Annotated in this window: 44 protein-coding genes and 2 pseudogenes; 25 read left to right on the top strand and 21 right to left on the bottom strand. The window is 61.1% G+C overall.

Features of this window, described 5'->3' with window-relative positions:
* The first annotated feature begins 282 nt into the window (after nucleotides 1-282).
* The 7 genes from hslV (at nucleotide 283) to AC1Q6I_RS29925 (ending at nucleotide 8,054) form a co-directional block, all read left to right on the top strand.
* Nucleotides 283-813, top strand: a complete 531-nt coding sequence (hslV, locus tag AC1Q6I_RS29955; protein WP_010563201.1) for an ATP-dependent protease subunit HslV — start codon at nucleotides 283-285, stop codon at nucleotides 811-813.
* A 37-nt stretch (nucleotides 814-850) separates the two neighbouring features.
* A complete protein-coding gene (gene hslU, locus AC1Q6I_RS29950) occupies nucleotides 851-2,188 on the top strand; it encodes an ATP-dependent protease ATPase subunit HslU (protein WP_102625141.1) in 1,338 nt (445 codons plus the stop codon).
* Nucleotides 2,189-2,335: 147 nt separating this feature from the next.
* Nucleotides 2,336-2,713, top strand: coding sequence for a gamma-butyrobetaine hydroxylase family protein (locus tag AC1Q6I_RS29945; RefSeq protein WP_024072952.1), 378 nt, complete (start codon nucleotides 2,336-2,338; stop codon nucleotides 2,711-2,713).
* Between the two features lie 249 nt (nucleotides 2,714-2,962).
* Nucleotides 2,963-4,642, top strand: a complete 1,680-nt coding sequence (phaC, locus tag AC1Q6I_RS29940) for a class II poly(R)-hydroxyalkanoic acid synthase (protein WP_102625140.1) — start codon at nucleotides 2,963-2,965, stop codon at nucleotides 4,640-4,642.
* A gap of 147 nt (nucleotides 4,643-4,789) precedes the next feature.
* Nucleotides 4,790-5,635, top strand: a complete 846-nt coding sequence (phaZ, locus tag AC1Q6I_RS29935; protein ID WP_024072950.1) for a poly(3-hydroxyalkanoate) depolymerase — start codon at nucleotides 4,790-4,792, stop codon at nucleotides 5,633-5,635.
* 88 nt (nucleotides 5,636-5,723) lie between these two features.
* On the top strand, nucleotides 5,724-7,406 hold the full coding sequence (phaC, locus tag AC1Q6I_RS29930) for a class II poly(R)-hydroxyalkanoic acid synthase (RefSeq protein WP_102625139.1): 1,683 nt from the start codon (nucleotides 5,724-5,726) through the stop codon (nucleotides 7,404-7,406).
* Between the two features lie 27 nt (nucleotides 7,407-7,433).
* Nucleotides 7,434-8,054, top strand: a complete 621-nt coding sequence (locus AC1Q6I_RS29925) for a TetR/AcrR family transcriptional regulator (RefSeq protein WP_024072948.1) — start codon at nucleotides 7,434-7,436, stop codon at nucleotides 8,052-8,054.
* A gap of 17 nt (nucleotides 8,055-8,071) precedes the next feature.
* Here the strand turns inward: AC1Q6I_RS29925 and AC1Q6I_RS29920 are convergent, their stop codons facing one another.
* On the bottom strand, nucleotides 8,072-8,767 hold the full coding sequence (locus AC1Q6I_RS29920; RefSeq protein WP_041161082.1) for a response regulator transcription factor: 696 nt from the start codon (nucleotides 8,765-8,767) through the stop codon (nucleotides 8,072-8,074).
* Nucleotides 8,768-9,115: 348 nt separating this feature from the next.
* Here AC1Q6I_RS29920 and AC1Q6I_RS29915 point away from each other — a divergent pair, with 348 nt between their 5' ends.
* The 6 genes from AC1Q6I_RS29915 (at nucleotide 9,116) to AC1Q6I_RS29890 (ending at nucleotide 15,566) form a co-directional block, all read left to right on the top strand.
* Nucleotides 9,116-9,694, top strand: coding sequence for a fimbrial protein (locus AC1Q6I_RS29915; protein ID WP_024072946.1), 579 nt, complete (start codon nucleotides 9,116-9,118; stop codon nucleotides 9,692-9,694).
* Between the two features lie 68 nt (nucleotides 9,695-9,762).
* The gene (locus AC1Q6I_RS29910; RefSeq protein ID WP_024072945.1) at nucleotides 9,763-10,539 is read left to right on the top strand and encodes a fimbrial biogenesis chaperone; all 777 of its coding nucleotides are present in this window, start codon (nucleotides 9,763-9,765) and stop codon (nucleotides 10,537-10,539) included.
* A gap of 47 nt (nucleotides 10,540-10,586) precedes the next feature.
* Nucleotides 10,587-11,315 (top strand): fimbrial biogenesis chaperone, encoded by a 729-nt coding sequence (locus AC1Q6I_RS29905; RefSeq protein ID WP_081329275.1) that lies wholly within the window; start codon nucleotides 10,587-10,589, stop codon nucleotides 11,313-11,315.
* 211 nt (nucleotides 11,316-11,526) lie between these two features.
* Entirely contained in the window at nucleotides 11,527-14,031 is a 2,505-nt protein-coding gene (locus AC1Q6I_RS29900) for a fimbria/pilus outer membrane usher protein (protein ID WP_371858353.1), read from the top strand.
* A gap of 56 nt (nucleotides 14,032-14,087) precedes the next feature.
* Nucleotides 14,088-15,023 carry a fimbrial protein gene (locus AC1Q6I_RS29895; protein WP_102625137.1) on the top strand — a complete coding sequence of 312 codons (936 nt, stop codon included), beginning with the start codon at nucleotides 14,088-14,090 and terminating at the stop codon, nucleotides 15,021-15,023.
* 18 nt (nucleotides 15,024-15,041) lie between these two features.
* Nucleotides 15,042-15,566 (top strand): fimbrial protein, encoded by a 525-nt coding sequence (locus AC1Q6I_RS29890; protein ID WP_024072941.1) that lies wholly within the window; start codon nucleotides 15,042-15,044, stop codon nucleotides 15,564-15,566.
* An 80-nt stretch (nucleotides 15,567-15,646) separates the two neighbouring features.
* Here AC1Q6I_RS29890 and AC1Q6I_RS29885 read toward each other — a convergent pair whose 3' ends face one another.
* The 3 genes from AC1Q6I_RS29885 to AC1Q6I_RS29875 all read right to left on the bottom strand — a co-directional run bounded on the left by AC1Q6I_RS29885 (nucleotide 15,647) and on the right by AC1Q6I_RS29875 (nucleotide 17,422).
* Nucleotides 15,647-16,606, bottom strand: coding sequence for a phasin family protein (locus AC1Q6I_RS29885; RefSeq protein ID WP_102625136.1), 960 nt, complete (start codon nucleotides 16,604-16,606; stop codon nucleotides 15,647-15,649).
* 12 nt (nucleotides 16,607-16,618) lie between these two features.
* Nucleotides 16,619-17,041 carry a phasin family protein gene (locus tag AC1Q6I_RS29880; RefSeq protein WP_024072939.1) on the bottom strand — a complete coding sequence of 141 codons (423 nt, stop codon included), beginning with the start codon at nucleotides 17,039-17,041 and terminating at the stop codon, nucleotides 16,619-16,621.
* Between the two features lie 105 nt (nucleotides 17,042-17,146).
* Nucleotides 17,147-17,422, bottom strand: coding sequence for a polyhydroxyalkanoic acid system family protein (locus AC1Q6I_RS29875; protein WP_024072938.1), 276 nt, complete (start codon nucleotides 17,420-17,422; stop codon nucleotides 17,147-17,149).
* A 144-nt stretch (nucleotides 17,423-17,566) separates the two neighbouring features.
* Between AC1Q6I_RS29875 and ubiE the strand changes: the two genes are divergently transcribed.
* From ubiE to AC1Q6I_RS29815, 12 genes and pseudogenes are all read left to right on the top strand, one after another.
* Nucleotides 17,567-18,337 carry a bifunctional demethylmenaquinone methyltransferase/2-methoxy-6-polyprenyl-1,4-benzoquinol methylase UbiE gene (ubiE, locus tag AC1Q6I_RS29870; RefSeq protein WP_003171186.1) on the top strand — a complete coding sequence of 257 codons (771 nt, stop codon included), beginning with the start codon at nucleotides 17,567-17,569 and terminating at the stop codon, nucleotides 18,335-18,337.
* Nucleotides 18,337-18,960, top strand: a complete 624-nt coding sequence (locus AC1Q6I_RS29865) for a ubiquinone biosynthesis accessory factor UbiJ (protein ID WP_024072936.1) — start codon at nucleotides 18,337-18,339, stop codon at nucleotides 18,958-18,960. Before ubiE ends, AC1Q6I_RS29865 begins: the two co-directional genes overlap by 1 nt.
* Nucleotides 18,957-20,561 (top strand): ubiquinone biosynthesis regulatory protein kinase UbiB, encoded by a 1,605-nt coding sequence (ubiB, locus tag AC1Q6I_RS29860; protein ID WP_024072935.1) that lies wholly within the window; start codon nucleotides 18,957-18,959, stop codon nucleotides 20,559-20,561. The genes AC1Q6I_RS29865 and ubiB overlap by 4 nt, the downstream gene beginning before the upstream one ends.
* A gap of 42 nt (nucleotides 20,562-20,603) precedes the next feature.
* The gene (hisI, locus tag AC1Q6I_RS29855; protein ID WP_024072934.1) at nucleotides 20,604-20,996 is read left to right on the top strand and encodes a phosphoribosyl-AMP cyclohydrolase; all 393 of its coding nucleotides are present in this window, start codon (nucleotides 20,604-20,606) and stop codon (nucleotides 20,994-20,996) included.
* Between the two features lie 2 nt (nucleotides 20,997-20,998).
* The gene (locus AC1Q6I_RS29850; protein WP_024072933.1) at nucleotides 20,999-21,331 is read left to right on the top strand and encodes a phosphoribosyl-ATP diphosphatase; all 333 of its coding nucleotides are present in this window, start codon (nucleotides 20,999-21,001) and stop codon (nucleotides 21,329-21,331) included.
* A gap of 25 nt (nucleotides 21,332-21,356) precedes the next feature.
* Nucleotides 21,357-21,635, top strand: a complete 279-nt coding sequence (locus AC1Q6I_RS29845; protein WP_024072932.1) for a twin-arginine translocase TatA/TatE family subunit — start codon at nucleotides 21,357-21,359, stop codon at nucleotides 21,633-21,635.
* A 10-nt stretch (nucleotides 21,636-21,645) separates the two neighbouring features.
* Nucleotides 21,646-22,068, top strand: a complete 423-nt coding sequence (tatB, locus tag AC1Q6I_RS29840; RefSeq protein WP_024072931.1) for a Sec-independent protein translocase protein TatB — start codon at nucleotides 21,646-21,648, stop codon at nucleotides 22,066-22,068.
* A complete protein-coding gene (tatC, locus tag AC1Q6I_RS29835; protein WP_024072930.1) occupies nucleotides 22,065-22,856 on the top strand; it encodes a twin-arginine translocase subunit TatC in 792 nt (263 codons plus the stop codon). The genes tatB and tatC overlap by 4 nt, the downstream gene beginning before the upstream one ends.
* Nucleotides 22,853-23,560: a 16S rRNA (uracil(1498)-N(3))-methyltransferase gene (locus tag AC1Q6I_RS29830; RefSeq protein ID WP_024072929.1), complete on the top strand. Its 708-nt coding sequence runs from the start codon at nucleotides 22,853-22,855 to the stop codon at nucleotides 23,558-23,560. Before tatC ends, AC1Q6I_RS29830 begins: the two co-directional genes overlap by 4 nt.
* A gap of 102 nt (nucleotides 23,561-23,662) precedes the next feature.
* A pseudogene (locus AC1Q6I_RS29825) lies at nucleotides 23,663-24,721 on the top strand (methyl-accepting chemotaxis protein); the annotation flags it as partial.
* On the top strand, nucleotides 24,707-25,579 hold the full coding sequence (locus tag AC1Q6I_RS29820; RefSeq protein ID WP_370694634.1) for a methyl-accepting chemotaxis protein: 873 nt from the start codon (nucleotides 24,707-24,709) through the stop codon (nucleotides 25,577-25,579). The pseudogene AC1Q6I_RS29825 and the gene AC1Q6I_RS29820, both read left to right, overlap by 15 nt.
* 138 nt (nucleotides 25,580-25,717) lie before the next feature.
* The gene (locus AC1Q6I_RS29815) at nucleotides 25,718-27,625 is read left to right on the top strand and encodes a methyl-accepting chemotaxis protein (RefSeq protein WP_102625135.1); all 1,908 of its coding nucleotides are present in this window, start codon (nucleotides 25,718-25,720) and stop codon (nucleotides 27,623-27,625) included.
* Between the two features lie 72 nt (nucleotides 27,626-27,697).
* Here the strand turns inward: AC1Q6I_RS29815 and AC1Q6I_RS29810 are convergent, their stop codons facing one another.
* From AC1Q6I_RS29810 to hutU, 17 genes and pseudogenes are all read right to left on the bottom strand, one after another.
* Nucleotides 27,698-28,432 carry an amino acid ABC transporter ATP-binding protein gene (locus tag AC1Q6I_RS29810; protein ID WP_024072926.1) on the bottom strand — a complete coding sequence of 245 codons (735 nt, stop codon included), beginning with the start codon at nucleotides 28,430-28,432 and terminating at the stop codon, nucleotides 27,698-27,700.
* Nucleotides 28,425-29,384 carry an amino acid ABC transporter permease gene (locus tag AC1Q6I_RS29805; RefSeq protein WP_024072925.1) on the bottom strand — a complete coding sequence of 320 codons (960 nt, stop codon included), beginning with the start codon at nucleotides 29,382-29,384 and terminating at the stop codon, nucleotides 28,425-28,427. Before AC1Q6I_RS29805 ends, AC1Q6I_RS29810 begins: the two co-directional genes overlap by 8 nt.
* Nucleotides 29,385-29,715: 331 nt before the next feature.
* A complete protein-coding gene (locus AC1Q6I_RS29800; protein ID WP_041160821.1) occupies nucleotides 29,716-30,513 on the bottom strand; it encodes a transporter substrate-binding domain-containing protein in 798 nt (265 codons plus the stop codon).
* A 218-nt stretch (nucleotides 30,514-30,731) separates the two neighbouring features.
* Entirely contained in the window at nucleotides 30,732-31,532 is an 801-nt protein-coding gene (locus tag AC1Q6I_RS29795) for a transporter substrate-binding domain-containing protein (RefSeq protein WP_102625426.1), read from the bottom strand.
* 199 nt (nucleotides 31,533-31,731) lie between these two features.
* Nucleotides 31,732-34,331, bottom strand: a pseudogene (gene mdoH, locus AC1Q6I_RS29790) (glucans biosynthesis glucosyltransferase MdoH).
* On the bottom strand, nucleotides 34,324-36,060 hold the full coding sequence (locus AC1Q6I_RS29785) for a glucan biosynthesis protein G (RefSeq protein ID WP_041161080.1): 1,737 nt from the start codon (nucleotides 36,058-36,060) through the stop codon (nucleotides 34,324-34,326). The pseudogene mdoH and the gene AC1Q6I_RS29785 overlap by 8 nt, the downstream one beginning before the upstream one ends.
* 266 nt (nucleotides 36,061-36,326) lie before the next feature.
* On the bottom strand, nucleotides 36,327-36,764 hold the full coding sequence (gene dtd, locus AC1Q6I_RS29780; RefSeq protein WP_024072920.1) for a D-aminoacyl-tRNA deacylase: 438 nt from the start codon (nucleotides 36,762-36,764) through the stop codon (nucleotides 36,327-36,329).
* On the bottom strand, nucleotides 36,761-37,732 hold the full coding sequence (gene pip / locus AC1Q6I_RS29775; protein WP_024072919.1) for a prolyl aminopeptidase: 972 nt from the start codon (nucleotides 37,730-37,732) through the stop codon (nucleotides 36,761-36,763). Before pip ends, dtd begins: the two co-directional genes overlap by 4 nt.
* Nucleotides 37,733-37,993: 261 nt before the next feature.
* Entirely contained in the window at nucleotides 37,994-38,797 is an 804-nt protein-coding gene (hutG, locus tag AC1Q6I_RS29770; protein ID WP_069075078.1) for an N-formylglutamate deformylase, read from the bottom strand.
* A gap of 11 nt (nucleotides 38,798-38,808) precedes the next feature.
* Nucleotides 38,809-40,014, bottom strand: a complete 1,206-nt coding sequence (gene hutI, locus AC1Q6I_RS29765; RefSeq protein ID WP_069075079.1) for an imidazolonepropionase — start codon at nucleotides 40,012-40,014, stop codon at nucleotides 38,809-38,811.
* Between the two features lie 145 nt (nucleotides 40,015-40,159).
* Entirely contained in the window at nucleotides 40,160-41,692 is a 1,533-nt protein-coding gene (gene hutH, locus AC1Q6I_RS29760) for a histidine ammonia-lyase (protein ID WP_102625429.1), read from the bottom strand.
* A gap of 25 nt (nucleotides 41,693-41,717) precedes the next feature.
* Nucleotides 41,718-43,241: a histidine ammonia-lyase gene (gene hutH, locus AC1Q6I_RS29755; protein ID WP_102625432.1), complete on the bottom strand. Its 1,524-nt coding sequence runs from the start codon at nucleotides 43,239-43,241 to the stop codon at nucleotides 41,718-41,720.
* Between the two features lie 143 nt (nucleotides 43,242-43,384).
* On the bottom strand, nucleotides 43,385-44,209 hold the full coding sequence (locus AC1Q6I_RS29750) for a quaternary amine ABC transporter ATP-binding protein (protein ID WP_024072914.1): 825 nt from the start codon (nucleotides 44,207-44,209) through the stop codon (nucleotides 43,385-43,387).
* Nucleotides 44,206-45,057 carry an ABC transporter permease gene (locus AC1Q6I_RS29745; protein WP_069075080.1) on the bottom strand — a complete coding sequence of 284 codons (852 nt, stop codon included), beginning with the start codon at nucleotides 45,055-45,057 and terminating at the stop codon, nucleotides 44,206-44,208. The genes AC1Q6I_RS29750 and AC1Q6I_RS29745 overlap by 4 nt, the downstream gene beginning before the upstream one ends.
* Before the next feature lie 71 nt (nucleotides 45,058-45,128).
* Nucleotides 45,129-46,094, bottom strand: coding sequence for an ABC transporter substrate-binding protein (locus AC1Q6I_RS29740; protein ID WP_102625430.1), 966 nt, complete (start codon nucleotides 46,092-46,094; stop codon nucleotides 45,129-45,131).
* Between the two features lie 69 nt (nucleotides 46,095-46,163).
* Entirely contained in the window at nucleotides 46,164-47,624 is a 1,461-nt protein-coding gene (locus AC1Q6I_RS29735) for a purine-cytosine permease family protein (protein ID WP_102625431.1), read from the bottom strand.
* A 140-nt stretch (nucleotides 47,625-47,764) separates the two neighbouring features.
* Nucleotides 47,765-49,468 (bottom strand): urocanate hydratase, encoded by a 1,704-nt coding sequence (gene hutU, locus AC1Q6I_RS29730; RefSeq protein WP_051448859.1) that lies wholly within the window; start codon nucleotides 49,466-49,468, stop codon nucleotides 47,765-47,767.
* Nucleotides 49,469-49,833: the final 365 nt, after the last annotated feature.

Below are 49,833 nucleotides of genomic sequence, written 5' to 3'. Positions count from 1 at the left end.
TTGAACTGCGTGGTGTACTTGCTCATGAAAACGCCCCAGAAATTGGATGGGTGTCCAACTTCTGGGGCGCACTTCAGAGTGTCAGTCAATCAATCTGGTGACTGATACACCGCCATCGGGGGCAAGCCCCCTCCCACATTGGTTCTTGGGTGTTCTCGAAAGTGTGTCAGACCGATAAACGCCACTCGTCCGCCATAAACCCCTACGGTTGAAATCCCCCCCGCCACCCCCATATGAGTTTCCATCCGGGCATTTTCGCCCCGCTGCGTGGAGACTCTCCCCTTGACCACCATCGTTTCAGTACGTCGCCACGGCAAAGTCGTCATGGGTGGCGACGGCCAGGTTTCCCTGGGCAATACCGTGATGAAAGGCAACGCGAAAAAAGTGCGTCGCCTGTACCACGGCCAGGTGCTCGCCGGTTTCGCCGGTGCCACCGCCGACGCCTTCACCCTGTTCGAGCGTTTTGAAGGCCAACTGGAAAAACACCAGGGCCACCTCGTCCGTGCCGCCGTCGAGCTCGCCAAAGAATGGCGTACCGACCGCTCCCTCAGCCGTCTCGAGGCCATGCTGGCCGTCGCGAACAAAGACGCGTCGCTGATCATCACCGGCAATGGCGATGTGGTTGAGCCTGAACATGGCCTGATCGCCATGGGATCCGGCGGTGGCTACGCCCAGGCGGCGGCCAGCGCGCTGTTGAAGAAAACCGACTTGTCGGCCCGCGAAATCGTCGAGACCGCCCTGGGCATCGCGGGCGATATCTGCGTATTCACCAACCACAACTTCACCATTGAGGAGCAGGACCTCGCCGAGTAAGCCGTAGGCTTATTCCCGCTTGAGGGCCGCACACACTATGTCCATGACTCCCCGCGAAATCGTCCATGAACTCAATCGCCATATCATCGGCCAGGACGATGCCAAGCGCGCCGTTGCCATTGCGCTGCGTAACCGCTGGCGCCGCATGCAACTGCCCGAAGAACTGCGCGTTGAAGTAACGCCGAAGAACATCCTGATGATCGGCCCGACCGGCGTCGGTAAAACCGAAATCGCCCGGCGCCTGGCCAAACTGGCCAATGCACCGTTCATCAAGGTCGAAGCGACCAAGTTCACCGAAGTCGGCTATGTAGGCCGCGATGTCGAGTCGATCATCCGCGACCTGGCCGACGCGGCCCTGAAGCTGCTGCGCGAGCAGGAAATGACCAAGGTCAGCCTGCGCGCCGAAGACGCCGCCGAAGAACGCATCCTCGATGCCCTGTTGCCGCCGGCACGCATGGGCTTCAACGAAGACGCCGCACCGGCCTCGGACTCCAACACCCGCCAGCTGTTCCGCAAGCGCCTGCGCGAAGGCCAGTTGAACGACAAGGAAATCGAGATCGAAATCGCCGAAGTGTCCGGCGTCGACATCTCCGCGCCGCCTGGCATGGAAGAAATGACCAGCCAGTTGCAGAACCTGTTCGCCAACATGGGCAAGGGCAAGAAGAAAAACCGCAAGCTCAAGGTGAAAGAAGCGCTGAAGCTGGTACGCGACGAAGAAGCCGGGCGCCTGGTCAATGAGGAAGAGCTCAAGGCCAAGGCCCTGGAAGCGGTCGAGCAGCATGGCATCGTGTTTATCGACGAGATCGACAAGGTCGCCAAGCGCGGTAACTCCGGCGGCGTCGATGTGTCCCGTGAAGGCGTACAGCGCGACCTGCTGCCGCTGATCGAAGGCTGCACCGTGAACACCAAGCTGGGCATGGTCAAGACCGACCACATCCTGTTTATCGCCTCCGGTGCATTCCACCTGAGCAAGCCAAGCGACCTGGTGCCGGAGCTGCAAGGCCGCCTGCCGATTCGCGTGGAACTCAAGGCGCTGACCCCAGGCGACTTCGAGCGCATCCTCAGCGAGCCGCATGCATCGCTCACCGAGCAGTACTGTGAGCTGCTGAAAACCGAAGGCTTGGGCATCGAGTTCCTGCCGGACGGTATCAAGCGCCTGGCGGAGATCGCTTGGCAGGTCAACGAGAAGACCGAGAATATCGGTGCTCGTCGCCTGCACACCTTGCTGGAGCGCCTGCTTGAGGAAGTGTCCTTCAGCGCCGGTGACCTGGCCGGTGCGCAGAATGGCGAAACGATCAAGATCGATGCCGACTACGTCAACAGCCACCTGGGTGAATTGGCGCAGAACGAAGATCTGTCTCGTTATATCCTGTAAGCCATATACAGGATCGCTTTGCTTTCATGTGGGAGGGGGCTTGCCCCCGATAGCGGTCTGTCAGAAAGATGTATGCCTGACTGACCACTGCTATCGGGGGCAAGCCTCCTCCCACATTTTGAGCCGGTTTATTCAGGATCATCATCAATGTCCAAATTTCCTACTGCTGTAAACCTGCACACAACCTCCAACACCCTCGGCCTCACCTACGGGCCCGATGAGGCCTACCGGTTGCCCGCCGAATTCCTACGGGTTCACTCGCCCTCCGCCGAGGTCCAGGGCCACGGCAAACCCATCCTGCAATTCGGCAAGCTCAACGTGCGCTTGAGCAAGGTCGAACCGGCCGGCCAGTACGCACTGAAATTGACCTTCGACGACGGACATGACAGCGGACTGTTCACCTGGGACTACCTCTACCAATTGGCCGTGCGTCAGGACGCACTGTGGGCTGACTACCTCGCCGAGCTCAAGGCAGCCGGCAAAACCCGCGACCCGAGTCAGTCGGTCGTACGGCTGATGCTCTAGCCCAGGCTTCTTGCTCTTTAGAGGGCATTTTCTAATTTCATCTGCTTGAATGCCCTGTCGCGTGGCCAACGATTGGCCCGCTTGCGAAAAAAATTAAACTCGGGTAACCAATGGAACTGGCAAGTTCCCTGCATTTGACGATGCGGTATCAACGGTCACCCGAGTCGCAGTACCTGGCTTGTGTTGTGTATCGAAAACTGGTGCGCAGCGGTACCCGGTACTCGTCTTTCGGACAATGGAGCGTCGTAGATGAGTAACAAGAATAACGATGACTTGAAACGCCAGGCCTCGGAAAACACCCTGGGGCTCAACCCGATCATCGCGTTACGTAAAAAGGATTTACTGGCCTCGGCCAAGATGGTGCTGACCCAAGCCATCAAGCAGCCGTTGCACAGCGTCAAGCACGTCGCCCATTTTGGCGTTGAATTGAAGAACGTGATGTTCGGCAAATCGCAGCTGCAACCCGAAAACGATGACCGTCGCTTTCACGACCCGGCCTGGAGCCAGAACCCGCTGTACAAACGCTACCTGCAAACCTACCTGGCGTGGCGCAAGGAACTGCACGACTGGATCGGCGACAGCAACCTGTCGGAACAGGACATCAGTCGCGGCCACTTCGTGATCAACCTGATGACCGAAGCCATGGCCCCCACCAACAGCGCGGCCAACCCGGCGGCAATCAAGCGCTTCTTCGAAACCGGCGGCAAGAGCCTGCTCGATGGCCTGTCCCACCTGGCCAAGGACATGGTGCATAACGGCGGCATGCCGAGCCAGGTCAACATGGGCGCCTTTGAAGTCGGCAAGAGCCTGGGCACCACCGAAGGCGCGGTAGTGTTTCGCAATGACGTACTGGAGCTGATCCAGTACAAGCCGATCACCGAGCAGGTGCATGAGCGCCCGTTGCTGGTGGTGCCGCCGCAGATCAACAAATTCTATGTGTTCGACCTGAGCCCGGATAAGAGTCTGGCGCGCTTCTGCCTGCGCAATGGCCAGCAGACCTTTATCGTCAGTTGGCGCAACCCGACCAAGGCCCAGCGCGAGTGGGGCCTGTCCACCTACATCGAGGCGCTCAAGGAAGCGGTGGACGTGGTCACGGCGATTACCGGCAGCAAAGACGTCAACATGCTCGGCGCCTGCTCCGGCGGCATCACCTGCACCGCCCTGCTGGGCCACTACGCCGCGCTGGGTGAGAAGAAGGTCAACGCCCTGACCCTGCTGGTGAGCGTGCTGGACACCACCCTGGACACCCAGGTGGCGCTGTTCGTCGACGAGCAGACCCTGGAAGCGGCCAAGCGCCACTCCTACCAGGCCGGTGTGCTGGAAGGCCGCGACATGGCCAAGGTGTTTGCCTGGATGCGCCCCAACGACCTGATCTGGAACTATTGGGTCAATAACTACCTGTTGGGCAACGAGCCGCCGGTGTTCGACATCCTGTTCTGGAACAACGACACCACGCGCTTGCCCGCCGCGTTCCACGGCGATCTGATCGAATTGTTCAAGAACAACCCACTGGTACGCGCCAACGCCCTGGAAGTGTGCGGTACACCGATCGACCTCAAGCAGGTCACCGCCGACATCTACTCCCTGGCCGGCACCAACGACCACATCACGCCGTGGCAGTCCTGCTACAAGTCGGCGCAGCTGTTTGGCGGCAAAGTAGAGTTCGTGCTGTCCAGCAGCGGGCATATCCAGAGCATCCTCAACCCACCGGGCAACCCCAAGGCACGCTACCAGACCAGCGACAGCCTGGCGGGCAAGCCGCTTGAATGGCAGGAGAATGCGACCAAGCACACTGACTCGTGGTGGCTGCATTGGCAGGCGTGGCAGGCGGAAAGAGCGGGCAAGCTGAAGAAGGCTCCGACAACATTAGGCAATAAAACCTACGCCGCAGCAGAGGCGGCGCCAGGCACCTATGTGCACGAACGCTAGATTGAAATGCGTTCAAATGTGGGAGGGGGGCTTGCCCCCGATAGCGGTGGACCAGTTGATCCTGTGGTGACTGATACACCGCCATCGGGGGCAAGTCCCCTCCCACACTGACCTCACTCGGACTGCAATACTTCACAGGGCTTGAGCATGCCGCAACCGTTCATCTTCCGTACCATCGACCTGGATGGCCAGACCATCCGCACGGCGGTACGCCCGGGCAAGCCCCACTTGACACCGTTGCTGATCTTCAACGGCATCGGCGCCAACCTTGAGCTGGTGTTTCCGTTCGTCCAGGCCCTGGACCCGGACCTGGAAGTGATTGCCTTCGATGTGCCGGGGGTGGGCGGTTCGTCCACGCCCAAACGGCCGTATCGTTTCCCTGGCCTGGCCAAGCTCACCGCGCGCATGCTCGATTACCTGGATTATGGCCAGGTGAATGTGGTGGGTGTGTCCTGGGGCGGCGCGCTGGCGCAGCAATTTGCCTATGACTACCCGGAGCGTTGCAAGAAGCTGATCCTCGCTGCCACCGCCGCCGGTGCGGTGATGGTGCCGGGCAAGCCGAAAGTGTTGTGGCTGATGGCCAGCCCCCGGCGGTATATCCAACCGTCCCACGTGGTGCGCATTGCGCCGATGATTTATGGCGGCTCGTTCCGCCGCGACTCGAAACTGGCCGCCGAGCACGCCAGCAAAGTGCGCTCGGCCGGCAAGCTGGGCTACTACTGGCAACTGTTCGCGGGGCTGGGCTGGACCAGCATCCACTGGCTGCACAAGATCCGCCAGCCGACCCTGGTGCTGGCCGGGGACGACGACCCGCTGATCCCGCTGGTCAACATGCGCATGCTGGCCTGGCGCATTCCCAACGCACAGTTGCACATCATCGATGACGGCCACCTGTTCCTGATCACCCGGGCTGAAGCCGTGGCACCGATCATCATGAAATTTCTCGAGGAGGAGCGCATGCGGGCCGTGATTCACCCGCGACCAGCGGTGTAAGGACCACACCGCCGCGCAACTTGCCGAGAACCGACTATGGTTCTGAATTGGCGTGCCTGTTGATGGCTTGACGAAGGAGTGTTGGCTCATGCGAGAAAGACCCGTGACGAACCCGGCGCCCACCCCCGCCGCGTTCATCAACGCGCAAAACGCGATCACCGGCCTGCGCGGTCGGGATTTGCTGTCGACCCTGCGCAGCGTTGCCGCCCACGGTTGGCGTAACCCGCTGCACACCGCCCGTCACGCCCTGGCCCTGGGCGGTCAGTTGGGGCGCGTGCTGCTGGGTGAGACCGTGCATGAGCCCAACCCGCGCGACAGCCGCTTCACGGACCCGACCTGGACGCTCAACCCCTTCTACCGACGCAGCCTGCAGGCCTATCTGAGCTGGCAGAAAGAAGTCCGCCACTGGATCGACGACAGCACCCTGAGCAGCGACGACCGGGCCCGTGCGCACTTTGCCTTCTCGCTGCTCAACGACGCCGTCTCCCCCTCCAACACCCTGCTCAACCCGCTGGCCGTCAAGGAGTTGCTCAATTCCGGCGGCAACAGCGTGGTGCGCGGCGTGAGCAACCTGCTCGACGACCTGCTGCACAACAACGGCCTGCCGCGCCAGGTGACCAAGCAGGCGTTCGAAGTCGGCAAGACCGTGGCCACGACCCCAGGCTCGGTGGTGTTTCGCAATGAGCTGCTGGAGCTGATCCAGTACAAGCCCATGAGCGAAAAACAGTACGCCAAGCCGCTGCTGATCGTGCCGCCGCAAATCAACAAGTACTACATTTTCGACCTGAGCCCGGCCAACAGCTTTGTGCAATACGCACTGAAGAACAGCCTGCAAACCTTTATCGTCAGTTGGCGCAACCCGGATGTGCGTCATCGCGAATGGGGCTTGTCCACGTATGTGGCGGCGCTGGAGGAAGCGCTCAACGTCTGCCGGGCCATCACCGGTGCCCGCGAAGTCAACCTGATGGGCGCCTGCGCCGGGGGCCTGACCATTGCCGCCCTGCAAGGCCATTTGCAGGCCAAGCGCCAGTTGCGGCGCATCTCCAGCGCCAGCTACCTGGTGAGCCTGCTGGACAGCCAGATTGACAGCCCCGCCACCCTGTTCGCCGACGAACAAACCCTCGAAGCCGCCAAGCGCCGTTCCTACCAGCAAGGCGTGCTCGAGGGCCGCGACATGGCCAAGGTGTTCGCCTGGATGCGTCCCAACGACCTGATCTGGAACTACTGGATCAATAATTACCTGTTGGGCAAGGAACCGCCGGCCTTCGACATCCTGTATTGGAACAACGACAACACGCGCCTGCCCGCCGCACTGCATGGCGACCTGCTGGACTTCTTCAAGCACAACCCCCTGAGCCACCCCGGTGGCCTGGAGGTATGCGGCACGCCTATCGATTTGCAGAAGGTCACGGTGGACAGCTTCAGCGTGGCCGGGATCAACGACCACATCACGCCGTGGGACGCGGTGTACCGCTCCACCCAGTTGCTCGGCGGCGACCGGCGCTTCGTGCTGTCCAACAGCGGGCATATCCAGAGCATCCTCAACCCGCCGGGTAACCCCAAGGCCAACTATGTCGAGAACCCCAAGCTGAGCAGCGACCCACGGGCCTGGTACTACGACGCCAATCACGTCGAGGGCAGTTGGTGGCCGCAGTGGCTGGAGTGGATCCAGCAACGCTCAGGCGTACAGCGCGAAACCCTCACCGCCCTGGGCAACCAGAATTACCCACCGATGGAAGCGGCGCCGGGCACTTACGTGCGCGTGCGCTGAGCTCAACGATCACATTAAGAAGACTGGATGAAGACCCGCGACCGTATCCTTGAATGCGCCCTGCAGCTGTTTAACCAGAAGGGCGAACCGAACGTGTCGACCATGGAGGTGGCCAATGAAATGGGGATCAGCCCCGGCAACCTCTACTACCACTTCCATGGCAAGGAGCCACTGGTGCTCGGGCTGTTCGAGCGCTTCCAGAGTGAGCTGATGCCCCTGCTCGACCCACCGGCAGACGCCCAACTGGAAGCCGAGGACTATTGGCTGTTCCTGCACTTGATCATCGAGCATATGGCTCACTACCGTTTTTTGTTCCAGGATCTGTCAAACCTGGCGGGGCGCCTGCCGAAACTGGCCAAGGGCATTCGCAACCTGCTCACCGCGCTCAAGCGCACCCTTGCATCGCTGCTTGCGCACTTGAAGGCTGCGGGGCAATTGGTCAGCGATACCCAGGCGCTGGGGCAATTAGTGGAACAGATCACCATGACCCTGCTGTTCTCCCTGGACTATCAACGGATTCTCGATCGTGAAGGGGAGGTACGGGTGGTGATATATCAAATCATGATGCTGGTGGCCCCCCATCTGCTGCTACCGACACGACAGGCGACCGAGCGGTTGGCGCTGCGTTATCTGGAGGATGCGGTTTAACGGAGTGTTCAATACGGTCAGCCAAACTCCCCGAACTGCTGGGTAAACCTGAACAGTTCGCTGTCGCTCTTGATGCCCAACTTTCGATACGCCGATTGTTTTTGTGTACTGATGGTACTGACGCTGCGCGAGAACTTTGCCGCAATTGAATTCACAGACATCCCATCCAGAAAACACCGCAGAACTTCCTGCTCTTTTGGCGTAAGGCAGGCGTTCAACCATGACGAAGTTGAAAACTCCATGTTCGACGGTTTATGGGCAACATCAATAAGTGATTGCATACCCTGCAACGCTGGCATCATGCAGGGGTGCAGATAAATACGCCCCTGGGCCACCGTTCGAATCGCCGTAACCAACTCGCTCATGTTCTGGGTTTTGCCCAGTACCCCCCAACAACCCGCCTTCAAAGACATTGAAACAGTGGCGGGCGTGTAGTGTGAACATACAATCAAGGGCCTGCACTGGCGAAAACGTCGGTTCAACGTCTGGATCAAACTGAGGCCGTCGATTTCCGACGGCGCCAGAATAAAGTCCATGACCACCACATCCGCCGGCCGCAGGGTCAGCGCCTCCAGCAATTGCTTCCCCGTGCCGAAGGAGCCGATCACGCTGAGGTCGGCCTCTTTTCTCAAGCCCAACTCGATCCCCTGCCGAACCATCTCATGATCATCCAACAGAACGACGGTATATGGATTGGAACTTGAAGTCGGCATAAAGATACCCGCATGAATAAATGCAGCATCGAACCCACAATCACCCATTGTTTCTAGCCCGGTATAGCCCAGCCATGCACAGGGTTCAATACAGGCACGCAATAAGCCCCGCCACTTCCTACAGAAACAACTGAAAGAATATTCCCAATAGAACAGTAAAAACCCAAATTACAGCCGAAAAAAAATTTAACTAAAACAGCATGCTTTCGAACAATTTCGAACTAAAACTCGTCACGCTCCTATAGAAGTCATTCACGTTTAGATACAAATTACAGCCACCCGCCACTCAACACATGCTGTGTTTCAACCCGTGGCTGGCAACACCTGTCATTCATCAGTGGAAATGTCATGAACGTAAATGTTTTATCTACTGTCGCGGCCGCATTGGCCTTGACTGTTGCTGTATCACACTGCGCGCACGCTGCAGATGGCGTTATGAACTTCAGCGGCCTGGTCACCGATGTGACTTGCACGGTCGAGGGTGCGGCACCGGGCACCGGGGCTGTGGTCAAGGACGTCAACCTGGGCGGGGTTTCTGCCGCGCGCTTGGCGAAACCGGGTGATCGCGCCAACCTCACAGGCTTCACCATTCGCATTGGCGCGCCTGGCGAAGGCAGCTGCACCAACGGTCGCACCGCCATGGTTGCATTCGATCCCACCAGCCCCGCCATTGATGTGGCGACCGGCCGTTTGAACATCGATGGCCATGATGACCCGTCCGACACAACCAATGCCAAGAACGTACAGGTTGAAGTGACTAAACGCGATGGCTCGCCCCTGAACGTATACACCGAAAAATCTGAAGGCGTGGTAATCGCCGACAACCAGGCATTGATCCCACTGGCCGCACAAATGTATGCCAGCGGCGCGTCCACTGAAGGTACGGTCAAGACTCGGGTCGGCTTTACGATCGTGTACGCCGATTAAGGTGTGTAGACAACGGACCTGCAGCCGTCAGGCAGGTCCTCCCCTGACCCGAAGAGACCTCTGACACCATGAAAAGAATGGTCTGCCTCGCATTTGTAGCCTGTGGATTTGGGTTGCTCCCACCGCTAGCGCCCCCAGCCCATGCCGGCGTGATTATTTACGGTACCCGCGTGATCTTCCCGGCGGAACAACGAGAGGTCGTCGTGCGCCTGGAGAACAAGGGAGGCCGTCCGGCGCTGGTGCAATCCTGGCTGGATACGGGCAATCCACACTCAACACCGAGCACAACGCAAACGCCGTTCACCCTTTCGCCGCCGATCTTCCGCATTGAGCCGCATCAGCAACAGGCGTTGCGCCTACGCTACTCCGGCGAACCAGCACCTGCCGATCGCGAAAGCCTGTACTGGCTGAATGTGCTGGAAGTACCGCCGCGCACCGCCAATACAGAACAAAACAACCAGATCGAACTGGCGTTCCGTACCCGCGTGCGCGTGTTCCTGCGGCCCGATGCATTGCCCTACCCGGTGAGCAGCGCCCCATCAAAACTGCAATGGGCACTGGTGGCCCACGAGCAGGGCTATGCGCTGCAAGCGACCAACCCGACGCCCTACCATATCTCCCTGACCTCGGTTGACTTGCTGAGCGGCGGCAAACGCTTCAGCAAAGCGGCAAACAAGGATGCCAACGATGGCCTGCTCATGCCGGCCGGTGACATCAAATTGTTTGCACTGCCGCTGCTGCGCAGTCGCCCCAACGATGTGGCAGAAGTCGAGTTCACCAGCGTCAGTGACTTCGGTGCCCGCGTGCGCCACTCGGCCCCCCTTGCCCCTCCAGCCGCCAGATGAATACCCAGATGAACGCGCGCTCCATTTCATACTTGTCAGTCAAGTTCATGGCCTTGGTTTTCGTGCTGTCGGGCAGCACTGCCGCACACGCGAGTGTTGTCATCGACAACACCCGTATTGTCTACCCGCAGCACGCCAAGGAGGTGACGGTCAGGCTTGAAAGCAAGAATCAGGCACCGGTGTTGATCCAGGCCTGGCTGGACAAGGGCGACGAGCACTCGACACCGGACCTGACCGGCATTCCTTTTATTGCCACCCCTCCCATTTTTCGTATGGAGCCAGGCAAACAACAGGTCATGCGCCTGGCGTATACGGGAGAGGCCTTGCCGTCGGCCCAGGAAAGCCTGTTTTGGTTCAATGTGCTCGAGGTACCCGCCCAATCGCAAGGCCCCGAACACAGCAACCAGTTGCAGCTCGCCTTCCGCTCTCGGATCAAGCTGTTTTTCCGGCCGCCCAACCTGCCTTACGGCGCCGACGCCGCCCCCGGAAAACTGCAATGGCGTCGCGAATTGACCGAGCAAGGCCAAGTCCTGGAGGTCTATAACCCCACGCCTTACTACGTGACTTTCGAACAGGTCCAACTGCTCGAGGCCCAGCACGGCCCTACCCACCAGGCCTCCACCTCAGGCACCGCGAATATGGTGATGCCCGGCGGTCGCAGCCGTTTTGAACTGCCCAACCTCAAGTCGCCGCCAGGCAACGCGGCAACCGTGGAGTTTCAGACGCTGGATGACTTCGGAGTAACGGTCTCTCACCGCGCCAAGGTCTCCACATGACCACCTGACGCCGCCGCCTCGCGAGCCGCCATCGCCTGGCGGGTCACGCAGCTCACTTCATTACCTACGTTCGGTTGATGCCCATTGCTCAGGGCAGGGCTTCCCTTTGCCCACATTCGGACAGCACCTTTTTTTGAGAATGCCAAACATGAGTTTGAACACGCCCGTCAGGGTGAGAAACGGGTCCCTGATACGTCGTCGATTACCGTTCATGGCGCGTGGCCTGATACTGCTGACCAGCGCTCACGCCTGGGGTGCAGGCGCTGTCGAGAATGTCGAATTCAACCCCGCCTTCTTCCCGGATGCCGTCAGAGGCCGACAGGTTGATATTTCAAAGTTCAGCCAGGGCAACGTTGTTCTGCCCGGAAGCTACCGCATCGATATTTATCTGAACGGTCAGTGGATCGGGCGGGAAACCCTGTCATTCGTTGCGGTGCAAGGCCGAGACTCTGCACAAATGTGCCTGGAGCGCGAAGCGCTTCTGCGGTTTGGAATCCAGGTGGATGCGCCGCACAATCAACCCACCGAACCCGCTCGAGCACCGCGTCGTACCTTTGCCAGCTGCGATGATATTTCGTCCTACCTGCCGGGCAGCAGCAGCCAGTTCGACGCCGGCGAAAACCGCCTGGCGCTGCAGGTTCCGCAGATCTACCTGGCGCGCAAGGCGCGGGGCTATGTCGACCCACAACATTGGGACAGTGGGATCGACGCCGCCTTTGTACGCTACAACGCCAACACGTTTGCGACCCGTACGAATGGCCGCTCGCTCGACTCCCAATACCTGGGGCTGAACACCGGGCTCAACCTGGGCGATTGGCACTGGCGTCATAACGCCAGCTTCAACCGCACCGACTCCACTTCGAAGTACCAAAGCAGTGCCACCTATGTGCAGCGGGAACTGAGCCCGCTCCAGTCACAGTTGATGATGGGAGAAACCTACACGCCAGGCGATCTGTTCGACAGTGTGCGCCTGCGGGGGGTCAGCCTGTTCAGCGATGATCGAATGCTGCCGGATTCCCAGACAGGTTTTGCGCCGGTCGTGCGTGGCATCGCCGAGACCAATGCGCGGGTCACGGTGCGCCAGCGCGGCGTGTTGCTGGATGAAGTTTCCGTCGCCCCTGGCCCCTTCGTGCTCAACGACCTGTTTCCCACCGGCTATGGTGGCGATCTGACCGTTACGATCACCGAGGCCGATGGTCGTCAACGCGAGTTCATCGTTCCGTTCGCCGCCAACGCCAACCTGCTGCGTACGGGCTATCACCGTTACGCACTGAGTGTCGGCCAGTTGGATGAAATTGGCCTGCGCCACCCACCCAAGCTGATGCAAGCCACTTACCAACATGGCCTCAGCAACCTGCTGACCGGCTATACCGGCGCGGTGCTGGGCGAAGACTACCGGTCCCATTTGTTGGGTACAGCGTTCAATACCCCGTTTGGCGCGCTGTCCATTGACCTGACCCATTCGAATGCAACGTTGCCGGGCCACGGGTCCCGTGACGGACGAAGCGTGCAGTTGCGCTACAGCAAGAACTTCACCGAGACCGGCACCCACTTTGCCCTCGGCGCCTATCGCTACTCCACCGAAGGTTTCCTGAACGCTGCCGATGCCGCCCGGGTTCGCGACCTGGCCATAGACGGAGGCAACCTGGAGCACGTATCGCGTTTGCGCGACAGGATGGACATCAGCCTCAATCAAAGCCTGGGCAACGGATCTATATACCTTACCGGCTCGTCGCAGAACTATTGGAACCGCAAAAGCGGCAACCTGACGTTCACCACGGGGTACACGGGCAGTTGGAAGGGCCTGCACTACACCGTCAGCACCCAGCGCACCAAGGACTTACTCAGTGAGCGGATCGACCAGCAAGTGGAGCTGACCCTGAGCCTGCCCTTGGGCAGCGGCGCACGCACACCGACCTTGACCACCACCGCGTATCGCGGCAACCAAGGCGACGGCGAGCGGTTGAGCCTGGGCGGCACTCTGGGTGAGCGCAACGAGTTCACCTACGGGATAGGGGCCAGCCGGGTACAGGGTGCCAGTACGGCGACGAGCGCTGACGCGAAGTACCAGACCAGCCAGGGGGTGGTGTGCGCCGGTTTCGGGCAGGGCAACACCTACCGCGCGATGTCGCTCGGCATGACCGGCGGTATCGTTGCCCATGCAGAGGGCGTGACTTTCGCTCCGGAGCTGGGCGACACCATCGGTGTCGTCCAGGCGCCTGATGCCCAGGGTGCGCGGATCAATGGCAACCACAGCGCCCAGGTCGGCCGGAGCGGCTTTGCCGTGGTGCCCCACCTCACGCCGTATCGACAGAACGCGGTGGAACTCGACCCCAAAGACCTATCGGTGGATGTGGAACTCAAGACCGCTGCGCAAAACGTCGCACCGCGTGCCGGTTCAGTGGTGAAGCTGCAGTTCGCTACCGTCAGCGGTCAAGCCATCTTGATCACGGCACTGCGCGACGATGCCAGCCCACTGCCGTTCGGTTCGGACGTATTCGATGAAGACGGCGCCAGCGTCGGCATTGTCGGCCAGGGCGGTAAAGCCTTTGTGCGAGTGGCGCGTGCGCAGGGGCGGTTAACCGTCAAATGGGGGGGCGATACCGAGGACTCTTGCCGGCTGCAATACCGCCTGGGCACAGGGCCGAAGGCGAATGGCTCAGCGCGTTTGCGCCATCTGGACGCAGGCACTTGCAAAACCCATACGAGCGGTTGATTGGGCGCAAGCCTGCATGTTGCCGCAGCCCCTCTATTTCTCCTAGCGGACTGAAGATGAAACATTCCACCAAACTCGTTTCGACCCTCGCGACCCTTGCGCTTCCAATCGCCGCGCAAGCGGCATGCACCCGGTATCCCGATGCAACGTTGACGCTGAACATGCCGACGACTATCACCGTACCGGACAACCTGCCTGTCGGGAGTGTCATCACCCGCCAGACATTCAGCGGTACGTCAGAAGCCTTTTTTGCCGATTGCGGGCCGACCCTGAGAACAATCATCGGCCGATACCCACGCCAAACAGACCCGGCAACAGGCGCTTATCAAACCGAGGCGCCGGGGGTTGGGCTGCACGTCAGATTGAAATGGGCCGATGGAGGCCCCGCAACCTTTGGGTTACATAGCCAAACAGGCGCGATACCCCCTGGGCGGGTTCCCAGCTTCATCGCCGCAGAGGCCTTGTTCTACAAAACCGGTCCTGTCACGGACGGAACAGTGCCTGGCGGGTTCCTCTGGTCGGACAGATGGGGCAGCGTTCCAGACAAATTCACCCTGATGCTGGGCAACTCGGTTCGCTTTATCAGGCCCGCGGCCACCTGCGACCTGGCAGCCGGCGACGTAAACCGCACGATTACACTTCCCGCCATCAAGGTCAGCGATTTGGACAAGGCCGTCCATGCGGGCGCACACAACTTTGAACTGATCGCCAACTGCAGCAATGCCGCCAACGTCACCTTCCGCTTCAGCGGCACGCCCGCATCGGGGAACAACGCGCTCTTCGCCAATACAGGCACGGCCAAGGGCGTCGCATTGTGGCTGTACTCACGCATCAATGGCGTGCCCCAGAACATCAGCATCAATGGCGAGCGCACGCTGGCGGTTTCCGGCAACCGTGCAGTTTTGCCGCTCAGTGCCGCTTATCACAAAAACGGTACGGTGAGCCAAGGCACGCTGGTGAGTACCGCCACCGTCAACATTACCTACAACTGAAACCCTGAGAACGACCCGATGAAGATCCCACCCCTGCCCCTGCTGCTGGTTATTACGGCGAGCCTTGTCCACATCACGGCCCAGGCCGCAACGACAGGCACCTTGCGTTTTACCGGCCAGGTCAACGCCGGCACCTGTAACCTGGCGGCCGGCGATGTGAACCGCACCATTACGCTGCCAACCGTCAAGATTTCAGACTTCGACAAGAGTGCTTCGGCAGGCTCGCACGACTTCGAAATATCCGCCGACTGCGAATCGGACATCCGCAACGTGGTTTTCCTGTTCGCCGGCACCCCATCCACCGGGAACGCTGCACTGTTTGCCAATACCGGAACGTCGGCCGGCACGGCTCTTTGGCTGGCACATCGTGCGACCTCTGTTGATGCCATCCCTGCCAACGGCACCGCCGCTCAGCGCAGCCGGACGATTGCGACAAGCAACAAAAAAGCCGTCATACCGCTCAACGCGGCCTACTATAAAATCGGTGCGATCACCCAGGGAACCCTGGCCAGCGCGGTGACCGTATCGATCACGTACAACTGATGGCGACTTAAGCGGCTGCGCCCTGGGCAAAAAAAATGCCTGACCTTTGCGGGTCAGGCATTTTTATGTCCCGGAAGAAATCAGGACTGACTGGATGGCGTCGGGGTAACCGGCGCTGCAGTCGGAGCCACAGCTGCGGGCGTCGGTGCGGACACCGAGTTGGCCGTGGAAGCAGTGGATGCAGGTGCACTGGCAGGTTTGGCCGCTACAGCTGGCTTGGGCGCCGCTGGTTTTTTAGCCGCAGCTGGCTTCTTCACGACGGCCGGTTTGGCCGCTGGCTTGGCTGCAGGTTTTGCAGTGGCTGCCTTGGCAACGGGTTTGGCGGCTGCGGTTTTAGCTGCTGGCTTGGCGGCGGGTTTAGCAGCTGCCTTGGCTGCTGGTTTAGCTGCAGGTTTAGCTGCTGGCTTGGCAGCCACTTTTGCGGCCACTGGTTTAGCGGCAGGCTTGGCGGCCGGTTTGGCCGCTGCGGTTTTTGCCGCTGGCTTGGCTGCTGGCTTGGCGGCAGCTTTGGCTGGAGCCTTGGCAGCCGGCTTGGCGGCAGCTTTTACCAGAGGCTTGGCAGCGGCTTTCGCGGCGGGCTTGGCAGCAGCGATTTTAGCGGCAGGCTTGGCTGCCGGTTTGGCGGCTGCGGTTTTCACCGGAGTCACTTTGGCGCCGGTGAGCTTTTCGATCTGCTTGGTCAGGGTATCGACCTTGCTATGCAACGCCTTCAATTCCGCTTTGCTTGGCACCCCAAGCCGCGAAATAGCACTGTGGAGGCGTTTATCGAACGTCTCTTCCAACTTGCCCCAAGTGTCAGAAATGCTCGACTTGGCGGAGCCGGCAGTTGCCTTCGCCGCTTCAACTTTTTTACCCACCGTGCTCTTGGTCAACTTCTCGGCTTTCTCGCCGTCTTTAACCAGCGTCTCGAAGAGTTTGCTGCCGTCACTGTCGATCTTCGAGTAAACGCCTAAACCAGCGAGCCAGATTTTGCGGGAATATTCTTCAACTTTCCCGACCCACGAGCTGCCTTCTTTCTGAGTAGTCTTTTTAACAGCCATCCCGATGTCTCCTTAGTGTTTACGCGCGACACGTTCGAGCAATGCCGTCAGCTCTTCGAGCTTAGCAGAGAGTGTCTCCACGTCATGTTTAGTCGCAATGCCGATTCGATTCAAGGCACTTGCAACACGAGTATCAAAAGCTTTTTCAACTTTATCCAGCTGAACTTCAACCAGGCCTTTGACGCTGGAGACATTACTCTTTACTTGGTCAATCTGACTATTGGCAGCATCAAGTTGTTCAACTACAACTTTTTTGCCTTTACTTTCAACATGTTGGCCAGTTTTAACCAGCTCTTTGAAGTACTCGCCGCCCTCGCTTCCGACCTTGGCGTAGGCCCCAAGACCTGCCAGCCAGATCTTGCGGGCGTAGCTTTTAACGTCACTCAGGGCAGTGGTCTGAGCGTCGATTTTTTTCTTCAGGATAACTTTGGCCATGGTGCACCTCACGCAGAATAGGGTGGAGGAACGGCCCACAGGAGTTGAGGGCTTGGGCACAAAGTAGGTTGAAAAATTAGAATCGGCACCCTAAGAGCAATCGGATCAGGCCAGGGCTTTATCCAGGGCTTTCTCGATTTCGGACTTGATGGTGCCACTCATGGCCGACATCAACAGGCCCAGTTCCACATCAATACGCAGCGAATCATCCGCCACCCACACCGTGCCTTTAACCCCCGAACGCTTGAGGTTCAAGGTGTCGCCAGACCACGACGGCTCCAGGCCATATTGCTCCTGGAGTTTGCTCGCCAACTTTTCGGCCTTGGCGCGTGCGCCTTCTTTACCCAGGGAATGTGCACGCTCAACGGTAATACGGGCCATTGCAATGACTCCTCTTTATAACGACTGGAACACCCGCCATGCGGCAAAAGGTCTCGGTGGCCCTCTATCTTACCTTCAGCCTTGCCAAGACAAAGCAGGCCTTGGGGATTATCATGTCCCGCATTCTCTTTTGGTGACAGCGATATGACTGATCAGCGCAAAGGCAGCGATGCCGAACCCACCACTCACTTCGGTTTCAAGAACGTCCCGGAAAGCCAGAAAGCGGAAAAAGTCGCTGAGGTGTTCCACTCCGTAGCCGCCAAGTACGACCTGATGAACGATGTGCTCTCGGGTGGCATGCACCGCCTGTGGAAACGCTTCACCATCGAGCTGTCGGGCGTGCGCACCGGCAACCGCGTGCTGGACATCGCCGGCGGCACGGGCGACCTGGCGGCCAAGTTCTCCAAGCTCGTCGGCCCGACCGGCCAGGTGGTGCTGGCAGATATCAATGGCTCGATGCTCAAGGTCGGCCGCGATCGCCTGCTCGACAAAGGCGTGGCCGGCAATATCGAATTCGTCCAGGCCGACGCTGAAAAGCTGCCGTTCCCCGACAACCATTTCGACTGTGTGACCATCGCCTTCGGCCTGCGCAACGTGACCCACAAGGAAGACGCGATCCGCTCGATGCTGCGCGTGCTCAAGCCGGGTGGCCGCCTGCTGGTGCTGGAGTTCTCCAAGCCGACCAACGCGCTGATGTCCAAGGTCTACGACACCTACTCGTTCGCCTTCATGCCGTTGATGGGCAAGCTGATCACCAATGACGCCGAAAGCTATCGCTACCTGGCCGAGTCGATCCGCATGCACCCCGACCAGGAAACCCTGAAGTCGATGATGGTGGAGGCCGGTTTCGACCGCGTGACGTACCACAATATGACGTCGGGCATCGTCGCCCTGCACCGCGGCATCAAGCCCTGATGCTGCTCAAAGGTCTTCTCGCCAGCGTCGAACACGGCCTCAACCGTGTACTGCACCTGGACAGCACCGCCCTGGCACGGCTCGCGCACCTGAACGGCAAGATCATTGCCGTCGACTGCCGCAGCCCTGCCTTGCAGCTGTTTATCCTGCCCAGCGATGAAGGCCTGCTGCTTGCCAGCCACTGGGCTGCCGAGGCCGACTGCACCCTGCGCGCGCCGGCCTCCAGCCTGTTGCATCTGGCGCTGAGCCGTAACAAGACCGCCATCCTGCATGGCCCGGAAGTGGAGCTGGAAGGCGATAGCGCGGTGCTGATGGACCTGGCCGCCGTGCTGCAGGACCTGGAGCTGGACTGGGAATACGAGCTGTCACAATGGATCGGCCCAGTCGCCACCCAACTGATCAGCGGGCACCTGCGCAGCCGCGCACGCTGGTATCAGCAGGGGTTCGCCAGCCTCAACCAGAACCTCGCCGAATACCTGAGCGAAGAATCGCGCACCCTGGTCGGACAACGGGAAGCGCAAGCGCGCTTTCGCGAACTCGACAAGGCCAAAATCGACCTGGAACGCCTTGAGGCACGCTTCGAGCGCCTGAGCCGTTCCCTTGATCCAAGCGATAACGCATGAAGCTGCTCGCCGTCCGCCGTTTGTTTCGTATCCAGCGCGTCGTAATCCGCTACCGCCTCGATGACCTGCTGTTCGCCCTGCCTCTCCCCTGGTTCCTGCTGGCGGTGCGCTATGTGCTGCCGTGGCGCTGGTTCCCGCGCAAGCCGCTGGAACTGAGCCGTGGCGCGCGCCTGCGCCTGGCCCTGCAGGACCTGGGGCCGATCTTTATCAAGTTCGGGCAGATTCTCTCGACCCGCCGCGACCTGCTGCCCGAAGACATCGCCGACGAACTGATGCTGCTGCAAGACCGCGTGCCGCCGTTTGATTCGCAGCAGTCGATGAAGCTGATCGAAGAGCAACTGGGCAAGAAAATCAGCGACGTGTTCAGCCGCTTCGACGTCGAGCCCCTGGCCTCGGCCTCGGTGGCACAAGTGCATGCCGCGCAACTCAAGACCGGCGAAGAAGTGGTGGTGAAGGTGATCCGTCCGGGCCTCAAGCCGATCATCGGCCAGGACCTGGCATGGCTGTTTATCCTCGCCCGCGCCGCTGAACGCTTTTCTGCCGATGCGCGCCTGCTGCACCCGGTGGACGTGGTCGCCGACTACGAAAAAACCATCTACGACGAGCTCGACCTGCTGCGCGAAGCGGCCAACGCCAGCCAGCTCAAGCGCAATTTCGAAGGTTCGCCGCTGCTGTATGTGCCGCAAGTCTACTGGGACTGGTGCCGCCCGAAAGTGCTGGTAATGGAGCGTATCTACGGCGTGCAGGTCACCGACCTCGCCACCCTGGCCGACCAGCGCACCGACATGAAAATGCTGGCCGAGCGTGGCGTGGAAATTTTCTTCACCCAGGTGTTCCGCGACAGCTTCTTCCATGCCGACATGCACCCAGGCAACATCTTCGTCAGCACCGTCAACCCGTGGAGCCCGCAGTACATCGCGATCGACTGCGGCATCGTCGGCAGCCTGACCCCGGAAGACCAGGATTACCTGGCGCGCAACCTGTTCGCCTTCTTCAAGCGCGACTACCGCCGCGTGGCGCAGTTGCACATCGACTCGGGCTGGGTACCGGCAGAAACCAAGCTCAATGAATTCGAAGCGGCGATCCGTACCGTTTGCGAGCCGATCTTCGAAAAACCGTTAAAAGATATTTCCTTCGGCCAGGTGCTGATGCGCCTGTTCCAGACCGCGCGACGCTTCAATATGGAAGTGCAGCCGCAGCTTGTTCTTTTGCAGAAAACCCTGCTGAACATCGAAGGCCTGGGCCGTCAGCTGTACCCGGACCTCGACTTGTGGAACACCGCACAACCGTTCCTCGAACGCTGGATGCGCGAGCGCGTCAGCCCGAAAACCCTGCTGGGCAACCTGCAAAGCCAGGTCGAACAGCTGCCGCACTTGGCCAATATGACCCGCGACCTGCTGGAGCGCATGTCCCAGCCCCACGCCAAGGACCCGTCGCCACCGTGGCAACAGCGCAAGGATGACTGGTTCCTGCGCTTGCTGGGGGCCGCGCACCTGGTGGGCGGGGTGATGCTGGCCATCGGCGGGCCATTGAACGAGTTGGGCCACTGGCCGGCCGGGATCATGGTCGCCGTGGGTGTTTATCTGATCGTGCGTCGATAGCCGATCCGGTTATACACTGTCGCAAATTGCCGGAGCCGAACGATGAAAGACTGGCTGGACGAGATCAAGTGGGACAGTGACGGCCTGGTGCCGGCCATTGCCCAGGACTACAAGACCGGGCGCGTGCTGATGATGGCCTGGATGAACCGCGAGGCCCTGAGCCTCACTGCCGCCGAGCAGCGCGCCATTTACTGGTCACGTTCGCGTGGCAAACTGTGGCGTAAGGGCGAAGAGTCCGGGCACGTGCAGACCCTGCACGAGATACGCCTCGACTGCGACGCCGACGTGGTGATCCTGATGGTCGAGCAGATCGGCGGCATTGCCTGCCACACCGGCCGCCACAGCTGCTTCTATCGCGTGTTCGAGAACGGCGAATGGAAGGTGGTGGAACCGGTACTCAAAGACCCGCACGCCATTTATTCGGCAGGACACTGAACATGAGCGATACCCTGAACCGTGTGGCCCAGGTGCTGGAAGACCGCAAAGGCGCGGACGCCGACAGCTCGTATGTGGCGAGCCTGTATCACAAGGGCCTGAACAAGATCCTGGAAAAACTCGGCGAAGAATCCGTCGAGACGATCATCGCTGCCAAGGATGCCGAGATCAGCGGCGACTGCAGCGATGTGATCTACGAAACCGCCGACCTGTGGTTCCACAGCCTGGTCATGCTCGCCCAACTGGGGCAGCACCCACAGGCCGTGCTGGATGAACTGGACCGTCGCTTCGGCCTGTCCGGGCATGCCGAAAAGGCCTCGCGCCCGTCCGCCTGAATAACTTTCAACGAGGAATTGCAGCATGGGCATTTTTGACTGGAAACACTGGATCGTCATTCTGGTGGTGGTGGTACTGGTGTTCGGCACCAAGAAACTGAAAAACCTCGGCACTGACGTCGGCGAGTCGATCAAGGGCTTTCGCAAGGCCATGAACGACGACGAAAAACCGGCCGAGCCCGTCGTCAACCCGGTGCCGCCGGCCCAGCCTGTCCACCCGCAGGCCGCCCAGCCGATTACCGAGCGTCGTACCTTCGACGTGCAGGCTGAAAAAGTCGAAGAGCCGACCCGCAAAGACTCGTGAGCACTGACTAATGTTTGGTATCAGCTTCTCTGAACTGCTCCTCGTCGGCCTCGTGGCTTTGCTGGTGCTGGGGCCGGAACGCCTGCCCGGTGCCGCACGCACGGCCGGCCTGTGGATCGGGCGCCTGAAACGCAGTTTCAACGCCATCAAACAGGAAGTTGAACGGGAAATCGGCGCCGATGAAATCCGCCGCCAACTGCACAACGAACATATCCTGTCGTTGGAGCAAGAGGCGCGCAAAATTCTGTCGCCGGTGCAGGAGCCGGCCAAACCGGTGGAGCCTGTGGCCGAGCACAGCATCGCGCCCACACCCGCAGCGACCGAAGCCACACCGGTCGCGCCAGGCCCGACCGCTACCCCGACAGAGCCAGCGCCGGCGCCCGTGGCGTCGCCCGCTCCCCATGACCCTACATTGCCGCCGCGAGCCCCATGAGCGCTGATAAACCGGAAAACGACCAGCATATGCCGCTGGTCTCGCACCTCACCGAGCTGCGTACCCGCCTGCTGCGTTGCGTAGCGGCAATCTTCGTGATCTTCGCCGGGCTGTTCGCCTTCACCCAGCAGATCTACACCTTCGTCTCCACGCCCTTGCGCCAGTACCTGCCGGCCGGCGCGACGATGATCGCCACCGATGTGTCGTCGCCGTTCCTGACGCCGTTGAAGCTGACGATGATGGTCTCGCTGTTCCTGGCGATCCCGGTGATCCTGCATCAGATCTGGGGCTTTATCGCACCAGGGCTGTACAAGCATGAGAAGCGCATCGCCGTGCCGTTGCTGGTGTCGAGCATCCTGCTGTTCTACACCGGCATGGCGTTTGCCTACTTCCTGGTGTTCCCGCTGATCTTCAAGTTCTTCGCCGCTGCCACCCCCGCTGGCGTGGAGATGATGACCGACATCACCAGCTACCTCGACTTCGTGATGACGTTGTTCTTCGCCTTCGGCGTGGCCTTCGAGATCCCCGTGGCCGTGGTGCTGCTGGTATGGATCGGCGTAGTCGACGTGAAGTACCTGAAGAAGGTCCGCCCGTACGTGATCATCGGCTGCTTCGTGGTCGGCATGATCCTGACGCCGCCGGACATCTTCTCCCAGACCCTGCTGGCGGTGCCGATGTGGATGCTGTTCGAGATTGGCATCCTGTTCAGCGGCCTGATCAGCAAGCGGGGCGAGCACCCGGATGACCAACCCGCCGACGATGACCAGCCGCCAGCGACCCAGCCGTGAACCTGCTGCTGCTGGAGGAGGCCGACTTTATCGCGGCCGACCGGGTGGTGCTGCGTGATCGGCGCCTGGTGCATATGCAGGACGTCCACCGTGTGGCGGTGGGCGACAACCTGCGCGTGGGGCGCATCGGCGGCCTGATGGGCAATGCGCAACTGCTGCGCCTGGACGCCCGTGAGGCCGAGCTGCAAGTCAGCTTCGAGCTGCCGCCCCCGGCCAAACTGCCCCTGACCCTGTTGCTCGCCCTGCCGCGCCCGAAGATGCTGCGTCGGGTGCTGCAAACCGTGGCGGCCATGGGTGTGCCGAAAGTGGTACTGCTCAATAGCTACCGGGTTGAGAAGAGCTTCTGGCAAACCCCGTTCCTGGAGCCTGCGGCGCTTCGCGAGCAACTGATCCTCGGTCTCGAGCAGGCTCGGGACACGGTGCTGCCGGAAATCATCATCGAAAAACGTTTCAAGCCATTCGTCGAAGACCGCCTGCCAGCCATGACGCAAGGCACCCTCGGCCTGATCGGCCACCCCGGCGACTATCCGCCTTGCCCGCGTGCCCTGGACGAGCCGGTCACCCTGGCCATCGGCCCGGAGGGCGGCTGGATTCCCTACGAGGTGGATCTGCTGGCCAAGGCCGGCCTGCAGCCGGTGCAGTTGGGCGCTCGCATCCTGCGCGTGGAAACCGCCGTCACTGCCCTGCTCGCTCGCCTCTTCTAACCACACGACCCTCCCACAGTCGCACCACGGCGCTACAGAATCCCGTTTGCAGGCCGATACCCCCTGAATAAATCTAAGCTTTGCTCCAGGGGAGTTCGCAGCATGTATCGTTGGTTAGCCGAAAAGCTGGGGAATGTCAGCGTCAAAACCAAACTGGGCGTCGGCTTTGGTCTGGTACTGCTGCTGACGCTGGTGATCACCTTCACTGGCTGGACCGGCCTGGGTGATGTGATCAGTCGTGGCGACAAACTGGGGTATATCTCCAGCCTCAATGCCTTGACCAAAGACCTGCGTCTGGCCCGCCTGGACTACGAAATGCGCCGTGGCGAGCAAGGCACCAGCGCTGTCAGCGAGTTGCTGAACCAGCTCGACAGCGGCCTGAAGACCGCCCGCACCCTGATCGAACAACCGGCCGACGTCGCCCTGATCGACGAGCAACTGGCGGCCGTGGAGCAGTACAAGCGGGCCTTCAACGACATGGCCCAAGCCGGTGCCAATCGCGAAAACGCGCGCAGCAAGTTGGGCGATACCGCCGACAATGCCGTGCTCAAGATAGGCGAAGTCGAAAAATCCCTGCTGCAAGGCGACAGCGTCACCCAGTTCAACAACGTGGTCAGCCTGAGCAAGCTGATCCAGCAAGCGCGCTTCCAAGTGCGCGGCTACACCTACAGCGCCAAGGTCGAAGCCGAGCAACCGGCCCTTGATGCCATCGACAACGCCCTGAAAAAAATCACCGAGCTGGAAGGCCAACTGCCGGCCAACTACCAGGCCAACCTGCAACAGGCCAGCGTCTCGCTGCAAGCCTATCGCGCGGCCGTCAGCCAGTACCGTGACTCCCAGGTGGCCAGCGCGGCAGCACTCAAGGCCATGGGTGCCCAGGGCGATATCCTGCTCAGCCATAGCGAAAAACTCACGGCCTCCCAGACCGTGGTGCGTGACACCGACGCTGCACAAGCCAAGTACCTGTTGCTGCTGGCCACCGTGCTGGCGTTGATCTTCGGCCTGGTCGCCGCCTGGGCCATTACCCGCCAGATCATCATCCCGCTGAGCCAGACCCTCAAGTTGGCCGAGCGCGTCGCCTCGGGCGACCTGAGCCAAAACCTGACGTCGGAGCGCCAGGACGAACTCGGCCAACTGCAACGCGCCATGCAAAGCATGACCGTCGGCTTGCGCGAATTGATCGGCGGCATCAGCGAAGGCGTCACCCAGATTGCCAGCGCTGCCGAGCAGCTCTCGGCCGTCACCGAGCAAACCAGCGCCGGGGTCAACAGCCAGAAAGTCGAGACGGACCAGGTGGCCACGGCCATGAACGAAATGGCGGCCACTGTGCAGGAAGTCGCCCGCAACGCGGAAGAAGCCTCCGAAGCCGCCGTAGCCGCCGACCAGCAGGCCCGCGAAGGCGACAAGGTAGTCGGTGAAGCCATCGCCCAGATCGAGCGCCTGGCCACGGAGGTCGGTAATTCCACGGTGGCCATGGGCGATCTGAAGCGCGAAAGCGACAAGATCGGCAGCGTGCTCGACGTGATCAAGTCGGTGGCCCAGCAAACCAACCTGCTGGCCCTGAACGCCGCCATTGAAGCGGCGCGCGCCGGCGAGGCCGGGCGTGGTTTTGCGGTGGTGGCCGATGAGGTGCGCAGCCTGGCCCAACGCACCCAGAAGTCCACCGAAGAGATCGAAGAACTGATCGTCGGCCTGCAAAGCGGCACCCAGCAAGTGGCGACCATCATGGACAACAGCCGTGGGCTCACCGACAGCAGTGTCGAGCTGACCCGCCGGGCCGGCAGCGCCCTGGCGAGCATCACTCGCACCGTGTCGACCATCCAGACGATGAACTCACAGATCGCCACGGCGGCCGAGCAACAAAGCGCGGTGGCCGAGGAGATCAACCGCAGCGTACTGAACGTGCGCGATGTGTCCGAGCAGACCTCCGCCGCCAGTGAAGAAACGGCCGCGTCCAGTGCCGAACTCGCGCGCCTGGGTAACTACCTGCAAACCCTGGTCGGACGCTTCCGCATCTGAGCGGTCGTGCGCGGCGCCCCCTCCAGGTCGCCGCCACACGACTACTTGTGAAATTTCCTACGCAGTTATCAGCCCGCCATCACCTCGAATCGTTTTAGCGTTTCTAACGAAGCGTTTATTCCGATTCGGAGGTTCACCATGTTTCCTCGGCTGATCCGCTTGCTGGCCAATGCCAGCGTCCGCCTCAAGCTCGCCCTGGGGTTCGGCCAAGTGCTGATCCTCAGCCTCATCATCGCCGCAACCGGCTGGCAAGCCTTGAATGCCGCGCTTTTCCGCTCAGCCAACCTGACGGTCCTGGGCCAACTCACTGCGGCCGCCGAAGCGGTGCGCGCAGACCGTATCGTGTATCGAACCCTCACGGACACTGCCAGCCTCGACGCCATGAACACGCGGATCGAGCAAATCGGCCAACACCTGAGTTATCTGGCAAACCATCTGCTCGCCCCGGCCGACTTGCAGCGCATTCAGGAAGCGGAGCGCCTGGTGATCGGCTTCAAGACCGGCCTGGCAGAGCTACCGCCCCTGATCGAACAGCGAGAAGCCACCCACACCTCCCTGCACCAGTCCAGCCTCCAGGCCAGCGATACCCTCACCCAAGTGGCCAGCGACCTGCCCGACCAGAATGACCAGCAGGCCCTCGACGCCATCGAGAACCTGCGCCAGGCCATGGCACGGGCCGAGGATCGCGCCCAGGCGCCTGCCTGGGCCGCCGATTCACTGGATGCGTACGCCGAAGGGGTGGGCCGGACCCTCGACACCCTGGACGTCACGCATGCGGCCGTGACCAGCCTGCCCGTGGACTCGGCCTTGCTCAAGACAGACGTGGCCGCCTATCGCGCGCAGTTGATCAAACTCAAGGAGGCCCAAGTGGCCACGGAGACGGTCCAGGACCGGCTTGAACACCTGCTCAACCAATTGCTCGAACAAAGCGAACAGGTGATAGAGGGCCAGACCTTCAAACGCGACAAAGAGGCGGACAATACACGCCGCCTGCTGATCAGCGTGACCCTCGGCGCCTTGTTGCTAGGCTCGCTGGCCGCCTGGGGGATCGCTCGACAAATTGTCGCCCCCCTGCGTCAGGTACTGATCACCGCCAATTGCATCGCCGAGGGCGACCTGCGCCACACCGCCGAGGTGGAGCGCCGGGATGAACTGGGCCAGTTGCAGCACAGCATCGGGCAGATGACCCGTAACCTGCGCCACCTGATCAGCGGCATTGGTGACAGCGCCCGACAGATTGCCAGCGCGGCCGGGCAACTGTCCGCCGTGACCGAGCAGTCCCGGACCGGCGTGAACCACCAGAAAGTTGAAACCGACCAGGTCGCCACCGCCATGAACGAAATGCTCGCCACGGCCCAGGAGGTCGCACGGCATGCCGAACAAGCCTCGCTCGCGGCCATCGAGGCAGACCACCAGGCCCACGCAGGCGACAAAGTGGTTGCGCAGGTGATCGAACAAATCGGCCAACTGGCCGATGAAATGGCGCTCTCCAGTCGAGCGATGCTGACGCTGCAGCAGGAAAGCAGCAAGATCGGCAGTGTGCTGGATGTGATCAAGTCGGTGTCCCAACAGACCAACCTGCTGGCGTTGAACGCGGCGATCGAAGCGGCACGTGCGGGCAATGCCGGTGAAGGGTTCGCCGTGGTGGCCGATGAAGTACGCAGCCTGGCCCAGCGCACCCAGGCGTCGGCAGAGGAAATCGAAGGGCTGATCCTTGGCCTGAACAACGGCACCCGGCAGGTGGCAGACATCATGGACAGCAGCCGCAATTTGACCGACTTCAGCGTCGGCCTGAGCCGCGATGCGGGCGACGCGCTGGCGGCCATCGCGCGCACGGTATCGGTGATCCAGGAAATGAACCCACAGATAGCCGCCGCCGCCGAGGAGCAAAGCGCGGTGGCCGAGGAGATCAATCGCAGCGTATTGAAGGTACGGGACGTGACCGAACAAGCCGCCGCCGCCAGTGAGGAAACGGCAGCGGCGAGCGTTCAGTTGACGCGGCTGAGCCTGGATTTGCAGGCGTTGGTCGGCAAGTTCAAGCTCTGAGGTTCACGGCACGCGTGGTGAGTGAGCGTGCTCGCCCACCACACAGAGCCCTTTCCCCAAGAACCATCAGCGCTACAACACCTGGCGCAGGAACGCCTGGGCACGCGGGTCTTTCGGCGCGTCGAAGAACTGCGCCGGTGATGCATCTTCGAGCAACTTGCCGTGGTCGAAGAACAACACACGGTCTGCCACTTCACGGGCAAAGCCCATTTCATGGGTGACGCAAACCATGGTCATGCCTTCCAGGGCCAGGGTCTTCATCACGTCCAGCACTTCGCCGACCATTTCCGGGTCGAGGGCCGAGGTGGGCTCATCGAACAGCATCACCTTGGGTTCCATCGCCAGGGCACGGGCGATCGCCACCCGCTGCTGCTGGCCGCCGGACAGGCGCGACGGAAATTCATTGGCCTTTTGCGCGATGCCGACCTTTTCCAGGAGTGCCAGGGCCTTGGCTTCACGTTCCTTCTTGCCGCGCTTGCGCACGACTTTTTGCGCCAGGCAGAGGTTTTCCAGCACCGTCATGTGCGGGAACAGGTTGAAGTGCTGGAACACCATGCCGACTTCACGCCGATAGGCATTCACGTCGGTTTTCGGGTCGGCCAGTTGCAGGCCATCGATGCTGACCGAGCCCGAATCGAACTCTTCCAGACCATTGAGGCACCGCAGGAACGTGGACTTGCCCGAGCCTGACGGGCCAATCACCACCAGCACTTCGCCCTTGGCCACCTGAGTGGTCACATGGTCCACCGCGCGCACCACATGGCCTCGGGTGTCGAAGACTTTTACCAGATCGCGGACTTCAATCACTTTGTGCGAGCCTCCGCTCAAGCCGGCTGGCCATTTTCGACAGCGGCAGGTTGATCAGCAGGTACAGGCCTGCGACGCAGAACAGGATTTCAAACGGCGAGAACGAGGTGGTGATCACTTCGCGCCCGCTCTTGAGCAGCTCGGTAATCGCGATCACCGAGACCAGCGAGGTGTCTTTCACCAGGCTGATAAATTGCCCGGCCAGCGGCGGCAGCACGCGCTTGAAGGCCTGCGGCAGCACCACATGGCGCATCGACTGGCTGGCGCTCAGGCCCAGGGAGCGAGCCGCCTCGTTCTGGCCACGGGTAATGGACTGCACGCCGGCGCGGACGATTTCCGCCACGTAGGCGCCCGTGAACAGCGACAACGCGGCGATCCCGGCGAATTCCCGGGACAGGTTGAGCACCGTGCCGATAAAGAAATAGAAAATGAAGATCTGCACCAATAGCGGCGTACCGCGCACCAGTTCGACGTAGATCGTCGACAGATCGCGCAGGGTCGGATTATTGGACAGCCGGCATAAACCGGTGGCAAGGCCAATCGCAAGGCCGAGAATCCCGGACACCACCGACAGCCACAACGTGGTCCACAAGCCCCACATCAAGGGGCCCAACGCCCAATGGCGGTTAACCCCGATGACATCGCCTTCGGCCACATCGTCGCCGCGCGCCACTTGCAGGCTGTTGCCGGCCACACTCACGCGTTGTTCGACGCCGGCATCGTTGCGCAGGGTGACTTCGGCCACATCGCCTTTGCGCACCAGTTCAACGACGGTGGAAATGTCTGCGGCGCGCTGGGACTCTTCGGCCTGGTAGGCGAAGTATTGCGGTACACGGTTCCAGCGCCATTCGTAGGACATCAGCGAAGTGGCGTAATACAAGGCGCCCGCCAGGCCGACCAGCACGACCACGGTCAGCAGGTGCCAGGGCCATTGGGCTTTTTTCTGTTTCATTACTCAACATCCAAAAGAATCGGGGGTACGCGCACCTGATGTGGCAAGCGGGCTTGCTCTGTGGCGAGCGGGCTTACTGTGCTGAGCGGGCTTGCTGTGGCGAGCGGGCTTACTGTGCTGAGCGGGCTTGCTGTGGCGAGCGGGCTTGTTGTGGCGAGCGGGCTTGCCCCGCGTTGGGCTGCGAAGCAGCCCCACTAAGATCACCGCGCTGTTTCAGATGGACCGTGGCCTGAGGTTTTTGGGGCTGCTTCGCAGCCCAACGCGGGGCAAGCCCGCTCGCCACAGTAAGCCCGCTCACCACATCAAGCCGTCGCACCAAAGCACTACAGCGTTATTCCATGTCCTTGAGCCATTCGGAGCTCTTGAACCACTTGTCATGGATGCGATCGTAGGTGCCGTCGTTCTTGATCTGGTGCAGGAAGTTGTTGATGAAGTTGATGCTGTCGTAGTCGCCCTTCTTCAGACCGAACGCCAGCGGTTCGAAGGTGAAGGGTTCTTCCAGGAACACCAGCTTGCCGTTGCCGACTTTTTTCTCGGCAACGACGTTGTACGGGGCGTCATACACGAAGGCATCGGCCTTGCCATTGACGACGTCCAGCACACCTTCCTGCTCGTTGTCATAGCCGTGGTACTTGGCCTTGGAGATCAGCTTCTTGGCAACCATCTCGCCGGTGGTGCCGAGCTTGGAGGTCAGGCGGTATTTCTCGTCATTCAAGTCTTTGTAGGACTTGATGGTGCCTTCCAGCTCCTTGCGAATCAGCAGGGTCTGGCCCACCACGATGAAGGGTTCGCTGAAGTTCAGGCGCAGGTTGCGTTCCTGGGTCAGGGTCATGCCGCTGCCGATCATGTCGAACTTGCCGGTCAGGAACGCCGGGATGATGCCGTCGTAGCCAGTGGACACCAGCTCCAGCTTGACGCCCATGGACTTAGCCATGGCCTTGAGAATGTCGACTTCGAAACCAATGATTTCACCGCGCTTGTCGGTCATTTCGAACGGCATGTAGGTCGGGTCCATGCCGACTTTCAACGTGCCGCGCTTGACCGCATCATCGATCGCGCCGGCCTGGGCCGCATTGGCCGCGACCAGCGCGGTGACGCCGAGCAGCAGCATCGAAAGATACTTTTTCATCATCAAGTCCCCTGAACCATTCTTATGAGGTCGGCGCGCAAAAGGGCTGCACCATTTCGGGGTGCGATCCTAACCCACTCGATGCCTGTCACAAAGGTTTCACCGGGATTTGTTGTCGGGGTATGCCAGAAACGCCCTACAACGGTGCAGCAAAGCGCAGAGGCAGACACTTCGCCACCTGGCAATAGCCATTGATTGATGTGTAAGCAGTTATGACTTCAGTAGACTTCCGCCATCCAGGCGGTGTCCTTGAACCACTTGTCATACAGACGATCGTAGGTCCCGTCCTGGGCCACCTGGTTCAGGAAATGGTTGATCCAATTGAGGCTGTCGTAATCGCCTTTTTTCAGGCCGAACGCCAGTGGCTCATAGGTGAAAGGCTGCTCCAGGGCCAACAGCGAGCTGTTTTCGGGCTTGGCGATGGCGATCAGGTTGTAAGGCGCATCGTGGATAAAAGCGTCGGCCTTGCCCTCTACCACCTGACGCACGCCTTCTTCCGGCGTCGGGAACGTGCGTAACCGCGCCGCTCCAAGGAATCGCCTGGCGGCCAACTCACCGGTCGTCCCCTCGATGGCGACGACTCGATAACCGGCATCATCCAGGTCTTCGATACTGCTGACCTTGCCGGCAAGGTCGGGATGCAGCAACACGGTCTGGCCGACAATGATGAAAGAGTCGCTGAAGTTCAATTTCAGGTTGCGCTGCTGGGTCACCGTCATGCCGCTGCCGATCAGGTCGTATTGCTTTTGCATCAGCCCCGGCAGCAGTTCGGTATAGGGCACCGGCACCATCTCCAGCTCGATGTCCAGGGCCTTGCTCATGGCTTGGAGCAAGTCGATTTCGAAGCCGACGATCTGCCCACGCTTATCGGTCATTTCGAAGGGCACGTAGGTGGGCGTCGTGCCGACCCTCAATACCCCTCGTTGAACCGCGTCGTCGATGGCGCCAGCGTTGGCCGGAGCACCGTATAAGAACCCGACGACACCCAGCAACACAGCACACAAACACCTTTTGATCATGAGATACCCCCGTTCCATTGAGCACACGACAACCCGCTACAGCGCCAGTGCGCGTAAACCTGGGTGGTCGAGTCAGATTGGGGGGCGATGCTAACCCACCCGTCGCCGCGGCAATACGCCTTGGACAGGGGTCTTTTGTTTCGAAATAACAAGGGGTTGGAGCAACAGAGGGCGCTGTAGGAAGACGCCGTGAATGCCCTCAGGGTAACCCCCCTGAGGGCTTCAGCATCAGGCCGGTTGAGCCTGGGACACCACCGGTTGCAACGGTAGCAACGGGGCGTGCGGGTCGGCCTTGATCGAGTTACGCCAAGCGGCCAGCCACTCGGCGTGCCCATCGTTCCAGACCTGCTCGTGCAGGCGAGCCAGGGCGACCGGGTCGCTGAGCAGGGCCAGGCGTTCAGCGTTGTTGAGGCCGGCAGGGCCGACTTTCAACGCATGACGAACACGCTCGCCACGCAGGTACTCGATCGGCTCCGCCTCACGGTGACGCGAGGTCGCCAGGGCGCAGGCCAGGGCGTTCTGCTGCGGGTCGACCACCGAACGTATGAAGCCATCATTGAGGGCGTGCCAACGGTTTTCGTGGGTGTACTTCTCGGTCGACAGCAACGCCTGCGGCGGATTGTATTCCTCAGGGATCAGGAACAGGCTTTCGTCGCGGGACTTGAGGCCCAGATTGACCCGGCTGGAAATCACCGATACCGGGATCGACAGCATCAACGACCCCACGATCGGCACCAGCCACCACAGGAAGCTTGGGTTCAACCACACCACCAGCAGTGCCCACAGGAAGCCGAGCAAGGTCTGGGTACCGTGGCGCTTGATCGCTTCGCCCCAGGGGGTGGAGTCGTCGTCACGCTGCGGCGAATTCCAGGTCGCGGCCCAACCGAGGAACGCGGCCAGTACGAAACGGGTGTGGAAGATCATGCGCACCGGTGCCAGCAGCATGGAGAACAGCATCTCCAGCAACATCGACAGGGTCACCTTGAACTTGCCGCCGAACTCTTTCGCGCCCTTGGCCCAGATCAGGATGATGCTCAGCAACTTTGGCAGGAACAGCAACACAATGGTGGTGGAGAACAGCGCCACCGCCTTGTCCGGATGCCATTGCGGCCACAGCGGGTACAACTGGCGCGGTGCCATGAAGTACTGTGGCTCCATCAGGGTGTTCACCGCCAGCAGGGCCGTCGACAGCACCAGGAAGAAGAACCACAACGGCGCCGACAGGTAGGACATCACACCGGTCAGGAACACGGCACGGTGTACCGGGTGCATGCCCTTGACCAGGAACAGGCGGAAGTTCATCAGGTTACCGTGGCACCAGCGACGGTCACGCTTGAGTTCGTCCAGCAGGTTCGGCGGCAGTTCTTCATAGCTGCCCGGCAGGTCGTAGGCAATCCACACACCCCAACCGGCACGACGCATCAGCGCGGCTTCGACGAAGTCGTGAGACAGGATCGCACCGGCGAACGCACCTTTACCTGGCAACGGCGCCAGGGCGCAGTGTTCAATAAACGGCTTCATGCGGATGATTGCGTTGTGACCCCAGTAGTGGGATTCACCCAACTGCCAGAAGTGCAGGCCAGCCGTAAACAGCGGGCCATAGACGCGGGTGGCGAACTGCTGCATGCGCGCATACAGGGTGTCCATGCCCGACGCCCGTGGCGCGGTCTGGATAATCCCGGCATCCGGCGTGGCTTCCATCAGGCGCACCAGGCTGGTCAGGCATTCACCGCTCATCACGCTGTCGGCGTCGAGCACCACCATGTACTTGTATTCACCGCCCCAACGACGGCAGAAGTCGTCGAGGTTGCCGCTCTTGCGTTTGACGCGACGGCGACGGCGGCGATAGAAAATCTTGCCGAAGCCACCGGCTTCGCGGCACACGTCCAGCCAGGCTTGTTGCTCGGCGATACAGATGTCAGCGTCGTTACTGTCGCTGAGCACGAAGAAATCGAAGCGGTCCAGGTCACCCGTGGCCGCGACCGACTCGAACGTGGCGCGCAGGCCAGCGAATACCCGCGGCACGTCTTCGTTGCAGATCGGCATCACCAGCGCGGTGCGTGCGTCCTTGGGAATCGGCTCGTTGCCGGCACTTTTACCGGAGATACGGTATTTATCGTGACCGGTGAGCAGTTCAAGGAAGCCCATCAACGCGGTCCAGAAACCGGCCGAAACCCAGCAGAACAGTATCCCGAACATGATCAGGATGCTGGTTTGCAGGGCGTAAGGCAGGACCTGGGTGGCGGTTTGCAACAGGGTCTGGTTGCGGATCTCGTCAAAGTCGACCAGCGACCAGCCCTGGTACGGCATGATGCCTTTCATGTACCAGCCGGCCACGATGGTCTGGCCGAGCATCAGTACCAGCAGGATGTAGCGACGGATCGACCCCACGGTGCGCCAGCGCGCCGCCGGCAGCACGCGCTCGTCTTTCGGCGGCTTCGGCGGGTTGGTTCGGCCAGTCAGGCGACGCCAGCCGCGCACCAGGATATTGGTGCGCCATGGCTCCGGTACGACCTTGGTGCGACGAATCGGCGGCGTGGCCTTGAGGCACACGCGGCCGCTGGCGTCGAGCACCAGCATTTCGGCGTCTTGCAGCTCTTCGGCCGTGCTGAGGGTCAACCGGCGGCCGACCGACGCCTGGGCGGCGTCGACGGGCGCATCGAAGGTCGAAGACGACAAACGCTCGTGCAGTTCGGTGAAGGATGTGCAGCCTGCCAGTTCGGCACGCTGCTCAGCGGTCATCGGGAGATGCGCCAGATACTCGGACAGAGTCTCTGGCTGGGCTTGAGAATTACTCATCGGCAGGCAACTGATAGCTCCAGGTTTCGGTCAGGACTTGCTCGGTCTTGATCGGCTCCGGTGTGGCTGGGGCAGCTTCTGGCTGCTTGGCGTCCTTGTCTTTCGCGTCTTTCTTGGCCTGTTTCTCGTGCTGCTTGGCCAGGACCTTGTCGGCCTTGAGCACTTGGGTCGAAACCTGCTCAGGCTCAGGCTGCACGATGTCCTGCACCAGGGACGCACGCATCTCGGTGGGTTTTCCGGGATCCTTGATCTTCATGCGCAGGGTCAGGCGCCAGCCTTTGGTGTGCTCGTTGTAGCGCACGCTGTTTTCAACCAGCTCAGCGTTGTCACCCACACTCACCTGGCTACGCACCGGCGCGTCCGGCAGCAGTTTCTTCAGGGACGGGCCCTCGAAATCGATCAGGTACGCCACGCTGCCGTCGGGCTGACGGATCAGGTTGGATTGTTTCACGTCACCGGTCGAACGCAGGGTCTGCTTGACCCAGGCGCTGTCCGGCGAATGGAACGCGGCGTCGTCCAGGGTCCAGTGCAGGCGGTAGGCAACATCCAGCGGCTTGCCGACTTCCGGCAGTTCGGCCGGGCTCCAGAACGCTACGATGTTGTCGTTGGTTTCATCGGCGGTCGGAATCTCGACCAGGTCGACGGAACCCTTGCCCCAGTCGCCTTCAGGCTCGATCCAGGCGCTTGGGCGCTTGTCGTAGTTGTCGTCCAGGTCTTCGTAGTGGCTGAAGTTGCGGCCGCGTTGCAGCAGGCCGAACCCACGCGGGTTCTCCACGGTGAAGTTGCTGACCGACAGGTGTTTAGGGTTGTTCAGCGGGCGCCAGATCCACTCGCCATTACCGGCATGGATCGACAGGCCGCTGGAATCGTGCAGTTCGCGACGGTAGTTCAGGACCTTGGATGGCTGGTTGGCGCCAAACAGGAACATGGAAGTCAACGGGGCAACCCCCAGCTTGCTGACTTTGTCGCGCAGGAACATCTGGGACTTGACGTCGACCACGGTGTCGGTGCCCGGGCGCAGGATCAGGCGGTAGGCGCCGGTGGCGCGTGGCGAATCCAGCAGGGCGAAGATCACCAGGTGCTTGTCACCCGGCTTTGGACGTTCGATCCAGAACTCGGTGAAACGCGGGAATTCTTCGCCGGACGGCAGCGCGGTATCGATCGCCATGCCACGGGCGGACAGGCCATACACCTGGTCCTTGCCCACGACGCGGAAATAGCTGGCGCCGAGCATGGTCATGATTTCGTCTTGCTTGTCGCCCTTGTTGATCGGGTACAGCACACGGAAACCGGCATAACCGAGCTGTTCGGTGGCCTTGGGATCAACCTTGACGTCGCCAAAATCGAAACGCGACGCGTCGTACTTGATTTCCTGGACGCTGTCAGCGGTGACTTCGTTGATTTTCACCGGTGTATCGAAGTGCATACCCTGGTGATAGAAGGACAGTTTGAACGGGGTGTTCTGATCGGCCCACTCGGCTTTTTCGTTGCGGAAACGAATCTTCTGGTAGTCCGCAAATTTCATTTCGCGGAATTCGTTCGGCAGATTGCTGCGCGGAGCTTCGTATTTCTGCCCGGCCAGCTCTTTTGCCTTGGCCGACACATCGTCCAGACTGAATGCCCACAGTTGACCCGCGCCGAACAGGCAAAACAGGGCGGAGCCCGTCACCAGTGCGTTTCGTAACCGTTTGGCAGACAATTTTGGTGCATTACAGGGACTAACAATCACGAGCAACCCTCGCCGAAAACAGATCAAAAAACCAACGGCCAGCTATCTATATGCCAGGTTGGCGAGCATTGTTCCGACTCCCCTGGGTCAAAATGATTCCCCTGAGGCTATCGGACAAGTCTCTACCTAAGTCAAAAATGGACCAATCAACGCTGATCCCCGTAGCGCGCGATTATCTAGTAGCCCGCGATACAACGCATCAGGGACAACGAAGTATTTGTAGCGAAACCCTGCGTTTTTAGGCATTAAAGTCGTTTTTAATACATTCATGTCTGTAGGAGGAAGGTCACAGGGCCATCATTGACCAAATGCACCTGCATATCCGCACCAAAACGCCCCGACGCCACCGTGCCATGCAATTGTTGCGCTTGTGACAACAAGTGCTCAAAAAGCGCCGCTCCCAAGGCGGGAGGCGCCGCCGTGGAGAAGCTTGGCCGCAGCCCGCTCCTGGTGTCGGCCGCCAGGGTGAACTGCGACACCAGCAGCAAACCGCCGCCGATATCCTTCAGCGAACGGTTCATCTTGCCCTCGTCGTCGCTGAATACCCGGTAGTTAAGCAGCTTGTGCAGGAGTTTGTCGGCACTCTCGCGTGTATCCGATGGCTCAACGGCCACCAGCACCAGCAAACCCTGGTCGATCGCCCCTACGATTTCGCCTGCGACTTCGACACGGGCGCCACGCACCCGCTGCAACAGGCCCTTCATGCTTCTTCTGGTGGCAGATCAAGCAGGCGTCGCGCCATTTCGCCGGTCGCGCGGACCAGAGCATCCGTAATACCGGGCTCGGACGCCGCATGGCCAGCCTCGCGGATCACCTGCAGTTCACTGTTGGGCCACGCCTGATGCAACTCCCAAGCGTTATCCAGAGGGCAGATCATATCGTAGCGCCCATGGATGATTACGCCAGGCAGATGGGCGATCTTATGCATGTCGCGAATCAGTTGGTTGGGCTCCAGGAAGGAGTTATTGGTGAAGTAATGGCACTCGATACGCGCAATGGACAGTGCGCGTTGCGGCTCGGAGAAACGCTCCACATGCTGCGGGCTCGGGCACAGGCCCAGCATGCGACCTTCCCAGCCGGACCAGGCCTTGGCCGCGTGCATCTGGGCGATCTGGTCGTTGCCGGTCAGACGCTTGTGATAGGCCGCGATCATGTCGTGACGCTCATCGGCAGGAATCGGCGCGATGTAGTCCTGCCAGTAATCCGGGAACAGGCGGCTGGCGCCGGCCTGGTAGAACCATTCGATGTCCTGCGGGCGGGCGAGGAAAATGCCGCGCACGATCAGGCCATGCACGCGCTCGGGGTGGGTTTGCGCGTAGGCCAGGGCCAGGGTCGAGCCCCAGGAGCCGCCAAACAGCACCCATTTGTCGATGCCCAGGTGCTCGCGGATGCGCTCGAGGTCGGCGACCAGGTCCCAGGTGGTGTTGTTTTCCAGGCTGGCGCGGGGTGTTGAGCGGCCGCAGCCACGTTGGTCGAATGTGACGATGCGGTACAGGTTCGGATCGAAATAGCAGCGGCTCTGGGCGTCGCAACCTGAGCCTGGGCCACCGTGGATGAAGACCACAGGCAAGCCCTCGGGGGAGCCACTTTCATCGACATACAGCGTGTGAATGGCATCAACGGCCAGATCGTGCCGGGCGTAGGGTTTGATCTGCGGGTACCAAGTCTGCATTGCGCGCTCCATAAGGGGTCGGGTTCATCCCTGGTGGGACGTCTTTTATTTTGCCGTCTGGCACTATAAACCCGAATTGTGCAATGAGCATGTCCTTGAGTACTTAGACCGGTGTCAGCCGTTCGCCATGTAAGTACTGGAACAGACAGCGATACAACGGATCGACCTCTGCCGCCTGGCCCTGGGCCCGCAAACGAGCGTGGACCAGCCCTTTGCCGAGGTACAGCACAGTGCCCACGCCCCCGAGAGCCCGCACTTCAATTACTTTGAATAACGCTGTTTCCCCCACGCTAGCAGCCCTTGCAGCAACTGCTTCAACACCACCCGCGTCGGTTCGGCCAGATCCGGGCGATAGCGGAACGGCTCGAACTCTTCCATATAGGTGCTCTGGCACAACTCCAGCTGCACGGCGTGGATATCCTGCGCCGGGTTGCCGTAATGGCGGGTGATATGGCCGCCCTTGAAGCGCCCGTTCAAGACGTGGGTGTACTGTGGATAAGTGGCACAGATGGCTTCGAGCTGGCTGGCCAGTTCCGGATCACAGGCGGCGCCGTTGAAGGTGCCCAGGTTGAAGTCCGGCAGCTTGCCGTCGAACAGGTGGGGGATTACCGAGCGGATCGAATGCGCATCGAACAGCAGCGCATAGCCGAACTCAGCCTTGAGGCGGGCCAGTTCCTCTTGCAGTGTGCGGTGGTACGGGCCCCAGACCTTTTGCAGGTAGTTGGCGCGTTCGGTCGCGCTCGGTTCCAGCCCTTCACGGAACAACGGCACGCCATCGAACAGCGTCGCCGGGTACAGGCCGGTGGTGGCGCCGGCGTACAGCGGCTTGTCGTCGGACGGCCGGTTGAGGTCGATGACAAATCGCGAGTACTGCGCCGCCAAGGTGCTGGCGCCCAGTTCCTCGGCAAAGTCATACAGGGTCGGAATGTGCCAGTCGGTGTCCGGCAGGCTTTGCGCCTCGGGGATCAAACCGGCTTCGACCGCGGGCGTGAGGCGCAACCCGGCGTGGGGCATGCTGATCAGCAGCGGCACGCGGCCTTGTTTGAAGCTCAGAACCTTATCCACAACGGTACTCCTTAAACATTGATATCGACGCCGTGGCGCACGACGCGTTTATCCAGCTCGCCGCCCAGCCAATAGGCCAGGTCGGCGGGGCGATCGATCTGCCAGGCCACAAAGTCGGCAACCTTGCCCACTTCCAGCGAGCCATGGGTATCGCCCATGCCCAGGGCGGTGGCCGCGTGTTGCGTGGCGCCGGCCAGGGCTTCTTCCGGGGTCATGCGGAACAGGGTGCAGGCCATGTTCAGCATCAACCGCACCGACAACGCCGGCGAGGTACCGGGGTTGAGGTCACTGGCGATGGCGATTTTCACGCCGTGCCTGCGCAAGGCATCCATGGGCGGCAACTGGGTTTCGCGCAGGAAGTAGAACGCCCCCGGCAGCAAGACTGCGACGGTACCGGACGCGGCCATGGCGATGGCGTCGTCTTCGGTCATGAACTCCAGGTGATCCGCCGACAGCGCCTGGTAACGCGCCGCCAGGCTCGAACCGTGCAGCGATGACAGTTGCTCGGCGTGCAGCTTGACCGGTAGGCCGAGTTGCCGGGCGACTTTAAACACGCGCTCGACTTGTTCGGGCGAAAACGCCAGGTATTCGCAGAAGGCATCCACCGCGTCCACCAGCCCTTCGGCGGCCAGCGCCGGCAGCATCTCGGTGCAGATGTGATCGATGTAGTCGTCGGCGCGGTCCTTGTACTCCGGTGGCAAGGCGTGGGCCGCCAGGCAGGTGGCGCGCACGCTGACCGGCAGCGCATCACCGAGGCGGCGAATCACCCTCAGCAACTTGCGTTCGCTGGCTAGGTCCAGGCCGTAGCCGGATTTGATCTCCACCGTGGTCACGCCATCGCGCAGCAAACTGCACAGGCGCTTGCGGCTGCTTTCGAACAATTCGTCTTCGCTGGCGGCGCGCGTGGCGCGCACGGTGCTGGCGATACCGCCGCCCTGGGCGGCGATCTCGGCATAGCTCACGCCTTCAAGGCGCTGCTCGAATTCGCCACTGCGGTTGCCGCCGAACACTGTGTGGGTGTGGCAGTCGATCAGCCCGGGAGTCACCCAGGCGCCTTGCAGGTCATGCACCTGGGCATAGTCCAGCGTGGGCACTTGGCTGCGCGGGCCGATCCACTCGATAAGCGAACCCACGGTGACCATCGCGGCATCCTCGATGATCGAGTATTTGCCTTGGGCCATGGTTGCAACGTGGCAGTGCTGCCAAAGGGTTTTCATCAACGGCTCCCGATGTGATCCCTGATCCCTGTAGGAGCGAGCTTGCTCGCGAAGGACGTCAGCGATAACGCGTGCATCCTGGATGAATGCGGTGTCCTTGAGTTTTTCGCGAGCAAGCTCGCTCCTACAGGGGGGTGTGGTGTGTTTAGAGGCTCGGCAGCAACTTGGCCGGCACCAGTTCATTCAGGCAGCGGCTGGCGAGCAGTTCGCTGGCGGCGATGATGTCCGGGGCGAAGAAGCGGTCCTTGTCGTAGAACGCCACCTTGGCGCGCAGGATGCCACGGGCCTTTTCCAGTTTCGGCGAGGTTTTCAGGCCTTCGCGCAGGTCCAGGCCCTGGCAGGCGGCCAGCCATTCAACCGCCAAGATACCGCGTACGTTCTCGGCCATTTCCCACAGGCGCTTGCCGGCCGCCGGCGCCATGGACACGTGGTCTTCCTGGTTGGCCGAGGTCGGCAGGCTGTCGACGCTATGGGGATGGGCCAGCGCCTTGTTCTCGCTGGCGAGTGCCGCGGCGGTCACCTGGGCAATCATGAAGCCGGAGTTCACCCCGCCATTGCCCACCAGGAACGGCGGCAGTTGCGACATGTGCTTGTCCATCATCAACGAGATACGGCGCTCGCTCAGGGAACCGATTTCAGCGATGGCCAGCGCCATGTTGTCAGCAGCCATGGCCACCGGTTCGGCGTGGAAGTTGCCGCCGGAGATCACGTCGCCTTCCGCGGCGAAGACCAGCGGGTTGTCTGACACGGCGTTGGCTTCGATCACCAGCACGTCGGCGGCCTGGCGGAACTGGGTCAGGCAGGCGCCCATGACCTGTGGCTGGCAGCGCAGGGAGTACGGGTCTTGGACCTTGTCGCAATTCTGGTGCGACTGCGACACCTGGCTGCTGTCGCCGAGCAGGTCGCGATAAGCCGCCGCCGAGTCGATCTGCCCACGCTGGCCACGGGCTGCGTGGATTCGCGCATCGAACGGCGAACGCGAACCCAGCACCGCTTCCACGGTGAGGCCGCCACAGGCCAGGGCGCCGGCGAACAGATCTTCACCTTCGAACAGGCCGCGCAAGGCGTAGGCAGTGGACACCTGGGTGCCGTTGAGCAGCGCCAGCCCCTCCTTGGCGGCCAGGGTCAGCGGTGTGAGGCCGGCGACTTTCAGCGCGTCGGTCGCCTCCAGCCATTCGCCCTTGTGGCGCGCCTTGCCTTCGCCGAGCAGCACCAGGGACATATGGGCCAAGGGCGCCAAGTCGCCGGACGCACCGACCGAACCTTTCAGCGGAATATGCGGGTACACCTCGGCGTTGATCAGCGCGATCAGTGCGTCGATGACCTGGCGGCGAATCCCGGAAAAGCCACGGCTCAGGCTGTTGACCTTGAGCACCATGACCAGCCGCACCAGCGCATCGCTGATGGGCTCACCGACGCCTGCGGCATGGGACAGCACCAAGGAGCGCTGGAGGTTTTCCAGGTCTTCGCTGGCAATGCGGGTCGAGGCCAGCAGGCCGAAACCGGTGTTGATGCCGTAGGCAGTGCGGTTATCGGCGAGAATCTGTTCCACGCAGGCGACACTGGCTTCAATCTGGGCCGAGGCACTGTCATCCAGGCTGAGGGTTACCGGCTGCTGGTAGATGGCCCGCAGTTGGGCGAGGCTCAGTTGGCCTGGAATCAGGTTTAGCGCAGTCACATTCGTGCTCCTTGTGAATTATTGTTCAGTGCAATTCGGGAAAAACCGGGTGCAGCAAAGCGGTGTTCTTGAGCAGCGCGGCGGCGGTGGCGATGTCCGGCGCCAGCCAGCGATCCTGCTCGTACGGTGGCACGTGTTCACGCAACAGGCGCCAGGCGCTGTCGGTGCCCGCGCCGAAGCGCTGGCCCTTGAGGAATTCGAATGCCTGGGCCGCCAGCAGGTACTCGATGGCGAGGATCTGAGTGACGTTGGCCAGCACCTGGTGCAGCTTGAGCGCGGCATTGGTGCCCATGCTCAAATGGTCTTCCTGCAGGCCCGACGTGACGAAGTTGTCGAGTACCGCCGGTTGCGCCAGCTGGCGGTTTTGCCCGCACAACGAAGCGGCGACGTACTGCACGATCATCATCCCGGAGTTGACCCCGGGGTTGCTCACCAGAAACGCCGGCAGGCCGCTGACGTGGGGGTTGATCAGGCGGTCGAGACGGCGCTCGGCCACCGAGCCGATTTCGGCCATGGCGATGGCGAGCATATCGGCAGCCAGCGCCACGAACTGCCCGTGAGGGTTGGCCTGGGACACTACGCGGTAGTTGTCCGGCGTACCGAGTACCAGTGGGTTGTCGGTGGCGCTGTTGAGTTCGGTCTCGATCTGGCGGGTCGCGTGCTCCAGCTGATCGCGCGCCGCACCGTGGATCTGCGGGATCGAGCGGATGCTCAAGGCGTCCTGGGTGCGGATGCCTTTGCTGCTGGCGATCACTTCACTGCCATCGAGCAACGCGCGCAGGTTGATACCGACCTGCTGCATGCCGGGGTGAGGCTTGAGGGCAATGATTTCTTCGTCGAACGCATCGATCTGGCCACGCAGGGCCTCGAAACTCATGGCGCCGATCACATCGGCCCATTGCAGCAGGTGGTGAGCATCGGCCAGGGCCAGGCAACTCAGGCCGGTCATGCACGGCGTGCCGTTGACCAGGCACAGGCCGTCCTTGGCGCCGAGTACCACCGGCTGCAAACCTTCTTGGTCCAGGGCCTGTTGCGCCGGGACGACCTGACCGCGATAGCTCACATGACCGACGCCCAGCAGCGCCACACCGACATGGGCCATATGGGTCAGATAACCCACCGAGCCCTGGGACGGTACTTGCGGCGTGATGCCGTGGTTGAGCAGCGCCAGCAGCGAATGCACCACCTGCGGATGCAGGCCGGATTTGCCGTGGCTGTAGTTGATGACGGCCGCACAGATGATCGCGCGGGTCTGCTCGTCGCTGAGTACCGGGCCGACGCCACAGGCGTGGCTCAACAGGGTATTGCGCGACAACTGGCTCAGTTGCTCGCCCTCAAGCGACACGTTGCACAACGCGCCCAGCCCGGTGTTCACGCCGTAGGCGCGTTCGCCGCTGGTGACGATGCGCTGCACGATGGCCTGGGCATTGTCGATCCGCGCCCAGGCCTGGCCGGAGAGTTGGAGCACCGCGCCGTGACGGGCGACGGCGACCACGTCCTGCCAGCGCAGGGGGGTGTCGGCGATGATGATTTTTGCTGCCTGGGACATCTTCATACCTTCTTCAATTCTTGTGCAGCCTTACCGGCCCTATCGGGGGCAAGCCCCCTCCCAGCTTTGAAGGTGTTCACAATTCAAAATGTGGGAGGGGGCTTGCCCCCGATAGGGCCAGCAGCCTTCCCACACATCCAGGATCAGACCACCGCCGCCCGCCGCTGAACAAACCGATCCACATACTCATCCGCCGGCGAGTGCAGGATCTCCCGCGGCGTGCCGACCTGGATCAGCTTGCCGTCCTTGAGGATCGCGATGCGGTTACCGATACGCACGGCCTCGTCGAGGTCGTGGGTGATGAATACGATGGTCTTGTGCAGGGTCTTTTGCAGCTCGAGCAACTGGTCCTGCATCTCGGCGCGAATCAGCGGGTCGAGGGCGCTGAAGGCTTCGTCCATCAGGATGATGTCGGTGTCGGCCGCCAGGGCGCGGGCCAGGCCCACACGTTGGCGCATACCGCCGGAGAGCTGGTGCGGGTATTTGTTTTCGTAGCCCTTGAGGCCCACGGTTTCGACCCAGTGCTGTGCGCGTTCGGTACAGACTTGCTTGGTTTCGCCGCGCACCTTGAGGCCATAGGCGACGTTGTCGAGCACGCTCTTGTGGGGCAACAGGCCGAAGCTCTGGAACACCATGCTGATCTTGTGCCGACGGAATTGGCGCAGGGCGTCCATGTCCAGTTGCAGGATGTCTTCACCGTCGACCAGGATCGCACCGCTGGTGGGGTCGATCAGGCGATTGAAGTGGCGCACCAGCGTGGATTTGCCCGAGCCCGACAGACCCATGATCACGAAGATCTCGCCGGTACCGATGCTCAGGGACAAATCGTTAACGCCGACCACGCAACCGGTCTCGGCCAGCACTTGATCCTTGGTCTTGCCCTGGCCGATCAACGACAGCGCCTCCTTGGAGCGGGCGCCGAAGATCTTGAAGACGTTTTTTACTTCGATTTTGCTGACAGTAGTCATTTGCTCGCCTCATGCCGTGGACGACCATAGGCCTGGGTAATGCGGTCGATGACCACTGCGAGAATCACGATCGCCAGCCCGGCTTCCAGGCCACGACCGACGTTGAGGGTCTGGATGCCGACGAGCACGTCTTCGCCCAGGCCACGGGCGCCGATCATCGAGGCGATCACCACCATCGACAACGCCATCATGGTGGTCTGGTTGATACCGGCCATGATGCTCGGCAGGGCCAGCGGCAGTTGCACGCCGAACAGTTGCTGCCAGCGGTTGGCACCAAAGGCGTTGATGGCTTCCATGACTTCGCCGTCGACCTGGCGAATCCCCAGGTCGGTCAGGCGAATCAGCGGCGGCGCGGCGTAGATCACCGTGGCGAAGATCGCCGGCACCTTGCCCAGGCCGAACAGCATCAGCACCGGGATCAGGTACACGAAGCTGGGCATGGTTTGCATGATATCGAGCAGCGGCATCAGCACCGAACGCAGGCGATTGCTGCGTGCCGACAAAATGCCCAGCGGAATGCCGATCAGCACCGAGATCACCGTGGCGACCATCATCAGCGCCAGGGTCTGCATCAGCTTGTCCCACAGGCCGACCGCGCCCACCAGGAACAGCAAGCCGACGATCACCGCCGTGGTCAGCGCCTTGCGGGTGGCATGCCAGGCAACACCGCCGACGATGGCCAGCATCAGCCACCAGGGAGCTGCACGCAGCAACCCTTCCAGGTTGACGATGGCCCACAGCAGGGTGTCGGAGATGTGCCGGAACACATCGCCGTAATTGGTGACCAGTGAGTCCACCCAACCGTTGACCCAGTCGGCAATGGAAAACGTAAAACTCTCAGGAAACATAGCGTGCTCTCGATCCAGTGGGTTGTGGCCAGGCGCCCGGCTACCCCTCAGGGTAGCCGTGCACACTTGACCTACAAGGCCGCGTCGATTTTCTTGGCTGCGTCTTCACTCACCCAGGCGTGCCAGACTTCAGGATGTTCCTTGAGGAAAATTTTCGCCAGTTTCGGCGACTCAATTCGCTCCTTGGCCATGCGCCCCAGGTTCTGGTTCAGCAGGTCGATGGGCAGGTTGACTTTTTCCAGCACAGCCACCAGTTCCGGGGCTTGTTCGTGGAAGGTCTTGGACAGGCCGACCTTGATGCTCACGCTTTTATCCACACCCGGTTTTTCTTCCAGTTTCACCAAGTCGACCTGGCCCATCAGCGGTGTCGGCGACCAGTAGTAGAACAGGATCGGTTCGCCACGCTTGTAGCTCGACAGCACCGCGGCATCCAACGCCGGGCCGGTGCCTGGACGGAAGTTGGTGTAGCTGCTTTCCAGGCCGTAGCTCTTGAGCATTTCGCTGTTGTCCAGCTCGCAGGTCCAGCCGGCCGGGCAGTTGTAGAAACGGCCCTTGGAGGGTTCTTCCGGGTCTTTGAACACAGAGGCGTACTTGGCCAGGTCGGCGATGTTTTTCAGGCCCGCCGCCTTGGGTTCCAACTTGCGCTTGGCATCACCTTCAACCACATAGCGCGGCACGTACCAGCCTTCGATAGCGCCCACAATCGGCGCACCGACGCCGACGACTTTGCCGGCCTTCTCGGCCTTGTTCCACACTTCGCTGCGGCCAACCCACTCTTCGGCAAACACTTGGATATCGTTGCTGCTCAGGGCGTTTTCCATGGTGATGGAGTTGCCGGGCAGGCTATCGGTTTTGCAGTCGTAGACTTTTTCCAGAACGGTTTGCAGGATGTCGGTGAGCAACATGCCGCTTTCCCAGTTCAGGCCGGCGAACTTCACCGGTTTACCGGATTCACACCAACCGGCCGCCTGGGCGCCAGCAGTGGCCAGCAAGCCCGCGGAGAATACGGTGGCCAACAGGGTCTTGTGCATTTTCATTGTTGTGACGCTCCCAATCATGAAATGGATTACGGCAGTCATTAGGCATCCTGCCCTGTCCACGTCCCCTCAGGCCTGTGGAACCAGCCCGTTTGTCGTCGTTGGTACAGCGCCCTGCTCTAGCGGCAGGATCAGGTGTTCAGGCATCGATCTGGGCCATTTTTTTGCCGCCCAGTAGTACAGCGCGGCGGGAAGTACCAGGCCGATGATCCAGGAAATGTCCACATCCCCCAGGGCCGCCACCAGCGGGCCGGTGTAGAACTTGGTGGAGATGAATGGCAATTGCACCAGCACCCCGAATACGTAGACGCTGATACCGACCGGGTTCCAACGGCCGTAGCGACCGTTCGGATCGGCCAGCGCCGACACGTCATAGCGATCACGAGTGATGCAGTAGTAGTCGACCAGGTTGATCGCACTCCAAGGCGTAAAGAACGCCAGCAGGAACAGGATGAAAGACTTGAATGCACCGAGGAACGAGTGCTGGCCAAGCAAGGCGATCAGGGTCGCCGCGCCAACGATGGCCAGCACGAACACAAGACGCTGCAAGCGCGTGACCTCCAGGCGACCCCGAAAGCCGCTGATGATGGTCGCGATGCACATGAAGCTGCCGTAGGAGTTCAGCGTAGAGATGGTGACCTTGCCGAACGCGATGCTGAAGTACAGCAGCGCAGCCGAGGCCCCCGCACCACCCAGACCTACGATGTAGGCCACTTCATGACCGGCAAATTGCCCGTTGGACATGGCCGCGGCAAACACGCCGAGGATCATCGCCACCTGTGCGCCAACCACCGAACCGGCACCGGCCGCCAGAAAGGTTTTCACCGAGGACGTCGTGCTCGGCAGGTAGCGTGAATAGTCCGCCACGTAAGGGCCGAAGGCGATTTGCCAGGATGCCGCGAGCGACACCGCCAGCAGGAAGCTGCTCCAACTGAAGTGACGGATTTGCAGGAGCGCACCAACGTCGGCCTGGCTCATCAGACGGCTGAACAGGTAGACAAAGGCAATCACGCCAATGACGCTGGCAACGCGGCCGATGAAGTGGATCACCCGGTAGCCGAGCACCGTGACCAGCACGATGACACTGGCGAAGGCCAGGATCCCGACGCTGTCGCTGACACCGAACAATTGGCCCAGCGCCTGACCGGAAAGCACCGTGCCCGTCGCGGTGAAACCGAGGTACATCAAGCAGACCAGTACGATCGGGATCGCCGCGCCATACACACCGAATTGCACCCGGCTGGAGATCATCTGCGGCAGGCCCAGCTTGGGCCCTTGGGCCGCATGCAACGCCATCACGCCACCGCCCAGCAGTTGACCGATCAGCAGGCCGATCAACGACCAGAACACATCACCGCCCAGCACCACGGCCAGGGCCCCGGTGACGATCGCAGTGATCTGCAGGTTGGCACCCAGCCACAGGGTGAACTGGCTCAATAGACGACCGTGTCTTTCCGCTTCCGGGATGTAGTCGATCGAACGCCTTTCGATCAACGGGGTGGTGCTTGCACGCGCATCATTTGCAGCCATGGGTGTTCAACCTCTGATGGATTGTTTTGGGTTCGCCGCCGATCACATGTGGAGGGGGCTTGCTGCCGATGGCAGTGGGTCAGTCGCCAGACCTATTGGCTGATACACCACCATCGGGAGCAAGCCCCCTCCCACATCGGTTACTTGATCATCGGCAGGTTCAGCCCCTGCTCTTTGGCGCAGTCGATCGCGATCTGGTAACCCGCATCGGCATGACGCATCACCCCGGTGGCCGGGTCGTTGTGCAGTACGCGAGCAATCCGCTCAGCGGCTTCGTCGGTGCCGTCACAGACGATTACCATCCCGGAGTGTTGGGAGAAGCCCATGCCCACGCCGCCGCCGTGGTGCAGCGAAACCCAGGTCGCGCCGCTGGCGGTGTTGAGCAAGGCGTTGAGCAGAGGCCAATCGGACACGGCGTCGGAACCGTCCTGCATGGCTTCGGTTTCGCGGTTGGGGCTGGCCACCGAGCCGGAGTCCAGGTGGTCACGGCCGATCACGACCGGTGCCGACAGCTCACCGCTGCGCACCATTTCGTTGAACGCCAGGCCCAGCTTGGCGCGCTGGCCCAGGCCAACCCAGCAGATACGCGCCGGCAGGCCCTGGAAGCTGATGCGCTCGCGCGCCATGTCCAGCCAGTTGTGCAGGTGGGCGTCGTCGGGGATCAGCTCCTTGACCTTGGCGTCGGTCTTGTAGATGTCCTGCGGGTCACCGGACAGCGCCGCCCAACGGAACGGGCCGATGCCACGGCAGAACAGCGGGCGGATATACGCCGGTACGAAGCCTGGGAAGTCGAACGCATTTTCCACGCCCTCTTCCTGCGCCATCTGGCGGATGTTGTTGCCGTAGTCGAAGGTCGGGATGCCTTGCTTCTGGAATTCCAACATGGCTTTGACGTGCACGGCCATCGACTGCTTGGCGGCCTTGATCACGGCCGCCGGTTCGGTCTTGGCGCGGGCGCGGTATTCGTCCCAGGTCCAACCGGCCGGCAGGTAACCGTTGAGCGGGTCGTGGGCGCTGGTCTGGTCGGTGACCATGTCCGGACGCACGCCGCGCTTGACCAGTTCCGGCAGGATTTCGGCGGCGTTACCCAGCAGGGCGATGGAAATCGCCTTGCCCTCTTTGGTGTACTTGGCAATGCGCGCCAGGGCGTCGTCGAGGTCGGTGGCTTGTTCGTCGACGTAACGGCTGTTCAGGCGGAAATCGATGCTGACTTGCTGGCATTCAATGTTCAACGAGCAGGCGCCAGCCAGGGTTGCAGCCAGTGGTTGAGCGCCGCCCATGCCGCCGAGGCCGGCGGTCAGTACCCAACGGCCCTTGAGGTCGCTGTTGTAATGCTGGCGACCGGCTTCGACGAAGGTTTCGTACGTGCCTTGGACGATGCCCTGGCTGCCGATGTAGATCCAGCTGCCGGCGGTCATCTGGCCGTACATGGCCAGGCCCTTGGCATCCAGTTCGTTGAAGTGTTCCCAGCTGGCCCAGTGCGGCACCAGGTTGGAGTTGGCGATCAGCACGCGCGGCGCATTGGTGTGGGTCTTGAACACGCCGACCGGTTTGCCGGATTGCACCAGCAGGGTTTCGTCGTCATTCAGGTGGGTGAGGCTTTCGACGATCTGGTCGTAGCACTCCCAGTTGCGCGCTGCACGGCCAATACCACCGTACACCACCAGTTCTTTCGGGTTCTCGGCCACTTGCGGGTCAAGGTTGTTCATCAGCATGCGCAGCGGCGCTTCGGTCAGCCAGCTTTTGGCGGTGAGCTTATTACCGCGGGCGGCACGGATTTCGACGTCACGGTATTTTGTAGGCCTTGCTTTCGAAAAATCGGTCACAGCTGGACTCCTCGGCATGATGCGCGAACATGGACGGTGCGAAGGAGAGTCTTACGCACACATCTTTACTTGTACATACAAGCATATGCAATCAAGCGGCCAACTTTCTGAGGAAGGTGTTCGGATTTTTTTGGAAAGCGCGTTCGAGCCTTGGAAATTAAGGCTTGGAGGGATGATGAAATTTCTTACGAAGGCGTTTTATAGCGAGGGGGGGTTGTCACGACAGCGCGGTTTTGCGCCACGCTGGGGCGTTCGGTAACAAAATGGTGCGGGACCTGGAAACAGGTCGCAAGAACAGTGGGAAACAAATGTGGGAGGGGGCTTGCCCCGGTACAAACCGGGGACATCGTTTACATTTCTAACCGGGGACATGGTTTACAGGT

This window comes from Pseudomonas sp. MPR-R2A5 (assembly GCF_058793055.1).
This window is presented reverse-complemented; position numbering and strand designations above follow the sequence as displayed.

Excerpts from the sequence above, each read along its gene's own strand:
- hslU (WP_102625141.1), top strand. The coding sequence starts at position 851 with ATGTCCATGACTCCCCGCGAAATCGTCCATGAACTCAATCGCCATATC.
- AC1Q6I_RS29945 (WP_024072952.1), top strand. The coding sequence starts at position 2,336 with ATGTCCAAATTTCCTACTGCTGTAAACCTGCACACAACCTCCAACACC.
- phaC (WP_102625140.1), top strand. The coding sequence starts at position 2,963 with ATGAGTAACAAGAATAACGATGACTTGAAACGCCAGGCCTCGGAAAAC.
- phaZ (WP_024072950.1), top strand. The coding sequence starts at position 4,790 with ATGCCGCAACCGTTCATCTTCCGTACCATCGACCTGGATGGCCAGACC.
- phaC (WP_102625139.1), top strand. The coding sequence starts at position 5,724 with ATGCGAGAAAGACCCGTGACGAACCCGGCGCCCACCCCCGCCGCGTTC.
- AC1Q6I_RS29925 (WP_024072948.1), top strand. The coding sequence starts at position 7,434 with ATGAAGACCCGCGACCGTATCCTTGAATGCGCCCTGCAGCTGTTTAAC.
- AC1Q6I_RS29920 (WP_041161082.1), bottom strand. The coding sequence starts at position 8,767 with ATGCCGACTTCAAGTTCCAATCCATATACCGTCGTTCTGTTGGATGAT.
- AC1Q6I_RS29915 (WP_024072946.1), top strand. The coding sequence starts at position 9,116 with ATGAACGTAAATGTTTTATCTACTGTCGCGGCCGCATTGGCCTTGACT.
- AC1Q6I_RS29910 (WP_024072945.1), top strand. The coding sequence starts at position 9,763 with ATGAAAAGAATGGTCTGCCTCGCATTTGTAGCCTGTGGATTTGGGTTG.
- AC1Q6I_RS29905 (WP_081329275.1), top strand. The coding sequence starts at position 10,587 with ATGGCCTTGGTTTTCGTGCTGTCGGGCAGCACTGCCGCACACGCGAGT.
- AC1Q6I_RS29900 (WP_371858353.1), top strand. The coding sequence starts at position 11,527 with ATGGCGCGTGGCCTGATACTGCTGACCAGCGCTCACGCCTGGGGTGCA.
- AC1Q6I_RS29895 (WP_102625137.1), top strand. The coding sequence starts at position 14,088 with ATGAAACATTCCACCAAACTCGTTTCGACCCTCGCGACCCTTGCGCTT.
- AC1Q6I_RS29890 (WP_024072941.1), top strand. The coding sequence starts at position 15,042 with ATGAAGATCCCACCCCTGCCCCTGCTGCTGGTTATTACGGCGAGCCTT.
- AC1Q6I_RS29885 (WP_102625136.1), bottom strand. The coding sequence starts at position 16,606 with ATGGCTGTTAAAAAGACTACTCAGAAAGAAGGCAGCTCGTGGGTCGGG.
- AC1Q6I_RS29880 (WP_024072939.1), bottom strand. The coding sequence starts at position 17,041 with ATGGCCAAAGTTATCCTGAAGAAAAAAATCGACGCTCAGACCACTGCC.
- AC1Q6I_RS29875 (WP_024072938.1), bottom strand. The coding sequence starts at position 17,422 with ATGGCCCGTATTACCGTTGAGCGTGCACATTCCCTGGGTAAAGAAGGC.
- ubiE (WP_003171186.1), top strand. The coding sequence starts at position 17,567 with ATGACTGATCAGCGCAAAGGCAGCGATGCCGAACCCACCACTCACTTC.
- AC1Q6I_RS29865 (WP_024072936.1), top strand. The coding sequence starts at position 18,337 with ATGCTGCTCAAAGGTCTTCTCGCCAGCGTCGAACACGGCCTCAACCGT.
- ubiB (WP_024072935.1), top strand. The coding sequence starts at position 18,957 with ATGAAGCTGCTCGCCGTCCGCCGTTTGTTTCGTATCCAGCGCGTCGTA.
- hisI (WP_024072934.1), top strand. The coding sequence starts at position 20,604 with ATGAAAGACTGGCTGGACGAGATCAAGTGGGACAGTGACGGCCTGGTG.
- AC1Q6I_RS29850 (WP_024072933.1), top strand. The coding sequence starts at position 20,999 with ATGAGCGATACCCTGAACCGTGTGGCCCAGGTGCTGGAAGACCGCAAA.
- AC1Q6I_RS29845 (WP_024072932.1), top strand. The coding sequence starts at position 21,357 with ATGGGCATTTTTGACTGGAAACACTGGATCGTCATTCTGGTGGTGGTG.
- tatB (WP_024072931.1), top strand. The coding sequence starts at position 21,646 with ATGTTTGGTATCAGCTTCTCTGAACTGCTCCTCGTCGGCCTCGTGGCT.
- tatC (WP_024072930.1), top strand. The coding sequence starts at position 22,065 with ATGAGCGCTGATAAACCGGAAAACGACCAGCATATGCCGCTGGTCTCG.
- AC1Q6I_RS29820 (WP_370694634.1), top strand. The coding sequence starts at position 24,707 with ATGCAAAGCATGACCGTCGGCTTGCGCGAATTGATCGGCGGCATCAGC.
- AC1Q6I_RS29815 (WP_102625135.1), top strand. The coding sequence starts at position 25,718 with ATGTTTCCTCGGCTGATCCGCTTGCTGGCCAATGCCAGCGTCCGCCTC.
- AC1Q6I_RS29805 (WP_024072925.1), bottom strand. The coding sequence starts at position 29,384 with ATGAAACAGAAAAAAGCCCAATGGCCCTGGCACCTGCTGACCGTGGTC.
- AC1Q6I_RS29800 (WP_041160821.1), bottom strand. The coding sequence starts at position 30,513 with ATGAAAAAGTATCTTTCGATGCTGCTGCTCGGCGTCACCGCGCTGGTC.
- AC1Q6I_RS29795 (WP_102625426.1), bottom strand. The coding sequence starts at position 31,532 with ATGATCAAAAGGTGTTTGTGTGCTGTGTTGCTGGGTGTCGTCGGGTTC.
- dtd (WP_024072920.1), bottom strand. The coding sequence starts at position 36,764 with ATGAAGGGCCTGTTGCAGCGGGTGCGTGGCGCCCGTGTCGAAGTCGCA.
- pip (WP_024072919.1), bottom strand. The coding sequence starts at position 37,732 with ATGCAGACTTGGTACCCGCAGATCAAACCCTACGCCCGGCACGATCTG.
- hutI (WP_069075079.1), bottom strand. The coding sequence starts at position 40,014 with ATGAAAACCCTTTGGCAGCACTGCCACGTTGCAACCATGGCCCAAGGC.
- hutH (WP_102625432.1), bottom strand. The coding sequence starts at position 43,241 with ATGTCCCAGGCAGCAAAAATCATCATCGCCGACACCCCCCTGCGCTGG.
- AC1Q6I_RS29750 (WP_024072914.1), bottom strand. The coding sequence starts at position 44,209 with ATGACTACTGTCAGCAAAATCGAAGTAAAAAACGTCTTCAAGATCTTC.
- AC1Q6I_RS29745 (WP_069075080.1), bottom strand. The coding sequence starts at position 45,057 with ATGTTTCCTGAGAGTTTTACGTTTTCCATTGCCGACTGGGTCAACGGT.
- AC1Q6I_RS29740 (WP_102625430.1), bottom strand. The coding sequence starts at position 46,094 with ATGAAAATGCACAAGACCCTGTTGGCCACCGTATTCTCCGCGGGCTTG.
- AC1Q6I_RS29735 (WP_102625431.1), bottom strand. The coding sequence starts at position 47,624 with ATGGCTGCAAATGATGCGCGTGCAAGCACCACCCCGTTGATCGAAAGG.
- hutU (WP_051448859.1), bottom strand. The coding sequence starts at position 49,468 with ATGCCGAGGAGTCCAGCTGTGACCGATTTTTCGAAAGCAAGGCCTACA.